This window comes from Streptomyces sp. NPDC054872, assembly GCF_053610705.1.
In genome coordinates this window covers 165,192-220,778 of the sequence record NZ_JBSGYY010000015.1, presented here as the reverse complement: position 1 = coordinate 220,778, position 55,587 = coordinate 165,192, and the positions used below count along the sequence as shown (strand labels likewise).

At 70.4% G+C, this 55,587-nt stretch carries 53 protein-coding genes and 1 pseudogene (2 of these 54 running past the window's edge); 31 read left to right on the top strand and 23 right to left on the bottom strand.

The window, feature by feature from the left end:
- A pseudogene (pulA, locus tag ACWGIH_RS20915) lies at positions 1–764 on the top strand (pullulanase-type alpha-1,6-glucosidase) (its annotated part extends 1,813 nt beyond the left edge of the window); the annotation flags it as partial.
- 24 nt (positions 765–788) lie between these two features.
- Here the strand turns inward: pulA and ACWGIH_RS20910 are convergent.
- Positions 789–1,706 carry an MBL fold metallo-hydrolase gene (locus ACWGIH_RS20910; protein WP_453450694.1) on the bottom strand — a complete coding sequence of 306 codons (918 nt, stop codon included), beginning with the start codon at positions 1,704–1,706 and terminating at the stop codon, positions 789–791.
- A gap of 191 nt (positions 1,707–1,897) precedes the next feature.
- Between ACWGIH_RS20910 and ACWGIH_RS20905 the strand changes: the two genes are divergently transcribed.
- The 5 genes from ACWGIH_RS20905 (at position 1,898) to ACWGIH_RS20885 (ending at position 5,653) form a co-directional block, all read left to right on the top strand.
- Positions 1,898–2,107, top strand: a complete 210-nt coding sequence (locus ACWGIH_RS20905; RefSeq protein WP_453450695.1) for a hypothetical protein — start codon at positions 1,898–1,900, stop codon at positions 2,105–2,107.
- On the top strand, positions 2,094–3,494 hold the full coding sequence (locus ACWGIH_RS20900) for an amidase (protein WP_453450696.1): 1,401 nt from the start codon (positions 2,094–2,096) through the stop codon (positions 3,492–3,494). Before ACWGIH_RS20905 ends, ACWGIH_RS20900 begins: the two co-directional genes overlap by 14 nt.
- A 54-nt stretch (positions 3,495–3,548) precedes the next feature.
- Positions 3,549–4,109: a TetR/AcrR family transcriptional regulator gene (locus ACWGIH_RS20895; RefSeq protein WP_453450697.1), complete on the top strand. Its 561-nt coding sequence runs from the start codon at positions 3,549–3,551 to the stop codon at positions 4,107–4,109.
- Between the two features lie 234 nt (positions 4,110–4,343).
- Entirely contained in the window at positions 4,344–5,225 is an 882-nt protein-coding gene (locus ACWGIH_RS20890) for an MEDS domain-containing protein (RefSeq protein WP_453450698.1), read from the top strand.
- Positions 5,225–5,653: an ATP-binding protein gene (locus tag ACWGIH_RS20885; RefSeq protein ID WP_453450699.1), complete on the top strand. Its 429-nt coding sequence runs from the start codon at positions 5,225–5,227 to the stop codon at positions 5,651–5,653. The genes ACWGIH_RS20890 and ACWGIH_RS20885 overlap by 1 nt, the downstream gene beginning before the upstream one ends.
- A gap of 69 nt (positions 5,654–5,722) precedes the next feature.
- Here the strand turns inward: ACWGIH_RS20885 and ACWGIH_RS20880 are convergent, their stop codons facing one another.
- Positions 5,723–6,418 carry a class I SAM-dependent methyltransferase gene (locus ACWGIH_RS20880; protein WP_453450700.1) on the bottom strand — a complete coding sequence of 232 codons (696 nt, stop codon included), beginning with the start codon at positions 6,416–6,418 and terminating at the stop codon, positions 5,723–5,725.
- A gap of 84 nt (positions 6,419–6,502) precedes the next feature.
- Here ACWGIH_RS20880 and ACWGIH_RS20875 point away from each other — a divergent pair, with 84 nt between their 5' ends.
- Positions 6,503–7,120: a helix-turn-helix domain-containing protein gene (locus ACWGIH_RS20875; RefSeq protein WP_453450701.1), complete on the top strand. Its 618-nt coding sequence runs from the start codon at positions 6,503–6,505 to the stop codon at positions 7,118–7,120.
- Positions 7,121–7,140: 20 nt separating this feature from the next.
- On the opposite strand, the gene ACWGIH_RS20870 is transcribed toward ACWGIH_RS20875, so the two are convergent.
- Positions 7,141–9,198 carry a phosphocholine-specific phospholipase C gene (locus ACWGIH_RS20870; protein WP_453450702.1) on the bottom strand — a complete coding sequence of 686 codons (2,058 nt, stop codon included), beginning with the start codon at positions 9,196–9,198 and terminating at the stop codon, positions 7,141–7,143.
- A gap of 189 nt (positions 9,199–9,387) precedes the next feature.
- Here ACWGIH_RS20870 and ACWGIH_RS20865 point away from each other — a divergent pair, with 189 nt between their 5' ends.
- Together ACWGIH_RS20865 and ACWGIH_RS20860 are read left to right on the top strand one after the other, a co-directional pair.
- Positions 9,388–10,557: a damage-control phosphatase ARMT1 family protein gene (locus ACWGIH_RS20865; protein WP_453450703.1), complete on the top strand. Its 1,170-nt coding sequence runs from the start codon at positions 9,388–9,390 to the stop codon at positions 10,555–10,557.
- Between the two features lie 298 nt (positions 10,558–10,855).
- Positions 10,856–12,538 carry an ABC-F family ATP-binding cassette domain-containing protein gene (locus ACWGIH_RS20860; protein ID WP_453450704.1) on the top strand — a complete coding sequence of 561 codons (1,683 nt, stop codon included), beginning with the start codon at positions 10,856–10,858 and terminating at the stop codon, positions 12,536–12,538.
- Positions 12,539–12,619: 81 nt separating this feature from the next.
- Here ACWGIH_RS20860 and ACWGIH_RS20855 read toward each other — a convergent pair whose 3' ends face one another.
- From ACWGIH_RS20855 to ACWGIH_RS20840, 4 genes are all read right to left on the bottom strand, one after another.
- Positions 12,620–13,087, bottom strand: a complete 468-nt coding sequence (locus ACWGIH_RS20855) for an RDD family protein (protein WP_453450705.1) — start codon at positions 13,085–13,087, stop codon at positions 12,620–12,622.
- Between the two features lie 192 nt (positions 13,088–13,279).
- Positions 13,280–13,840 (bottom strand): DoxX family protein, encoded by a 561-nt coding sequence (locus tag ACWGIH_RS20850; protein WP_453450706.1) that lies wholly within the window; start codon positions 13,838–13,840, stop codon positions 13,280–13,282.
- A gap of 82 nt (positions 13,841–13,922) precedes the next feature.
- On the bottom strand, positions 13,923–14,339 hold the full coding sequence (locus tag ACWGIH_RS20845; protein WP_453450707.1) for a hypothetical protein: 417 nt from the start codon (positions 14,337–14,339) through the stop codon (positions 13,923–13,925).
- 114 nt (positions 14,340–14,453) lie between these two features.
- Positions 14,454–16,007 carry an alpha/beta hydrolase gene (locus ACWGIH_RS20840; RefSeq protein ID WP_453450708.1) on the bottom strand — a complete coding sequence of 518 codons (1,554 nt, stop codon included), beginning with the start codon at positions 16,005–16,007 and terminating at the stop codon, positions 14,454–14,456.
- A gap of 297 nt (positions 16,008–16,304) precedes the next feature.
- Between ACWGIH_RS20840 and ACWGIH_RS20835 the strand changes: the two genes are divergently transcribed.
- Entirely contained in the window at positions 16,305–17,573 is a 1,269-nt protein-coding gene (locus ACWGIH_RS20835; protein WP_453450744.1) for an aminotransferase class I/II-fold pyridoxal phosphate-dependent enzyme, read from the top strand.
- 167 nt (positions 17,574–17,740) lie between these two features.
- Positions 17,741–18,676, top strand: a complete 936-nt coding sequence (locus ACWGIH_RS20830; RefSeq protein ID WP_453450709.1) for a hypothetical protein — start codon at positions 17,741–17,743, stop codon at positions 18,674–18,676.
- A 9-nt stretch (positions 18,677–18,685) separates the two neighbouring features.
- Here ACWGIH_RS20830 and ACWGIH_RS20825 read toward each other — a convergent pair whose 3' ends face one another.
- From ACWGIH_RS20825 to ACWGIH_RS20815, 3 genes are all read right to left on the bottom strand, one after another.
- The gene (locus ACWGIH_RS20825) at positions 18,686–19,249 is read right to left on the bottom strand and encodes a GNAT family N-acetyltransferase (protein WP_453450710.1); all 564 of its coding nucleotides are present in this window, start codon (positions 19,247–19,249) and stop codon (positions 18,686–18,688) included.
- Between the two features lie 118 nt (positions 19,250–19,367).
- The gene (locus ACWGIH_RS20820; protein ID WP_453450711.1) at positions 19,368–19,781 is read right to left on the bottom strand and encodes a (R)-mandelonitrile lyase; all 414 of its coding nucleotides are present in this window, start codon (positions 19,779–19,781) and stop codon (positions 19,368–19,370) included.
- An 86-nt stretch (positions 19,782–19,867) separates the two neighbouring features.
- On the bottom strand, positions 19,868–20,884 hold the full coding sequence (locus ACWGIH_RS20815; protein WP_453450712.1) for a zinc-dependent alcohol dehydrogenase family protein: 1,017 nt from the start codon (positions 20,882–20,884) through the stop codon (positions 19,868–19,870).
- A 190-nt stretch (positions 20,885–21,074) separates the two neighbouring features.
- On the opposite strand from ACWGIH_RS20815, the gene ACWGIH_RS20810 reads away from it, so the two are divergent.
- On the top strand, positions 21,075–21,986 hold the full coding sequence (locus tag ACWGIH_RS20810; RefSeq protein WP_453450713.1) for a helix-turn-helix transcriptional regulator: 912 nt from the start codon (positions 21,075–21,077) through the stop codon (positions 21,984–21,986).
- Between the two features lie 48 nt (positions 21,987–22,034).
- Here ACWGIH_RS20810 and ACWGIH_RS20805 read toward each other — a convergent pair whose 3' ends face one another.
- The gene (locus tag ACWGIH_RS20805) at positions 22,035–22,604 is read right to left on the bottom strand and encodes a TetR/AcrR family transcriptional regulator (protein ID WP_453450714.1); all 570 of its coding nucleotides are present in this window, start codon (positions 22,602–22,604) and stop codon (positions 22,035–22,037) included.
- Positions 22,605–22,691: 87 nt separating this feature from the next.
- Between ACWGIH_RS20805 and ACWGIH_RS20800 the strand changes: the two genes are divergently transcribed.
- Complete coding sequence (locus ACWGIH_RS20800) at positions 22,692–23,585, top strand: NADP-dependent oxidoreductase (RefSeq protein ID WP_453450715.1); 894 nt, start codon at positions 22,692–22,694, stop codon at positions 23,583–23,585.
- Between the two features lie 75 nt (positions 23,586–23,660).
- On the opposite strand, the gene ACWGIH_RS20795 is transcribed toward ACWGIH_RS20800, so the two are convergent.
- From ACWGIH_RS20795 to ACWGIH_RS20775, 5 genes are all read right to left on the bottom strand, one after another.
- Entirely contained in the window at positions 23,661–26,795 is a 3,135-nt protein-coding gene (locus ACWGIH_RS20795) for a discoidin domain-containing protein (protein WP_453450716.1), read from the bottom strand.
- A gap of 90 nt (positions 26,796–26,885) precedes the next feature.
- Positions 26,886–27,326, bottom strand: coding sequence for an STAS domain-containing protein (locus tag ACWGIH_RS20790; protein ID WP_453450717.1), 441 nt, complete (start codon positions 27,324–27,326; stop codon positions 26,886–26,888).
- 85 nt (positions 27,327–27,411) lie between these two features.
- The gene (locus tag ACWGIH_RS20785) at positions 27,412–27,669 is read right to left on the bottom strand and encodes a hypothetical protein (protein WP_453450718.1); all 258 of its coding nucleotides are present in this window, start codon (positions 27,667–27,669) and stop codon (positions 27,412–27,414) included.
- Positions 27,670–27,790: 121 nt separating this feature from the next.
- Positions 27,791–28,324, bottom strand: a complete 534-nt coding sequence (locus ACWGIH_RS20780; RefSeq protein ID WP_453450719.1) for a hypothetical protein — start codon at positions 28,322–28,324, stop codon at positions 27,791–27,793.
- 30 nt (positions 28,325–28,354) lie between these two features.
- Positions 28,355–29,026, bottom strand: a complete 672-nt coding sequence (locus ACWGIH_RS20775) for an enoyl-CoA hydratase-related protein (protein WP_453450720.1) — start codon at positions 29,024–29,026, stop codon at positions 28,355–28,357.
- 196 nt (positions 29,027–29,222) lie between these two features.
- Between ACWGIH_RS20775 and ACWGIH_RS20770 the strand changes: the two genes are divergently transcribed.
- Together ACWGIH_RS20770 and ACWGIH_RS20765 are read left to right on the top strand one after the other, a co-directional pair.
- Complete coding sequence (locus ACWGIH_RS20770) at positions 29,223–29,522, top strand: DUF6506 family protein (RefSeq protein WP_453450721.1); 300 nt, start codon at positions 29,223–29,225, stop codon at positions 29,520–29,522.
- A 306-nt stretch (positions 29,523–29,828) separates the two neighbouring features.
- Positions 29,829–30,362 (top strand): GNAT family N-acetyltransferase, encoded by a 534-nt coding sequence (locus tag ACWGIH_RS20765; RefSeq protein ID WP_453450722.1) that lies wholly within the window; start codon positions 29,829–29,831, stop codon positions 30,360–30,362.
- A gap of 82 nt (positions 30,363–30,444) precedes the next feature.
- On the opposite strand, the gene ACWGIH_RS20760 is transcribed toward ACWGIH_RS20765, so the two are convergent.
- Positions 30,445–31,383 (bottom strand): oxidoreductase, encoded by a 939-nt coding sequence (locus ACWGIH_RS20760; protein WP_453450723.1) that lies wholly within the window; start codon positions 31,381–31,383, stop codon positions 30,445–30,447.
- Between the two features lie 106 nt (positions 31,384–31,489).
- On the opposite strand from ACWGIH_RS20760, the gene ACWGIH_RS20755 reads away from it, so the two are divergent.
- Positions 31,490–32,077, top strand: a complete 588-nt coding sequence (locus ACWGIH_RS20755; RefSeq protein ID WP_453450745.1) for an acyl-CoA-like ligand-binding transcription factor — start codon at positions 31,490–31,492, stop codon at positions 32,075–32,077.
- 59 nt (positions 32,078–32,136) lie between these two features.
- Entirely contained in the window at positions 32,137–32,841 is a 705-nt protein-coding gene (locus ACWGIH_RS20750; protein WP_453450724.1) for a ribonuclease H family protein, read from the top strand.
- A 34-nt stretch (positions 32,842–32,875) separates the two neighbouring features.
- Here the strand turns inward: ACWGIH_RS20750 and ACWGIH_RS20745 are convergent, their stop codons facing one another.
- Entirely contained in the window at positions 32,876–34,528 is a 1,653-nt protein-coding gene (locus ACWGIH_RS20745) for a penicillin-binding transpeptidase domain-containing protein (protein WP_453450725.1), read from the bottom strand.
- A gap of 211 nt (positions 34,529–34,739) precedes the next feature.
- Positions 34,740–35,684: a class A beta-lactamase gene (gene bla, locus ACWGIH_RS20740; protein ID WP_453450746.1), complete on the bottom strand. Its 945-nt coding sequence runs from the start codon at positions 35,682–35,684 to the stop codon at positions 34,740–34,742.
- A 190-nt stretch (positions 35,685–35,874) separates the two neighbouring features.
- Here bla and ACWGIH_RS20735 point away from each other — a divergent pair, with 190 nt between their 5' ends.
- The 3 genes from ACWGIH_RS20735 (at position 35,875) to ACWGIH_RS20725 (ending at position 38,729) form a co-directional block, all read left to right on the top strand.
- Positions 35,875–36,777 carry a LysR family transcriptional regulator gene (locus ACWGIH_RS20735; RefSeq protein ID WP_453450726.1) on the top strand — a complete coding sequence of 301 codons (903 nt, stop codon included), beginning with the start codon at positions 35,875–35,877 and terminating at the stop codon, positions 36,775–36,777.
- A gap of 61 nt (positions 36,778–36,838) precedes the next feature.
- Positions 36,839–37,741, top strand: a complete 903-nt coding sequence (locus ACWGIH_RS20730; protein ID WP_453450747.1) for a serine hydrolase — start codon at positions 36,839–36,841, stop codon at positions 37,739–37,741.
- 166 nt (positions 37,742–37,907) lie between these two features.
- Entirely contained in the window at positions 37,908–38,729 is an 822-nt protein-coding gene (locus ACWGIH_RS20725; protein ID WP_453450727.1) for an SAM-dependent methyltransferase, read from the top strand.
- A gap of 11 nt (positions 38,730–38,740) precedes the next feature.
- On the opposite strand, the gene ACWGIH_RS20720 is transcribed toward ACWGIH_RS20725, so the two are convergent.
- The gene (locus ACWGIH_RS20720) at positions 38,741–39,088 is read right to left on the bottom strand and encodes a hypothetical protein (protein WP_453450728.1); all 348 of its coding nucleotides are present in this window, start codon (positions 39,086–39,088) and stop codon (positions 38,741–38,743) included.
- Between the two features lie 231 nt (positions 39,089–39,319).
- Here ACWGIH_RS20720 and ACWGIH_RS20715 point away from each other — a divergent pair, with 231 nt between their 5' ends.
- The 6 genes from ACWGIH_RS20715 (at position 39,320) to ACWGIH_RS20690 (ending at position 47,821) form a co-directional block, all read left to right on the top strand.
- Positions 39,320–40,330: a LacI family DNA-binding transcriptional regulator gene (locus ACWGIH_RS20715; RefSeq protein ID WP_453450729.1), complete on the top strand. Its 1,011-nt coding sequence runs from the start codon at positions 39,320–39,322 to the stop codon at positions 40,328–40,330.
- Between the two features lie 218 nt (positions 40,331–40,548).
- Positions 40,549–42,006, top strand: coding sequence for an extracellular solute-binding protein (locus tag ACWGIH_RS20710; protein WP_453450730.1), 1,458 nt, complete (start codon positions 40,549–40,551; stop codon positions 42,004–42,006).
- The gene (locus tag ACWGIH_RS20705; RefSeq protein ID WP_453450731.1) at positions 42,006–42,962 is read left to right on the top strand and encodes a carbohydrate ABC transporter permease; all 957 of its coding nucleotides are present in this window, start codon (positions 42,006–42,008) and stop codon (positions 42,960–42,962) included. Before ACWGIH_RS20710 ends, ACWGIH_RS20705 begins: the two co-directional genes overlap by 1 nt.
- An 18-nt stretch (positions 42,963–42,980) precedes the next feature.
- Complete coding sequence (locus ACWGIH_RS20700; protein WP_453450732.1) at positions 42,981–43,856, top strand: carbohydrate ABC transporter permease; 876 nt, start codon at positions 42,981–42,983, stop codon at positions 43,854–43,856.
- Positions 43,857–43,939: 83 nt separating this feature from the next.
- Positions 43,940–45,547, top strand: a complete 1,608-nt coding sequence (locus ACWGIH_RS20695; RefSeq protein ID WP_453450733.1) for a glycoside hydrolase family 13 protein — start codon at positions 43,940–43,942, stop codon at positions 45,545–45,547.
- 72 nt (positions 45,548–45,619) lie between these two features.
- Positions 45,620–47,821: a discoidin domain-containing protein gene (locus ACWGIH_RS20690; protein ID WP_453450734.1), complete on the top strand. Its 2,202-nt coding sequence runs from the start codon at positions 45,620–45,622 to the stop codon at positions 47,819–47,821.
- Positions 47,822–47,883: 62 nt separating this feature from the next.
- On the opposite strand, the gene ACWGIH_RS20685 is transcribed toward ACWGIH_RS20690, so the two are convergent.
- A complete protein-coding gene (locus ACWGIH_RS20685; protein ID WP_453450735.1) occupies positions 47,884–49,071 on the bottom strand; it encodes an MFS transporter in 1,188 nt (395 codons plus the stop codon).
- A 74-nt stretch (positions 49,072–49,145) separates the two neighbouring features.
- Here ACWGIH_RS20685 and ACWGIH_RS20680 point away from each other — a divergent pair, with 74 nt between their 5' ends.
- The 4 genes from ACWGIH_RS20680 to ACWGIH_RS20665 all read left to right on the top strand — a co-directional run bounded on the left by ACWGIH_RS20680 (position 49,146) and on the right by ACWGIH_RS20665 (position 53,884).
- Complete coding sequence (locus ACWGIH_RS20680) at positions 49,146–49,904, top strand: DeoR/GlpR family DNA-binding transcription regulator (protein WP_453450736.1); 759 nt, start codon at positions 49,146–49,148, stop codon at positions 49,902–49,904.
- Positions 49,905–50,278: 374 nt separating this feature from the next.
- Complete coding sequence (locus ACWGIH_RS20675) at positions 50,279–51,688, top strand: family 2B encapsulin nanocompartment shell protein (RefSeq protein WP_453450737.1); 1,410 nt, start codon at positions 50,279–50,281, stop codon at positions 51,686–51,688.
- A gap of 82 nt (positions 51,689–51,770) precedes the next feature.
- Positions 51,771–52,985: a family 2 encapsulin nanocompartment cargo protein terpene cyclase gene (locus ACWGIH_RS20670; RefSeq protein WP_453450748.1), complete on the top strand. Its 1,215-nt coding sequence runs from the start codon at positions 51,771–51,773 to the stop codon at positions 52,983–52,985.
- 14 nt (positions 52,986–52,999) lie between these two features.
- Positions 53,000–53,884: a geranyl diphosphate 2-C-methyltransferase gene (locus ACWGIH_RS20665; RefSeq protein ID WP_453450738.1), complete on the top strand. Its 885-nt coding sequence runs from the start codon at positions 53,000–53,002 to the stop codon at positions 53,882–53,884.
- Between the two features lie 89 nt (positions 53,885–53,973).
- On the opposite strand, the gene ACWGIH_RS20660 is transcribed toward ACWGIH_RS20665, so the two are convergent.
- Complete coding sequence (locus ACWGIH_RS20660) at positions 53,974–54,372, bottom strand: tautomerase family protein (protein ID WP_453450739.1); 399 nt, start codon at positions 54,370–54,372, stop codon at positions 53,974–53,976.
- A 116-nt stretch (positions 54,373–54,488) separates the two neighbouring features.
- On the opposite strand from ACWGIH_RS20660, the gene ACWGIH_RS20655 reads away from it, so the two are divergent.
- The gene (locus ACWGIH_RS20655) at positions 54,489–55,364 is read left to right on the top strand and encodes a LysR family transcriptional regulator (protein ID WP_453450740.1); all 876 of its coding nucleotides are present in this window, start codon (positions 54,489–54,491) and stop codon (positions 55,362–55,364) included.
- On the opposite strand, the gene ACWGIH_RS20650 is transcribed toward ACWGIH_RS20655, so the two are convergent.
- On the bottom strand, positions 55,355–55,587 hold the 3' portion of the coding sequence (locus ACWGIH_RS20650) for a hypothetical protein (RefSeq protein WP_453450741.1). Its footprint extends 148 nt past the window's final position; 233 of the gene's 381 nt are visible here — the last part of the coding sequence; the start codon falls outside the window, past its right edge; the stop codon is at positions 55,355–55,357. The two genes, ACWGIH_RS20655 and ACWGIH_RS20650, sit on opposite strands and share 10 nt — an antisense overlap.

The following is a 55,587-nucleotide window of genomic DNA, read 5'->3' as shown; positions in this document are numbered from 1 at the left end:
GCTCCGAGGTCGACTACAACGGCGCACCGGCCGGCTACGCGGCCGCCCCCGGCGACGCCCTGTCCTACTCCGACGCGCACGACAACGAGTCCCTCTACGACGCCCTCGCCTTCAAGCTGCCGGCGGACACCACGGCCGCCGAGCGCTCCCGCATGCAGGTGCTCGCGATGGCGACCTCGACCCTGGCCCAGGGCCCTTCCCTGTCCCAGGCCGGCAGCGACCTGCTGCGCTCGAAGTCCCTGGACCGCAACTCCTACGACAGCGGCGACTGGTTCAACGCCCTGCACTGGAACTGCGAGGACGGCAACGGCTTCGGACGTGGTCTGCCCCCGGCCGCCGACAACAAGGACAAGTGGGCGTACGGGAAGCCCCTGTTGGCGTCCGGGAAGCTGACCCCGGGCTGCGCCGAGATCAACGGAACCTCGGCCGCCTACCAGGACCTGGTGAAGCTGCGCGCCACCGAGCCCGCCTTCTCCCTGGCCACGGCCGACCAGGTCCAGTCGCGCCTCTCGTTCCCGCTCTCGGGTACGTCCGCCGAGACGCCCGGCGTCATCACCATGGAGCTCGGGAACCTCGTGGTCGTCTTGAACGCGACTCCGCAGGCACAGGAGCAGCGGGTGCCGGGCCTCGAGGGCACCGCGTACGGGCTGCACCCCATCCAGGCACGGGGCGCCGACCCGGTGGTCAAGTCGGCCTCGTACGAGAGGAGTTCGGGCAGCTTCAACGTTCCCGCGCGAAGCGTCGTCGTCTTCGAGCGGGGCTGAGCACAGAGTCCGCCACGCCGCCCCCTAGGACACAGACACGAGCCGGTAGGCATCGCCTTCGGTGATCACGTGGCCTGCGGTGGGGGGCGGGAAGTGGCTGCCCAGCAGGAGAGTCGAGGTGCCGGAGAGTTCGCCCAGGAGCTGATGGCGGGTCCTGGCCGCTGCCGCGGGGTCGATGTCGACGCAGCTGCCCAGGTCGGGGTGGGTGAGCTGGACGGGGTGGTGGATGCAGTCGCCGGTGATGAGTGCGCTCTCGCCGTGGCTGCGCAGTTCCACCGCCACCTGGCCCGGTGTGTGGCCCGGGGTGGGGCGCAGACGCACACCCTGTGCGATGTCGGCGCCCCCGGCGGGGACGTCGACGAGGTCGAGCAGGCCGGCCTCCTCGATGGGGTGCACGGAGTCCCGGAACATCTGGCGTCGGGGCTCGTCCATGTCGACGCCGGCCCAGTAGTCCCATTCGGAACGTGCCGTGACGTAGCGGGCATTGGGGAAGGTGGGCACCCAATCATCCCCTTCGGCGCGCGTGTTCCAGCCGACGTGGTCGGTGTGCAGATGGGTGAGGACGACGAGATCCACCGTTTCGGGGGAGAAGCCGGCCTGCGTCAGGCGCGTGAGGTAGTCGCTGTCGAGGTTGTCCCAGGCGGGGTTGGCCCGCTGCTTGCCGTTGCCGATGCCGGTGTCCACGAGCACGCGCAGGCCGTCGACCTCGACGGCGAAGCTGTGGCTCGCCAGCCGCAGGACGCGTTGTTCGTCCGCGAAGTCCGGTTGCAGCCAGGGGGACCGGGCGACGATCTCCGGGGTTGCTCCCGGTAGCAGCCACGGGCCCGTCTGCGGGGGGAGGTGCACCTCGTCGACGCGGTGGACGGTGAGGTCTCCCACCGTCCAGGACGGGGTGACGGGCAGGGGGCTGGAGGTGGCGTGGTGTGCGGCGGGCGTGGCCATGCGGTGATCCTTTGTCGGCCGGGGCGGACCCGAAGCTGGGAGCCCGGGAGGGGGACCGAAGCTAAAAGCAACGGGTTTGCGTTAATGCAGCGTAGGTCCTATCGTCTCGTTAAAGCAAACGGTTAGCGTTTGGGTTTCGCCGGGCGGATCGTCGCCCCGGCGCAGCGCCGCCACGAGTCGAGAGGCCGCACATGAGCACCGCCGGATTCACCCCCCAGGAGGCCGCCCGCGGGGCGCTCCGCGCGGGACTGCCACTGGAAAGCGAACGTCACGAGGAGGTGGCGGCGACCGCCACGTACATCCAGTCCGTCATCGCCACGCTGCGCGAACTGGACTTCGGCGACACGCCGCCCGCGATCTCCTTCACGGCAGGACAGGAGGGCACCGATGCAGCCGTTTGAGCTGTCCCTGGCGGATGCCGCCCGTTCCGTCGTCGCGGGAGAGCTCTCCCCGGTGGAGCTCACCGATTCCGTCCTCGACCGCATCGGGGCCGTGGAAGAACGCCTCCAGGCGTACGTCACCGTCGCGGCGGACTCCGCGCGGTCGGCGGCGGCCCGGGCCGAGCGCGAGATCGCCCGAGGGGAGACGCGCGGTCCGCTGCACGGGATACCCATGGGCCTGAAGGACCTGATCGACGCCAAGGGCGTGCCCACCACGGCGAGTTCGCGCGTCAGGACGGGCCATGTCGCCGCACGCGACAGCGCTGTCGCCGCTCGGCTTTCCGAGGCCGGTGCGGTGTTGCTGGGAAAGACCCACACCCACGAGTTCGCCTACGGGCTGACCACCCCGCAGACGAACAACGCCTGGGACCACGGTCGCGTCGCGGGCGGATCGAGCGGGGGTTCGGCCGTCGCCGTCGCGGCGGGGGAGGCCACCTTCGCGCTGGGCACCGACACCGGCGGATCGATCCGCGTGCCCGCGGCGCTGAACGGCGTGGTCGGCCTCAAGCCGACGTACGACCTGATCTCGCGTCAGGGGGTGACCTCCCTGTCCTGGTCCCTGGATCATGTGGGCCCCCTTACCCGCACGGTGCAGGACGCGGCGCTCGTGCTCGCTGCCTTGACGGAGCGGAACGGGGGACACCCCGCTGCTCCGGGAGCCGAGGTCTTCCCGGAGGGCGACCTGACCGGGCTGCGGGTGGGAGTGCCCGGCAACTACTACTTCGAGCGGATCAGCCCGGAGGTCGAGGAAAGCGTGCGCCGGGCCATCGGGCAGCTCCAGGCGCTCGGCGCCGAGCTCGTCGAGGTCGAGATCCCGATGGCGCGCTACATCCAGGCCACCCAGTGGGGTCTGATGGTCCCCGAGGCGACCTCGAACCATGAGCGGACGCTTCGGGCGGTGCCTGATCTGTACACGGCGGAGGTCCGCGTGCTGCTGGAGGCGGGCGAATTGGTGTCCGCCGGTGACTACCTCCGGGCCCAGCGCGCGCGAGCACTGATGCGCGAGGCCTGGACGCGGATGCTCGGCCACGTCGACGTGATCGCGGCTCCGGCGGTGCCGATGACCGCCGCCAAGGCCGGTCAGGAGAGCGTGGAGTGGGCGGACGGCACGGCCGAGGCCGTCTCCGACAGCTACGTCCGTCTCTCCGCGCCCGCCAACATCACGGGAGTGCCGGCGCTGACGCTGCCCGTGGGCCAGGATCGCGCGGGCCTGCCGATCGGCATGCAGTTGATGGGGCGCCCGCACGACGAGGCGACCGTGCTGCGGGTCGGGCGCGCCTACGAGGTGGCGGACTCCGGTGCGGCCACCGGCGTCGGGGCGGGGCGCCTTGCCCCCATCGTGGCGTGATGCGTGACCCCGGCTAGAAGCAACGAATTCGCGTTAAGGCGTTAAGGTGGAGCCATGAGTCCCAAGCCCATGGTTCGGCCCGGAGGGCGCAGCGCCCGCGTCCAGGAGTCAGTCCACACGGCGGTCCGCGAGCTGCAGACCGAGCTGGGGCGCGACGCGCTGACCGTCCCCCTCGTCGCGGCTCGCGCCGGGGTGACGCCGTCGACGGTCTACCGCCGCTGGGGCGACCTCCAGGAACTCCTGTCCGACGTCGCGGTGGAACATCTGCGCCCCGAGGAGCTCCCGGCCGATCTCGGCGCCCTGCGGGCGGACCTCGGCGCGTGGGCCGAGCAGTTCCTCGACGAGATGGCGTCCCCGCCCGGGCGCGCGTACATCAGGGACGCTCTCCTCGGAGACCCGGACGGGAGCAACGCCGGCCAGTGCTCCGCCTACGCCGCCGAACAGATCGACATCGTCCTGGCGCGCGCGGCGGAGAGAGGCGAGGCCGCCCCGGACACGGAGCGGGTCATCGACCAGGTCGTGGCGCCGATGATGTACCGCATCCTCTTCCGCCCCAGCCGGCTGGACGCCGCTTACGCACGCGCTCTCGTCGACCGGGCCCTCTCGGCATCCTGAGCCCGCATCCGCATCCCTCTCTGCTGCCGTCAACAACCGGCAGAAGCATGAAGGCATCCGACGATCAGAACCCGTGCCCAAGGGGTCATCCAGGCGCACTTCCGATCGCCAAGAGGGTCCTCCTCGTCGGCTAACTGTCGCCGATCGCGGGAATATGCCGCCGTGAGGTACGGACCACTAGCGTGTGGGCCGCAGCTGTTCCCGTCGGGCCGTTCTCGGCCCCGGAGGTGAGAGATGGCGGATGCCGATTCGGCGTCGGTCGGAACAATCCCGGTCCAGCATCTACGGGCGGGGGACCACGCTTTCGTCAGCTATGAGGATGACGACGCCGGCCGCGACGTGGTGTCCGCCTTCGCGTGGGCGGGTCTGGTCAAGCGCGAGAAAGTGATGGTGTTCGCCGATCCGCACCTGGACGACGAGCAGGTGTGGGGCCGCATCGACGCCCTGGGCGCCCTGCTGGGACCGGCCCGGGACCACGGGCAGTTGGTGCTCAGCAGCATGCGCGCCCTCATCCACCCCCAGGACGCGTTCACCCCCGCCCGCCAGTGGGAGCGCATCACGGAAGAGACCGACCGGGCCCTGGCCGAGGGCTACAGCGGGCTGCGCACTTATATCGACATGCACTGGGTGGGGCACCTGGGCGCCGATGTCGAGGTGATGATGCACCGCGAGTCGCACGCCCAGCATCTGTTCACCGATCGCCCCTACACCGAGATCTGTGCCTATGACCGCCGCTGGTTCGCCCCTGACGTCCTGACCGCGATGCACGAGGCGCATCCCTGTCGGCTGCTGCCCCGCCTGGGCGCTCTGCACGCGGAACAAGGGGACGGACTGGTGCGGTTGGTCGGCGAGGCGGACCTCGCCACCCGGGAGGAGTTCATGGCCGCCGTGCGCCAGGGGCTCAGGCGCGGCGCGGATTCCCGCCGACCGCTCACCGTGGACCTGACCGGACTCGTGTTCCTCGGCGTCGCCTGTGCCGTGGACCTGCTGCGGCTGGTCCTGGAACATCCGCACGGCCCGGTCCAGGTCACCTGTTCACCGACCCCGGCCCGCATACTGCGCCGAGCAGGCGCCGGCCAGGTGCCCCACATGGTGATCAGCGAGGTGGACCGCTGATGACGAGTACGTCGGACCCGCGCGAGGTCCCCCCCGTCACCCTCCTGGAATCACGCTTCACCCAGGACGATCTGCCCCGGCTGCGGATGCTCGTGGACCAGTACGCCGACCACCAGGGACTGACCGAACCACGGCGCAGCGATTTCATCGTGGCCCTGGACGCGGTGGCGGTCAACGCGGTCGAGCACGCGGGCGGCAGCGGCACGCTGATCCTGCAACGCAGCAACGGCCATCTGGCCTGCCACATCCACGACTTGGGGCCCGGCTTCAGCCCCGATGTCATCCCCGAGCTGGCTCCCGGCCTGGACGGCCACCCGGGCGGCCGGGGTCTGTGGCTCGCCGGCCTCCTGACCGACGAGCTCACGATCTCGGCGGGCCCCACCGGAAGTAGAGTGTCACTGACCGTGCGCCTGCCCGAACACGGGTAGCCCGAAGCCCTTGTCCTGCACTCGACCGACGCGCCAACGATCCGCTTCGGCACACCGGCGGGGTGATCGTCAGCCGTGGGACCGGCGGCGCCGCAGTTTGACGGTGTAGTTCGTCCGCGTGGAGGGCTCTCCGTCGGGGGCGGTCAGGGCGTGCTCGTGGGTGTCGCAGACGAGCACGTCCCACTGCCCGGCCGGCAGGTCGAGCGAGGCGAGGACCTTCTGGGGGCTGGGGAAGTCCACATCCGGGTGTGCTCCCGTCTCCCAGGCGGGAAAGCCCATGTGGCCCACGATCAGGAGGGTGCCGTCCTCGGTGACGGCCGCGGCGGCGTCACGCAGGATCTGCTCGCGCGGCATCTCGTGCAGGGAGTGCAGGAACTGGGCGGAGACCAGGTCGTAGCTGCCGGCCGGGAAGGAGACGCCCAGGTCGTGATGCTGCCATTCGACGCGGTCGGCGACCTGCGCCCCGGCCGCGTGCTCGGCGGCACGGCCCAGGGCGACGCGGGAGATGTCGGTGGCGGTGACGCGCCAGCCCTGCCGTGCCAGCCAGATCGCGTCGCTGCCCTCTCCGCAGCCCAGGTCCAGGGCGGTGCCCGGGGCGAGCCCCTCGGTCTCGCGGACGAGGGCGGCATTGGGCTCGCCGCTCCACAGGCGGCCGCTCTGGTTGTAGCGCTCGTCCCAGAACGCCGCGGCCGAATCCGCGGCGGTCGGGGTGTCGGCGCCATCGGTGCGGGCGCCGTCGGCGTGGTCGGTGGTGTGGTCGCTCATGCGGGGCTCCTTCTGCTCTGCGGCAACCCTGCGCGCGGCGAAGGGAGCTTGACAAAGTTATTTGCCGACCCAGCAAATGGAGGGATGAGCGACGACGCCCGACTCACGGATGTGCTGACCGCCGTCGGACCGCGGCTGCGGGCGCTGCGGAAGGCGCGGGGCGCCACCCTGGCCCGGCTGAGCGAGGAGACGGGGATTTCCCTGAGCACGCTCTCGCGCCTCGAGGCCGGGCAGCGGGAGCCCACCCTGAAACTCCTGCTGCCGCTGGCCAAGGCGTACGGCGTACCGCTCGACGAGCTGGTCGGCGCGCCGCGGACGGGCGACCCGCGCATCCACCCGCGGCCGTTCACGCGGCACGGCAACACCTGGGTCCCGCTCACCCGCTACCTCGGCGGCATGCACGCCTACAAGCAGGTCATGCCGGTCCCTAGGAACGGCTCCCGGCCGAGCACACGCCCCGAGCAGGGCATGCACGAGGGCTACGAATGGATCTACGTCCTCTCCGGGCGGCTGCTGCTCGCCCTGGGTGAGCACGACCTGGTGCTCACCGCGGGCGAAGCCGCCGAGTTCGACACCCGCACCCCGCACGGCTTCGCCAACGCCGGCGACATCCCCGTGGAGTTCCTCGCCCTGTACGGGGCCCAGGGCGAGCGCATGCACGTACGCGTCAGGCCGGGCGGCGACGAGGAGGGCGGGGCCTAGCGCGCTTCGGTGGGGCGCGGTCAGCCGGTGCGGAGTGCGGGGTCGCTGGTGCCGGGCTCGCCCGTCTCGACGTGCCCGGCGAACCTGCGCAGGTAGGCGCTGTCGCTCTCGGACCGGACGCTGAGGTCGTACCAGCGTTTGCTGTGGCCGAGGTCGACCGAGTGGGACTGCCGTCCGCCTGCCGCGACGGTGAGTCCGGTGCTCTTGCCGCCGTAGGCGTTGGTGATGGTCAGGCGGCAGGCGGCCTCGGCCGGGTTGGTGATGGTGAGCTTCACGCGCCCGGTGCTCCGGTCGTGGCGGCAGGTGATCTCCGGGCTAGGGGTGGCGGCGGTGCCCTCGTACGTCCGCAGGTAGCCGTTGGGGCCGTGCACGCTCAGCTCGTACGTTCCGGCGGAGGGGCCCGTGCTCCAGGTGTCGGAGATCTTCTTGCCCGCCGCGGCGGTGTAGGTCCAGGGCCCGTCGTCGCGGTTTCCCGAGGTGACGAGGAAGCACGCGCCGGTCTTGTCGCCCGGTGCGAAGGTGAGCTCGATGGTGCCGTCGGAGGGCTTCACGGCTGCGGTGACCAGCGGCGTGTAGGGCAGGGGCCGGGTGGGCCGTGCGCCCTTCTCCTGCCGGGGCAGGGCCGGGGAAGCGGGTGGCGAGGGGGTGTAGCTGTCGTGCCGTTCCTCGTCCGGCGGTGCGTAGCCGTCGGTGCTCGGCAGGTCCGCGCGCCCGGTGTGCTTGCGGCCGAAGTCGAAGGCCGAGGTGAGGTCGCCGCAGATGGCCCGGCGCCAGGGGGAGATGTGCGGCTCGTGGACGCCGAAACGGCGTTCCATGAACTGGATGACGGAGGTGTGGTCAAAGACCTCGGAGCAGACGTAGCCGCCGGTGGACCACGGTGATACGGCGAGGGTGGGGACCCGCATGCCGAGCCCGTAGGGGCCGGCGCTGTAGTCGCTGTCGCCGGGGAAGAAGTCGAGCCCGGTGTCGACGGTGGAAGCGCCCCGGGAGGAGTCGGCCGGAGGGTAGGGCGGCGGCACGTGGTCGAAGTAGCCGTCGTTCTCGTCGTAGGTGATGAACAGGGCCGTCCTGCTCCACACCTCGGGGTCGGACGTCAGGGCGTCAAGAACCTGCGAGATGTACCAAGCGCCGTAATTCGCGGGCCAGTTGGGATGCTCGCTGAACGCTTCCGGAGCCGCGATCCAGGATATCTGCGGGAGTTTCCCGGACTTGACGTCCGCGCGGAGGTCGTCGAGGAGGTGACCGCTCTTCCTGATGTTCGTTCCCTTGCGGGCCTTTTCGTACAGGGGGTCGCCGGGTTTCGAGTTCCGGTACGTGTTGAAGAACATCAGCGAGTTGTCGCCGTAGTTTCCGCGGTAAGCGTCCTCCAGGACGCCCCACAGTCCTTCCTCGGTGAGTCCGTCGCCGGTGTCCTGGTAGATCTTCCAGGACACCCCGGCCTTTTCCAGGCGCTCGGGATAGGTGGTCCAGTCGTAGCCGACTTCCTCGTTGCCGAGGACCGGTCCGCCGCCCTTGCCGTCATTTCCCGTATGCCCGGAGTAGAGGTAGTAGCGGTTGGGGTCCGTCGCGCCGATGAACGAGGAGTGGTAGGCGTCGCAGACCGTGAAGGCGTCGGCCAGCGCGTAGTGGAAAGGGATGTCGTCCCTGGTCAGGTAGGCCATGGTCCCGGAGGTCTTGGCCGCGATCCAGTCGTCGTACTTGCCCTCGTTCCACGCCTGATGACCGGTTTCCCAGTCATGGCTCAGCCCGGCGATGAACTGCATTCCCAGGTCGTCGGCCTCAGGGTGGTAGGGCAGGACTTCCTCGCCGCCGCCGGACTGGTGCCATACGGGCTTTCCGCTCTCCAGGATCAGCGGGCGGGGGTCGCCGAATCCCCGGACGCCGCCCAGCGTCCCGAAGTAGTGGTCGAAGGAGCGGTTCTCCTGCATGAGGACCACGATGTGCTCGACGTCGTCGATCGATCCCGACCGGGTGGCGGCGGGGATGTCCACGGCACGCATGATGCTGGCGGACAGAGCCGCGACGCCGACGGTGCCACCCGCAGCCTGGAGGAAGCGTCGACGGTTGAATGCGGGCATGGAGCTGTACCTCTGAAACGTGGGGGATAGAGGGCCGGTCACCGTAGACCGGCTCGCCCACACGACGTCAAATAGTGCGGGGAAAAGGTGAAGGACCGGGGATATTTCACCTTCAGGGGCAACGCGGCGGGCCTACCGGGCATCGCCGCGCGCCCGTAGCCGAGAGCAGAACCGGAGGACCAGAAAGCCATGACAGACGCAGTCGACGCCCCCGTCATCCTGAGCGACGTACCCGGCTCCTTCTCCAGGAGCGTGCTCGCCGAGCGGCACCCCGCGCTCATCAAGAAGGTGCGTGACGCCTTCCCCTACGGGCCGGGGCAGCATCGCGCCCTCGACGCACTGCTGACCCAGGCCACGGAGGGCGTGATCGAGCCGCCGGAACCCGAGGCGCACGACCGTCACCTGTGGGAGGAGTGGGGCCGCGAGTACGTCGGCCTGTCCTGGTTCGACGTGCCCTTCCTGTGGGCCGAGAGCTACTTCTACCGCCAACTCCTCGCGGCCGTCGGGTATTTCGAGGACGGGCCCTGGCAGGGGATCGACCCGTTCCGTCCGTTCAAGCAGGCGGAACTCCACACCGGTGAGGCCGACGAGGAACTGGCCGCGCTCGACCGGCTGGCCCCGCGGCCCCTCGACGAGCAGCGTCAGGCCCTGCTCCTGGGCTCGCTGTGGGGCAACCGCGCCGACCTGGGCTTCGCCGTGGGCGGCGGCGGGGCCGGAGCCGCCGACGCACGCCTCGTCGCCGACGACTCCGAGCTGCTGTGGTCCCTGCTGCCCGAGGGCGGCGCAGCGACGCTGTGCCTGGTCGCGGACAACGCCGGACGCGAGCTGCTGCCTGACCTCATCCTCGCCGACCACCTCCTGCGCCATCGACGTGCCGAGCGGGTCGTGCTGCACGTCAAGCCCTACCCGTACTACGTCTCGGACGCCATGACCGCCGACGTCATCGACTGCCTGCGCCGCCTGAACGGCGCGCGGGGCGCCGCGGCAGAAGTGGGCGAGCGCCTGTGGACGGCCATGGGCAGCGGCCGGCTCACCGTCCGCGGCCACGTCTTCTCCTGCGCCCCGCTGCCGTACGCGCGGATGCCCGACGACCTGCGCCAGGAGTTCGCCGAAGCCGACGTGACCGTCATGAAGGGCGACCTGAACTACCGGCGCCTGGTCGGCGACCGGCTGTGGCCGGCCACCACCCCCTTCCAGGAGGTCACCGCGTACTTCCCCGGACCCGTGGCGGCCCTGCGAACGCTGAAGTCCGACGTGATCGTCGGACTCGACGAGCGGACCGAGGCGGAACTCGTCGCCGCACACGGCCACGGCTGGCGCACCAGCGGCACCCACGCCCTCATCCAGGCACGGCGGTGATCACAAAGCTTTGCCATTCGCTCAGTCGGTCGTTATCGTTTCCAGGGTCCTGTTGTCTCCGATAGAGGTGGACGTTGCGCATCTGAGGTTCGCGAACATCGCGCCGTACGGCCCTCGCCGTACGCCCGTCACGCCGCAGTCGGCCCTGCCGCCCTGCCCGTGGCCCCGCGTGGATGCGACCTCGGTGCATGAGCCGTCCCTCTGTCTTCCGGACCGCCGCACCCCTTTTTCCGGTCGGTCGCCGCGTGGTGCTCGCATACGACGCCCCCTGCCCGCGCCTGCGACTGCGAGATCCACCATGTCTGTACCCACCACCCCCAGCACCTCCCTGACGTGCTCCGCCCTGTCGTTCCGGTGGCCGGACGGCACGAGCGTCTTCGACGGCCTCTCCGTCAGCATCGGCCGAGGCCGCACCGGGCTCGTCGGCACCAACGGCGCGGGCAAATCAACCCTGTTGCGCCTGCTGGCCGGACAACTGCGCCCGGCGCAGGGGTCGGTGACCGTCGGCGGCAGCCTCGCCTATCTGCCGCAGAACATCACCCTCGACACGAGCCTGCGCGTCGACCAGGCCCTGGGCATCGCCGATCGGCGTGCCGCCCTGCGTGCCATCGAATCCGGTGACGTACGCGAGGAGCACTTCGAGACGATCGGCGACGACTGGGACGTCGAGGAGCGGGCCCTGGCCCAGCTGGGGTCCCTGGGCCTCGGCGACATCGGGCTCGACCGGACCGTGGGTGAGATGTCCGGCGGGGAGACCGTTCTCCTGCGCCTGGCGGCGCTGCTCCTGGAGCGCCCGGACGTGCTCCTCCTCGACGAACCGACCAACAACCTCGATCTGTTCGCGCGCCGCAGGCTCTACGAGGCCGTCGACTCCTGGCGCTCCGGCATCCTGGTCGTCGTCAGCCACGACCTCGACCTGCTCGAACGCGTGGACCGCATCGCCGAACTGCGCGCCGGATCGGTGAGCTGGTACGGCGGCGGCTGGTCCGCCTACGAGGAAGCGCTGGCCACAGAGCAGGAAGCGGCGGGGCGGATGCTGCGGGCCGCCGAGGCCGACGTGCGCCGCCAGAAGCGCGAACTGGAGGAAACCCAGGTCAAGGTGGCCCGCCGGCAGCGGCACAGCAAGAAGATGGACGCCCAGCGGCGCGCCCCGCGCATCGTGGCGGGGGAGAAGAAGCGCTCAGCGCAGGAGTCGGGGGACAAGCTCCGGGGCCTGCACGAGGAGCGGCTCAACGAGGCGCGCGAGCGGCGCGAGGAGGCCGCGGACGCGATCCGCGACGACGCCGAGATCCGCGTCAGCCTCCCGCACACCGCCGTCCCGGCGGGCCGAACGGTACTGAGCGTGCGCGAACTGCGCCCCCGCTTCGGCAAGTTGAAGGAAGGCAGCCTGCATGTGCAGGGGCCCGAACGCATCGCTCTGGTGGGACGCAACGGCGCCGGCAAGACGACACTGCTTCGCACCCTCACCGGGGAACTGGCCCCCATGTCCGGTGAGGTCAGGACGTCGGTGCCGCTGCGATTCCTGCCGCAGCGTCTGGACGTCCTGGACGACGCTCTGAGTGTCGCGGCGAACGTCGCCCGCCTGGCTCCCGGGCACACCGACAACCACATCCGTTCCCAGCTGGCGCGCTTCCTCTTCAAGGGGGCACGCGCCGAACAACTGGCGGGCACCCTCTCGGGCGGCGAACGGTTCCGCGCCGCGCTCGCGGCGATGATGCTCGCCGCTCCGGCCCCTCAGCTCCTGATGCTGGACGAGCCGACGAACAACCTGGACCTGGCCAGTGTGCGTCAGCTGACCGGCGCCCTGGAGTCGTACGAGGGTGCGCTCCTGATCGCCGGCCACGACCTGGCGTTCCTGGAGTCGGTCGGCGTCACCCGCTGGGTGCTGGTCGGGGAGGAGCTGGTGGAGACCACCGCGGAGGAGGTACGCCACCTACTGGCGGCGCCGGGCCAGGCCGACGCGGGAGAACCCTCGTCGTAGGGCCTGGGCCGTGACCAGGTCGAAGTGGGCCGCTCAGCACGTCGTCCAGGCGGAGGAGTTCGTGGCCGTTCGCCCGCGGGATCAGGAACGTACCGTCCGGCGCCGTACGGACACTCCCACCGCGTCCTGCTGCTCCACGTCGCTGTCCGTCGCCGCGTGCAGAGGGACGAAGACGATCATCCAGTAGAAGCCGAACAGCCAGCGGCCGGTGAGCCGGACGAGCCCGGGGCGCCGGCCGTCGCGGGCGCGTACGACCCGCAGCCCCGTGATCAGTTTCCCGAGACTGACCCTGGCGGCCTGAGTGAGCAGGACGTGGTTGACGAAGGACACCCCGACGGCCACGCCGAGCGCCAGCCCCCACACCGTGGGGGACTGCGGCCGCAGTTCGACCACTCCGTCACTCACTCTCACGCCGGCCGCGGCCCCGGCAGCGATGCCGCACACCAGGGCGAAAAGCGCGTCGATGACCGCTGCCGTGACTCTGCGCGCCTGCGAGGGGAGCGCGACACGGGCGGGGGTGCGGGTGGGGGCGTGCTGCTGGTCGACCACGGCTCTGTTTCCGGTCTCTTCCCTGTCCAGTGTCCGAACGGGCCGGCAACCGCTCGGCCCGGCCCGCACGCTACTGCCCGGGATCGCGCACCTGTCGAGCGGGGCGGCGGGCGGCTCCGGTGACATCGTCCGAGCACCGGACACGCCCCCGCCGGGACGGGCCCGGCGGGGGCGGCGCAAGACTGAGCGTGGTCAGTCGTGCAGGGCCACCAGGACCACGGCGGCCGAGACGGCGCCTAGGGCCACCGCGGCGATGCCGTGGGAGAGGCGGTGGGTGCGCGGGACCGGCAGCAGGTGGTCGACGGCGAACCTGCCGGGGCCGGCGAGGGCGAGGCTCACGGCAGCGGTGAGCAGGACCAGGTCGTACTCGATGCCGGACGGGTTGAAGAAGCCGTTGCCCCACTTCATGGCGATGGCGTTGAGCATGATGCCGACGATGCCCGCCCCGGCGAGCGGGGTGAGCAGGCCGATGGCCAGACCGAGGCCGCAGAGCGTCTCCGTCAGACCGGCGACCGTGGCCATGGTCTTGGGGGCGGAGTAGCCGTCGCTCGCGAAGAAGCCGGCGGTGCTGTCGAGGCCCGCGCCGTTGAACCAGCCGAAGAGCTTCTGGCTGCCGTGCACGGCCATGGTCAGACCGACCGCGCAGCGCAGCAGGAGCAGGCCGATGTCACCGCCGTACCGCGCGGAGGCGAGCGGGGAGTCGGGGCCGCCCGGGGCGGCGGTGTACGTCCTTGTGGAAGTGGAAAGGGGCATGCGGATCTCTCCTGTTGTCGATGAAGGCGACGGGGTGCTGCCGACCGGCCCGGTCGGCGGGGTGCGGGTGGAGAGATCCCGTCTACGTTCTGATGACCTGGGTTCTGTAGAGGTCGACGGACGTCGCGTCCGGGGGAGATGTGCCGGGCAGGGCAGGGGCGTCGTCCGGCGGCTCGTAGTGCGCGGGGGCCGTCGCGAAGGCCGGTGAGCTGGTCCGCTCGGGAGCGGGCAACGCCCCGCGCGGCGTCCTGTTCTCGCCCTCGTGACAACCGCGGCCGGCGTCGCGGGACCGGTCACGGCCGTTGTCACGGCTGTCGGCCGCGCGCTCGGCGTACGGGCCGAAGCCTACGGCGGTCGCGCCGCGGTCCTCGGCGACGGCGGCGACCGCGGTGCCCGACGGCCCGTCGATCCCGAGCAAGGGGACAAGGAAGAGAAAGGCCATGGCGAACAGGGCCGTGCGCACCGCACCGCCCTGGGGTCGCCTCTCCCGTGTCGCCATGTCCGAGTGATGGTAGGCCAGAGCCGGCGGCGGGCACAGGAGGGAAATGAGGCACGTGCCGTGAACAGGGTCGTACCCGTCGGCGGACGGGCAGCTCGTGAGCCGCTCCCGCCCTTACCGCCGGGTGCAGTTGATGTCGTGGGCGGGCAGGACGCCGGTGCGCAGGTAGTCGTTGACCGCGCGGTCGGCGCAGGGGACGGGGCGAAGGCCCCCGAGTCCGCGGCCGTAGACGCCGTGGGAGCGGATGTCCGCGGTGATCAGGCGCGAGCCGGTCAGCTTGCGGTGCAGGGCCTGGGCACCGTCATAAGGGGTGTTGTTGTCGCGACGGGCCTGCAGCATCAGTACGGGTACGTCGTTGGCGACGGCGGTGCCCGGTTCGCGGGGCTCGCCGGGCCAGAACGCACACGGGGCGATCATGCCGTTGACGTAGGGGCCGAACACGGGCTGGGTGCCGCGGCTGCGCTCGCTGCTCCGCCAGTACGTCTCCGGGTCCTTGGGCCAGCCGCCCGCGGGCCAGCCGCCGTCGCCGCACATGAAGAGCGCACCGCCCACCATGCTGTCCGCCAGGTCGGGCGAGGCGAGCAGGTCCAGCATCGCGGCGAGTTCGGGGCCCGGTTCGACGAGCTTCCCCGCCGCGGCGTCGACCAGGTCACGCACGATCGCGGCCAGCGTCGGATCGTTCTCCTCGTGCTGAACGGGCTGCTTCAACAGCAGTCTCAGGACAGGGGCGTTGAGGCGTTGCCCCGCGACGCCGACCGGCCGGCGTTCGGCCTGTACGAGGAGCTGCTCGACGCGCGCCCGCACCTGAGAGGCCGTGCGGCCGAGCCCGTAGACGTGGTGGCGGCGGGCGGTCCAGGCGGCCCATTCGTCCAGCGCTTCCTCGGCGGGTTCGCCGGAGCTCTGGAACAGTTCGTACTGGGTGGCCGCCGGGTCCGTCGAGGAGTCGATGACCATGCGGTCGGTGCGGCGCGGGAACATCTGCGTGTATACGGCGCCCAGATCGGCCCCGTAGGAGATGCCGTAGTACGACAGCTTCCGCTCGCCGAGGGCTGCCCTGATGACGTCCATGTCCCGGGCCACGTTCCGGGACGACGCATGGGGCAGCAGTTCCGCGTTGTCTCCGTGCTCCTGGCAACGCCGCGCCGTGTCCCGCGCGCCGCGCACCGACGCGTCGAAGTCCGCACGGGGTGACGTCGAGGGTCCGGGCGGGGTCGGCGGAGCGGCCGGTCCGCAGGTGATCGGGGAGCTCTCGCCGAGGAAACGCGGGTCGAACCCGATGAGGTCGTAATCGTCCGCCACCCCCTTGAGCGCGGGCCGCAACGCGAGGGTGTGAGCGATCCCGCTGCCACCGGGCCCACCGGGATTGGACAGCAGGATCCCGCGCCGCTGGGACGAGGCCTTGGCCTTGATGCGTGAGACCGCGATCTGAAGGGTGCGCCCGCCGGGAGCGGAGTAGTCGAGAGGAACGGTCACCTCGGCGCACTGCGCCTCCGCGGCGTTCAGCTCCTCCTGCGCCTTCGAGCACGGCCCCCAGCTGAGCCGCTGCTGCTGATGAGCAGAGAGGGGGCGGCGGCCGGCAGGGGAGGACTCCGCCACCGAAGGCACCGCTCCGCCAAGCAACCCGGCCAGGCCGAGACCGACCGTGAGTAAAGGGGTGAGGCCGCGCATCGTGCTCCTAAGGATCAACTGGCACAAGAAAGAGGGACGCGGCCGACGCTATGAGCTCGGAAGGCGGCGGAACATCAGGTCACCCGGCCGATGCCTGCGGGGGTTAGCCCCCGCCCCGCAGCCGTTCCCGCGGCCGTGCTCATGAGCACGGCCGCGACCCCCGGAGAGTGACGCGCGCCACCTGGCTGGGCACGGGCGGGTCATTGCTTTGTATCCTCGGCGGGCAGTGCCGATGCCCCCGGCACCGACCCGTGCAGCTCACAGGCCCGGGCAGTGCCGACAACGTAAGGACACATGATGACCACCGAGCTGAGCCCCGACGCCGTGACCGGGCTCCTTGAGCGGGCCCGCCAGGACTACCAGGACCTCGCAGGACGCGGGCTCTCGCTCGACCTCACGCGCGGCAAGCCGTCGCCGGAGCAGCTCGACCTCTCCGAGGACCTGCTGAGCCTGCCGGGCGGGCGGCACACCTCCGCCGACGGCACGGACGTGCGCAATTACGGCGGTCTGCAGGGTCTCGTGGAGCTCCGGGAGATCTTCGCCGACGTGCTCCAGGTGCCGGCGGGCCAGCTCCTCGCGCTCGGCAACTCCAGCCTCGAGCTGATGCACGACTGCCTGGTGCACGCGCTGCTGAGCGTGGTGCCGGGTGCCGAGTCGCGCTGGGTGGACCAGGAGCGGATCGCCTTCCTGTGCCCGACCCCCGGCTACGACCGGCACTTCGCCCTCTGTGAGCGGTTCGGGATCGACATGATCCCCGTGCCCATGACCGCCGAGGGCCCGGACATGGACGTCGTGGAGCGGCTCGTCGCCGAGGACCCGTCCGTCAAGGGCATCTGGTGCGTCCCGAAGTACAGCAACCCCGACGGTGTCTGCTACAGCGACGAGACCGTCGCCCGCCTCGCCTCGATGCAGGCCGCCGCGCCCGATTTCCGGATCTTCTGGGACAACGCGTACGCCGCCCACCACCTCACCGCGGAGCCCGTCGAGATCGCCGACCTGCTCGCCGCCTCCGCTGCCGCCGGGAACGCGGACCGTGTCTTCGTCTTCGGCTCCACCTCGAAGATCACCGCGGCGGGTGCGGGCGTCGCCTTCTTCGGCTCGTCGCCCGCGAACCTGAAGTGGCTGCTCGCCAACAACTCGAAGCGGTCGATCGGCCCGGACAAGATCAACCAACTGCGGCACGTCATGTTCCTGCGGGACGCCGACGGAGTGCGCGCGCACATGGAGCGCCAGCGCGCCCTGCTCCAGCCGAAGTTCGAGGCCGTGGCCCGGATCCTCGAGGCAGAGCTCGGCGGGACCGGTCTCGCCCGCTGGACCGACCCCAAGGGCGGCTACTTCGTCACGCTCGAAGTGACCGACGGCTGCGCCAAGGAGGTCGTACGCCGTGCCGCCGAGGCGGGCATCGTGCTGACCCCGGCCGGCGCCACCCACCCGTACGGCGACGACCCGCGCGACGCCACCATCCGCATCGCGCCGAGCTACCCGAGCCTGGCGGAGCTGGAGCAGGCCATCGCCGGGCTCGCCGTGTGCGTGCGGCTCGTGGGCTACGAGCAGCAGGTCGCCTGACGCCAAGGACCCTTGGCTCCGAGGACGCCTGGCCGCAAGGGCCGGGCTCCGAGGACGCCGGGAGCTGCGGGCCGCCCGTTTCCGGTCCTCGGCCCTGGTCACGCCCGTCCGGTTCCGGCCAGTAAACTGCGCGCGCTCAGAAGCGTCGCAGGAGGCGAGGGGGAACCGTGGCACACGGGGGACATCAGGGCTGGGGCCCGGCGAACGGCCATCCGCAGGGCGGCGGCCCCTATCCGTACGACCCGCAAGGAGGCGGCGGCCCGAATCCGTACGGGCCGCCGCACCCCGGGCCGTATCCGCCCCCGCAGCCGTATCCGTACCCGCCACAGCCCGTCCGGCGGCGGCGTTCCGGGTGCGCGCTCTTCTTCGTCTCGCCGCTCATCCCGTTCATCCGCTCGGCCCGCCGCCGTGCCGAGGCGATCTTCAACCAGCCCGGCGCCGGCCACGTAGCGGACCCGCTCGTGTCGAAGGTGCAGTTGGGGCGCGCGATCGTCGGCGCGGCCGCAAGCTTCGGCCTGATCTACGCCTATGGCGCGGACGACGGCTGGAGCGGTGTCGCCAACGACGGCGTCGTGAAGCTGATCCTCGCCCCGCTGCTGCTGATCTTCACCGGACCGCTGGTCATCCTCGGTTTCATCCGCTACGCGCCCGCCGAGCAGCGGCGTGTGCTGCGCTCCCGGCTGCGTGCGCCGCTCAAGGCCGTGGCCTGGTACGTCGGCATCCTGGCGGGAGTCGGCCTCGTGCTGGCGGGCAGCACCCTGGTGCTCAAGCAGAACCACGGCACGCTCGTGAACGGCCTCATCGCGCTCGCGCTGCTCATCGGCCTCGTCTGGCTGCTGCCCTTCCTGCTCTTCGCCTCCGCGTACGCCGCCCGCTATGCCTTCAACACGTCCAACGTGCACGCCGCTCTGCCGGCCGCGCTCACCGTCGTACTCGTCTGGGAGCTGATGCTCTTCAGCGTCGCGCTCGACGGCGGTCTGCCGCACGGCCCGCCGGCAGCACAGTGGTGCGCGGTTCTCGGCGGCCCCGTGACCGTGACCGCGGTGGCCCTGTGGGAACTGCGCCGGATGCGCACCCGCCACGGCGTTCGCATCCGCCCCTGAGGACGACGGCTAGCGGTCGGCCGGGTGGAGAACCATCTCGCGCTCCCTCTTGGCGGGATCGCCCTTCATCGGGACGGTCACCCCGGAGGGCACGAACCCGAAGCGGCGGTAGAACCGCTCGGCCCGCGCGTTGTCCTCGTGCACGTACAGGCGCACCCGCGCCACGTCCGGCACCGACCACGCCCACCTGACCGCCGTCGTGAAGAGCGCGTCGATCACTCCGCTTCCGCGGTGCTCGGGACGGACGAAGACACCGATGACATGCGCCTGACGCTGCTCGATCGCCCCGCCGAACACGTCCTCGGTGTCCGCGTCCTCGATGAGCACGGCCACCGTGCCGCTCCAGGTCCCGTCCCCGGCCTCGGCCACGAACTGGCGCACGCGCGTCCCGTCGGCCGCCCCCTCGGCCCGCTGCTGCCAAAAGGAGTCCGGTTCGGCGGCGGCCTGTTCATACGTGTCGAGAAAGGCGATCGGAGCCACCGGGTCCTTGAGCGCACAGAGCCGCAACTCCTTGACCTTGGCCCACTCGTCGGCGCGTATCGGACGGACGGTGTCACTGGAAACCTGATTCATGTCGCCGCACCCTACGCGACCTTGCTGCGGGGTGCTCCTGCATTTCCGCAGGTCACCGCTCCGTGAGGCCGGCGGGGGACTGGGCGGACCGGGCGGAACCGTTGCCTGCGACGCGTCGCTACCGGTTGGAGCTGCGAGGGCCGCCGTACTGCTCGTCGGTGACGGGTTCCGCCCACCGGGTCTCGGGGGTGTCGTCGCCGGTGCCCTCCCACATGGCGATGTGTTCCATGAACCGGTCGGGGGCGGCGCCGTGCCAGTGCTCCTCGTCGGGCGGGCAGCTGACCGTCTCACCGGGGTGCGCTTCGAGGATGGTGCCGTCGCGGGTGCCGATCAAGGCGACGCCGGAAACCATGTGCAGGGTCTGGCCCACGGCGTGGGAGTGCCAGTTGGTACGGGCGCCGGGGGAGAAGCGGACGAGGTTCGCGCGCATCCTCGACGGTTCCTGACCGGCGACGATGACGTCCCACCACACGTCTCCGGTGAACCATTGGGTCGGTGCCTTGCTGGTGGACTGGGGCTTGATGAATTCCATGGGGTTTCGGGTTTCCTGTCGATTCGATGGCGTCGTTGCGGAAGCGTGGCGGCCCAGGACACCGAGGCCGGGCCGCGCGAACGGGGTCACGGCTTGAGGAGTGCCTTGATCGCGCGCCGCTCGTCCATGGCCTGGTAGCCCTCGGCGACCTCGTCGAGGGGCAGGGTGAGGTCGAAGACCTTGCCGGGGTCGATGGCGCCGGTCAGGACACGGTCGATCAGGTCGGGCAGGTAGCGGCGCACGGGCGCGGGCCCGCCCCGCAGCCCGACGTGCGAGAAGAAGAGCTCCTGTCCGTCGACGGCGACGTCGTGCGGGACGCCGACGAATCCGACGTTGCCGCCGGGCCGGGCCGTGTGCAGGGCCTGCCGCATCGCCTGGGCGGTGCCGACGCACTCCAGGACGCTGTCGGCGCCGATGCCGTTCGTCAGGTCCTTGACGCGGGCGACACCCTCGTCGCCGCGCTCGGTGACGATGTCGGTGGCGCCGAATTCCAGGGCGAGCCTCTGCCGGGACTCGTGGCGGCTCATCGCGATGATCCGCTCCGCGCCCATCTCCTTCGCGGCGATGACACCGCACAGGCCGACCGCGCCGTCGCCGACGACGACGGCGGTGGAGCCGGGCCTGACCTCGGCGGCGTCGGCGGCCCACCAGCCGGTGCCCATGACGTCGGAGACGGCGAGCAGGCCGGGCCACAAGGCCTCGTCGGGCGTCTCATCGGTGGCCACGAGGGTGCCCTGGGCGTTGGGGATGCGCACGTGGTCGGCCTGGCAGGTGCTCATGAACTCGCGGTGCAGACAGTTGGACTGAAAGCCGTTGAGGCAGTTGGGGCAGGTGTTGTCCGAGGTGGCGAACGAGCCGACGACGAACTGGCCCGGCCGCACCGAGGTGACCTCGCTGCCGACCTCCTCCACGAAGCCGACGTACTCGTGACCCATCGGGTGCGGCTCGCCGATCGGCTCCGCGCCGCGGTAGGGCCACAGGTCGGAGCCGCACACGCAGGTGACGGCCGTGCGAATGACCGCGTCGGTGGGCTTGAGGATCTTCGGGTCGTCGAGTGTCTCGAAGCGTACGTCGCCGGGGGCGTGGATCACTGCGCCGCGCATGAGGGTGGTTCCTAACGTGCTGAGGGACGGGCCGCTCGAGCCCGCTCGGGGTCGGCTCGGGCGGATCCCGGGTTTCCGGGGTGTGCCACGTCTTCCAGGGAACCGCGCATTCCCGCGCGCAGCGAGTTACGGATGAGGGGTGTACCGGCAGTACATGGCTCCGCCGACGCTCGGGTCGTACGGTCGGTGCATGGACAACCGTGATGAGGTCCGCGAGTTCCTGACCTCGCGGCGAGCCAAGATCAGCCCGGAGCGGGCCGGGCTGCCCGCGGGCTCCCGACGCCGTGTGCCGGGCCTGCGGCGCAGCGAGGTCGCGGCCCTGGCCGACATGAGCGTCGAGTACTACGCCAAACTTGAACGCGGCAACCTCGCGGGTGTCTCGCCGGGCGTCCTCGAAGCGGTGGCCCGGGTGCTGCAACTGGGCGAGGCCGAACGCGCCCACCTGCAGAATCTGGCGCAGGCCGCCGATGGTTCCGACGCCCTCGCCCGCCCCCGGCGCCGCCGCGGCGCCAAGGACCAGTGGAAGCCGCACCGCAGCCTGCAGTGGACGCTTGACGCGATCACGGCGGGGCCCGCGTTCGTACGCAACGGCCGCACGGACATCCTCGCGACCAACCGGCTCGCCCGCGCCTTCTACCGCGATGTCTACGCCGCCCCGGGGAACCAGGCGAATCTCGCGCGCTTCCAGTTCCTCGATCCCGCGTCGCGGCGCTTCTACCCCGACTGGGAGCGGTTCGCCGACGTGTCCGTCGCCATCCTGCGCACCGAGGCCGGGCGCAATCCGTACGACAAGGATCTGCACGACCTCGTCGGTGAACTGTCCACCCGCAGCGAGGAGTTCCGCACCCGCTGGGGCGCCCACGACGTCCGCCACCACGGGACCGGCACCAAGCGCTTCCGCCATGAGGTGGTCGGCGAGCTCACCCTTGCCTTCGAGGGCCTGGAGCTGGCCGCCGAACCAGGTCTGACCCTGACCATCTACGCCGCCGAGCCCGGCTCGCCCTCCGAAGAGGGCCTGCGCCTACTGGCCTCCTGGACCGCGGCGGACGCCGACCCGTCGGACGGGACCCCGGCACCTTCGTCACAGTCCACGTCGAGCTGACGCGAAGCGTGGTCCTCGCGGCATCGGGCGATGCAGGCCACTCCGCGGTCAGGTGACCTTCCAGGCCGCCTCGATCATCAGGAAGATCTCGTCCACCGCGGCCTCGGGCTCGGCTGCCTCACGTGCCACCGCATGGGCGTCGATCACGAACCTCGCGATCGCCCTGCAGGCTGTCGTGGACCGTGACAGGCCGGGATCCGCGGCGATGGCCGTCGCCAGCGAGTCCGCGTGACGCAGCCTCATCGACTCCTCGTACTCCCGCAGCGCGGGCGTTCCCTCGATCATGCGCCACATCGGGGCGGAGCCGTTCGCCGTGCAATGCCGCACCAGCGCCAGGACCTCGCGGCGCAGCGCGGGCATGAGCGGGTCGTGCGGCGCCCGGTCGGTCACCGCGCGCGTGAGGCGCTGCTCGAAGTCCGCGTCCTGCTCGAACACCAGGGCCTCTTTCGAGGCGAAGTGGGAGAAGAGCGTGGTGACGGCCACGTCCGCCTCGGCGGCCACGTCACGGATGCCCACCGCGTCGTACCCGCGTTCCAGGAAGAGCCGCAGGGCGGCTTCAGCGATCTTCTGGCGGGTCGCTGCTTTCTTGCGCTCACGGCGTCCGGACGGCTCGGTCATGGCATGACGCTATCAAATACAAAGCTGTAGTCGTTCTGAAAGGCTAACCGTTCTAAAACACTAACGGTTAGTGTTACGGTCTGCCGCATGAAGAAAGTGAGCTTCGCCGAGTTCGGCGGTCCCGAGGTCCTGCAACTCCTGGATGCCGAGGAGCCCCATGCGGGCCTCGGCCAGATACGCATCGCCGTGCGGGCGGCAGGGGTGAATCCCGTCGACTGGAGGATTCGCGAAGGCCAGATCCTGGGGGCGCATCCGACCGAGTTGCCCTCCGGCGTCGGGCTGGACGCGGCGGGTGTGGTGGACGAGGTCGGTGAGGGAGTCCAGGGGGTCACGGTCGGCGACCGCGTGTTCGGCGAAGGGGCGAGCACGTACGCCGAGTTCGCGGTCCTTTCGGCCTGGGCCCGCATGCCCGAGCGGCTGACGTTCGAAGAGGCGGCCGGGTACCCCTCCGTCGTGGAGACCGCGCTTCGTGTCATCAGCGAGGTCGGTGTGCGGCCCGGGCAGACGTTGCTGGTCAGCGGTGCGTCCGGGGGAGTCGGGTCGGCGGTCCTGCAGATCGCCCGCGACCGCGGCATCACCGTGATCGGCACGGCCGGGGCCGCGAACCAGGACTATCTGCGTGGCCTGGGTGCCCACGCCACGACGTACGGCGATGGCTGGGTCGAGCGGGTGCGGGAGCTCGGCCCGATCGACGCGGCCCTCGATCTGGCGGGCTCCGGCGTGCTCCGGGAGCTCGTCGAGCTGACCGGGGACCCGGGCAAGGTGATCTCCATCGCGGATCTCGGTGCGCCCGAGTTCGGTGTCCGGTTCTCCGGCGTGGCAGGCAGCGTGCCCGAAGCGCTGGCCGAGGCCGCCGCCCTGATCTCGGGAGGCAGGCTGCACATCCCGGTCGAGAAGTCGTACACGCTCGCCGAGGCCGCGGCGGCGCACATCGACAGCCAGGCGGGCCATTCGCGGGGGCGGCGGGTCATCGCGATCTGACCGTGCGCCCCTGTGCCCCGCACCGCCTCCGGTGCGGGGTACGGGGCCCGGCGTCTTTCAGCTGCGAGCGTTAGCTCACCGCGAGGTGACGGTCAACGTGGTCAGAGAACCCCCGGAGCGGGCGGTGACACGCAGAGCCACATAACGTGCGGTGCGGTCGACACGCAGGGTGCCACGCGTCGACAGCCGAGCGGAGCCGTCGTACGTAATGCCGTCCAGGCTGAACTCCATCTGGGAGGCCGGGGCATGGCCTCCGCGCCACCGGGTGCGGACCTCGCCGATGTGCTGCTCGCTGCCGAGGTCGACGACCATGCGGTCGTCCTGCCCGGCCTTCCACGCGGTGGTCTCGTCGCCGTCCACGGCGGCCTCGGGGTCCGTCATGCCGGGCGGCAGCGGCGATGTCGGGAAGGTGTTGCGGCCCAGCGCCAGGTCGGAGCGGGGGTACGGCGTGGCGCGCGGCACGGTGACCGTGGTCGTGCGGCCGGCGCGTACCGTGGCGCCGACCCGCCTGCCCTGCGCCGAGACGGTGACCCGGCAGGCGGGACCGCTCAGCCGCACAGTGCCGCCGTCGACGACCTCGGCCCGCAGGCCCACGGGAAGGCGATGCGCGGACAGGGTGAGGCGGGGCGGCGCCAACACGGCTGAGGCGGCGGGGAGATCGACGCGCAGAGCCGTGCCGGACTCCGTGAGGGTCTGCGTGCCCTCGTAGAGCCGGACCTCACGTGAGGAGGACGTGCGAGCGATCGTCACCGTCGTGGTCACCGCTTCGGCGGAGAGGTTGAAAAGGCTCAGGTGGTGCTCGGTGAGGGCGACCTTGACGTCCTCGGAGTCCGTCGTCGGCGTCTTGCCGGCGGCCGCGGCGCGCAGTTCGTCCGTCGTCGCGCCAGGGAGCCCTTCGACCACCAGACTCTCGGCCGGGCCGTCCGAGAGGACGACCGTGTCGCCGTAGACCGCGATCGGATGGGCTCCGCCGCGCACGACGAGACCGGCGCGGCCGTCGATGTCCAGCCACTGCCCGCGGCTGGTCAGATCAGGTCGCGGCCAGGCGACCAGGTCACTCCACTCCTGTCCGTCGGCCGACCCCTGAAGCCGGTAGGCGCGCCCCGCCGCGGCCTCCCAGCGCAGCGTCACGCGGTCCACGGACCGGGAGGAACCGAGGTCGACGGCGATCCAGCTGTCGGCCCGTGGCCGGTCCGCGCGCGACACCGCCCAGCGGCTCGGACCGTCGCCGTCGATCGTGAGCGCCGGCTCTCGGCCCGGTTCGAACGAGGAGGCGGACGCCTTCGCCCCACCACCGCGGGCCAGGTCGTCGCCCGAGGCGCCGTCACGTATCTCGAAGGAGTACAGCGAGTAGCCGTACATCGGGTCGGGTCGCACCCCGAGCATGCGCAGGTGCCGGAACTGGCCTCGGGGGAAGGTGAGTTCGTCGGTACGTGCCCCGGCCGACGACTGGTCCCCGGTCTTCGCCTTGACGGTGGTGCTTCCCTCGGCGGCACGATAGGTACGGCTGCCGTCCAGGCCAGGTACGCCGTCCATGGACAGGTTGCGCACCTCCAGGTGGCCCTCGCCGTCCGCCGTGCCGGACGTCGCGTAGACCACGGCGCCCGACGGCAGCGTGGTGAACCCCGCGAAGCCGTGATCCAGGGTCAGCAGGCTCGCGCTCCCGTCGAAGCCGTCCCGCAGTCGCGTGTACGTGACCGAGGACCGCTCGACGACCTTCGCCCGCGTGCTCGGCAGGAACATGGGCGTCGGGCCGCTGAGCGCGAACAGCCAGTCGTCGTGGGCCGGTTGCCAGGCGAACTTCACGAAGTCCGGCTTGGTGACGGTGCCGGCCCAGGCGCCGGGGGACTGGTGGGAGACGAGGCCGGGTCCCGCTCCGTGGTCGGTGACGCCGCTGGCCTGCTCGAAGAGTTCGCTCGGGGCGAGGGGGCGGACGCGTCGCTGGCCGGACCGGTCTCGCCATTCGTGCAGGAGGTAGCTGATGGCCAGCTCGGCGCGCGCCTCCGGCTCGTACTTGGGCTCGCCGGAGAACTTCGCGATGCGGTACTGCGGCGGATACTCCTGATACCCCTCAAGGCGTTCGGCGAGCGCGCGTTCGCAGGCGGCCGCGGCCCGGTCGCCGACGACCTGGGCCAGGAAGGCGAGGGGGATGATGTCGCGGCCGTAGAGGTGTTCGCGGTCTGCGACCATCGGCATCAGGGGTTCGCCCGCGTCGCTCATCACGCCGAGCAGCGTGCGCCACAGCGGAGCGGCGTTGGGCTGGGCGGTCAGCACTTCGGGCAGGGGCCGGCCCGCCGCGAGGAAGTGGGCGGAGTTGCGGCCGGACGTGCGCCAGAGCTCTTCCTGGTAGTGCGGTCCGAAGGACCCGTGGTTCTCGACGATGAAGGTGTCGTACAGGTTCTGCGCGGTGTTCTCGCTGACCGCGACGCCGTCCACCCGGGCGGGGTTGGCGAGGTCGGCCGCGGGCAGCCCCGCCTCGTTGCGGCTCCAACGGCCGAAGGCCGCGCGCCACGCGTCCTGCCGCTGGTCGTCGCTCGCCCAGGCCAGGGCCGGGGCGAGCGCCTGGGCGTAGATGCCCATCTCCTCGAGTTTGGTGTCGCCCTTGTGGCCGCCGGTGAGCCCGTGCGGAGACCAGTCGCCGGAGTCCGGGTCGTCCTTGGTGCCCAACGCCTCGGTGTAGCGGGCCTGTTCGCGGACGATGGTGTCGACGTTGTGCCGCGTCGCCTCGTCGAGGTCGTCCCAGAGCAGCCGTGCCGCCAGGACGAAGTAGGACTGGAAGGTGGTGTCGAAGAACAGCTTGCGGCCCCACTGGCTGCCGCCCGTCAGCCGGTTCGAGGCCGCGAAGTGCTTCAGCGTGGCGAGCGTACGGGTGCGCAGCGTCTCCTTGGTGACTCCGGCCCGCTCGGCGTCGTAGGGGCCGCGGGTCAGCAGCACCGCGTTGCCGAGCACGACGGCGAAGCCGAAGTCCTTGCTGGTGTAGTGGCCTTGGGCGGCGTCCCACTGGGTCTCGGACCAGCGCGTGTGGGAGAGCAGGACGCGGTAGTACGTGTCCGCGACGGCGTCCGCTTCCGTCTCCGTCTCCGCCCGCGCCTGCGCGGCAGCCGCTGCCGGTCCCGTGCCGAGGGTGAGCGGGAAGGCCGCCACGGCACCGGACACCCCGAGCAACTGCAGAGCTTGACGGCGTGTGGTTCCCCAGGCGTGCTGCGGCATCGTGCGCGACCTTCCCGTAGACAACGTTGTCAGAGCTCGATCATTCTTTGGGGGCCTCACGGGCACGTCAAGGGTTCTGTCGCCAGGTGTTCAGGAACTGAGCGGCGGGGAGTCGGTCGGCGCACCGTCGGAGCGGGGTGAGGGCGTGGGTGGCCACGTCGGGCGGTGCGCGGGAGGCAGGGTCAACAGGGCCTGGCCCACCGTGAGGTAGCGGGGAAAGATCTCCGTGCTGCCGGTCGCCGTCAGCAGTTCGGCGAGATGCCGCCCCGCTCCGGCAAGGAGCAACTGCCCCTCGCGGCGCCGCAGCAGCCACCGCACCCCGAGCAGGCAGTTGAGTCCACGGGAATCGCAGAACACCAGCGCCGTCACGTCGAGCACGAGATGTCGATGACCCGCCATGACGGAAGCGCCGAGAGTGCGCAGAAAGAACTTCTCGCCGCTCCGGTCGAGTTCACCGCTCACACGCAACACGGCACACTCTTCGCACCGCGCGAGCTCGTGGATGATGAGGCGATGGGTCTGCGTCGACATCGCGCCTCCCTGGGGTCGTCGCGGAAGCCCGTGTGCATGTCGGCACACAATCTGCCTCGGTCCCGAGTCCCCCGTCCATCCCTCTCTACGCCTGGCTGCTCGCCTCATTGGCCCGACGGACCGTGTCCCAGCAGGGCGAGCACACGTCGAGTACGCGGTCGTCCGCGGGGGAGTGGACGATGACGGCACAGTTCGCCGGGCGGCCGCAGGCCAGGCAGGGGTGCTGTTCGTCGCGGGCGCGGCGCAGCAGGATCTCGTCGGGGGTGCCGGGTGGCGCGGCGGCGAGCAAGGTCGGCTCGGCGGCGATCAGGTGGAGCAGGCCGGTGGCGGCGTCGGTGTTCACGGCTGTGCCTCCCGGGCACGTCGGTGTGCGGGGCTCCCGCCGTGGCGCCATGGCGCTCCGGCACGGCGACCTGTGTGCGGCACGGCTCCCGGCTGGGTTGATCGTAACCAGCCGGGTTCGATCACGAGGTGCCGCCCTGTTGATACGGCAGTACGTGGTGCGAAGGGTCGTCCTCGGGCCGGATCTGCCCGGACCTCCTCGCGTACTGGGAGCAGAACTCGACCGGCTCGTCGAAATTGAGCGCGGTCACGGCATCCGCTCCCGGCAGAGGTGTCGCCGGAGCGACGGCGAAAGGATGGCGGGTGACGTCGTCCACCCGCGTGGTCGACTCCACCAGGGAGAACGCCGGGGGGCCGGGGCCGTCGGCGAGAGTTCCCTCCACGATCCACTTCGCGTGCAGCTCGACGACTCCCGGCTCCGGGCATCTCCAGACGAGGCGCGTGACACACAGCGCCTCGAAGGTGAACCACGAGCTCCAGCCCCGGCCGTCGCCGAGCAGACCCAGTTCGGAGGCCTCCATGACGCCGTAGGAGAACGGGAGGCTGCTCCAGTGGCCGACGAGGGAGTGGTCGACGAGGGAGTGGTCGGTTGGCGAGTGGCCGGCCGGGGAGCGGTCGACGCGTGCGAGGTGGACGCGTGCGTGGTCGGGGTCCATCCACGCATCTTCGCGCAGCGGCTGCCGGTGTCAGCCGAGAGGGTTGTCCTTGTCGCGCAGGGCGGTCAGGGCGGGCGCGTACATACGGGACTTGATGGTGCCGAGAGTGGGACCGGCCTTGCCGGCCAGCGTCTGAGCCATCTCCACGGCGGTCCGGCGTACGGCGTCCTCGTCCACCGCCCGGTCGACCAGCGCGGCGGCCAGGGCGTCGTGGCCGCCGTAGCGTCGGGCGGTCGTCATGGCCTCGTGTGCGGTCTGCGGGGTCAGCCTGGCCTGGATGAGCGCGGACATGCCCGGGGTGAAGGGGATGTTGATGTCGGCCTCCGGCAGGCACCAGAAGCCGCGGTCGGCGCGCATCACGCGGAAGTCGTGGGCCAGCGAGAGCATCGCCCCGGCAGCGAAGGTGTGCCCTTGCAGCGCGGCCACGGTGACGACCGGCAGGGACAGCACACGCGCCAGCAGGGCTTGGACGGTGGTGACGTAGTCCTGATGCTGGTCGGCATGGGCGAAGAGCCAGTCCAGGTCGAGGCCGTTGGAGAAGAACTTCCCCGTCGCGGCGGTCACCAGGGCGCGGGGCCCGTCCGCCTTCTCCACCTCGTCGAGCGCCGCATTGACGGAGGCGAGCCAGTCGGGGTGAAAGCGGTTCTCGCCGTCCCCGAGGTCGAGGACGAAGACGTCGTCCTGGCGGTCGAGTGTGGGCATGGTGACTCCCTCGGGTCGATGGGGTCGGCAAGCGCCGCTCTTGAGGCGGCGAAGGCGCGGCCACGGACCGGACGACTGTCGATACTGCTCGGTAACTTATGGGTCATGGCATAGAACATTCAAGAGGTCGCGGCGTTGGAGCGGCCTCGACATCGATGGCCGGATCCGGGCGACCGGGAGTGAGGGGGCAGCGCTCATGGCGCTCACCAGCTGGGGCTTCATCTATACCGCGGCAGGCAGCGACGCCAAGGGAGACGTGAACGTCGTCGACACCGGGCAGTGCCGCACGATCCTTGTGGGGGTGGCCAAGCCGGAGGAGGGTGTGGCGGCCGCGCGTCGCCTGGTCGACGAGGGGGTGCAGCTGATCGAGGTCTGCGGAGGCTTCGGGCCCGTGTGGGCCGGGCGCATCATCGAGGCCATCGACGGTGCGGTCCCGGTGGGCGTCGTCGGCTACGGACCCGAAGCGGTCGACCAGGTCCATGCGATCTTCTCCTGAGTACGTGAGGCCGGGGCGGGGCGGTCTCGGCCCGCTTCGGCCCGCGCCCCGCGCGCCATGTGTCCGAAAGCGGCCGGATGATAAGATCGTCGGCGTTCGTGTGTTCCGGATCTTCGTGGGTTCCGGCTCGAGGATGACGGGAGTTGGGGCTGATGACCGCGCTCGAGGCCACTGCCATGCGCGCCGCCCGGATCGTCCTCACGTCCCGGGTCGTGGCCTGATCTCAGCTGGATTCGCCTCGCAGGGAGCGTGAGCTCGCGGGGCTCCACCCACACGAACCCACCATGAAATGGATCCTCATCCATCATGAGCAACAACGTGAGCAACGACGTGAGCAACACCTGGATCACGCGCGCCGAGACCAGCGCTGACCTTCCCACCGTGCGCGCCGTCGTCGTCGCTGCCTTCGACACCCCCGCGGAAGCCGACCTCGTCGACGCACTGCGCGCCGACCCCGCGTGGATCGACGGGCTGTCCGTCGTGGCCACCGGCCAGGACGGCAAGCTCGTCGGCCACGCGCTCCTGACCCGCTGTCACATCGGGGACACTCCTGCGCTGTGTCTGGCCCCCGTCGCGGTACTCCCCGAGTACCAGAAGACCGGTGCGGGTTCCGCGGCGATCCGTGCCGCGCTCGACCTGGCCAAGGACCGGGGCGAGCGCTTCGTCACCGTCCTCGGGCACCCGGCGTACTATCCGCGGTTCGGCTTCACTCGCGCCTCGACGCACGGCATCGGCATCAGCATCGACGTCCCGGACGAGGCCCTGATGGCCCTCGCCCTTGACGCCGGTCACCCGCTGCCCGGCGGCATGGTGCGCTACGCCATGCCGTTCGGCATCTAGCCGAAGCCTGCCGTGCCGGGGCCGTCGCGGTCCCGGCACGGACCCGGCGGCCCCAAAAGTCCGACGTGAACCGTCCGAGCGCCTATACGGCGGCGGGGAAGGTGAACCGTACGTCGGTGAGTTGCTCCGACAGCTCCCACAGGCGCCGCCCGGTCTCCTCGTCCGCTGCCACGGGGGCCAGTTGCACCCGGGTCGGTGCGCCGCGCAGCTCGGCCAGACCGCCGGGGCCGATGAACTGGCCGCTCTCCACGCCCGGTTCGGTCGCCGCGTACAGCTGGGGCAGCGCGCCGTCGGCAGGGCGCTGGGCGAACAGCGGGTTGCCGATGCGCCCGAGCACCACCCGCCACAGAGCGGTCGGCATGCCCATCTGGAGGTTGGTGGCGGTGTAGCCGGGGTGGGCGAGCACGCTGCGCACCGGGCTGCCGGACCCGGCGAGGCGGCGGTGGAGTTCCTTGCCGAAGACGGCGTTGGCGAGCTTCGACTGGTTGTAGTTGCCCATGGGTTTGTAGCCGCGCTCGCCGTGCAGGTCGTCGAAGTGGAGGCGCGCCTGGCGGTGGTTGATCGAACTCACCGTCACCACGCGGGGGTCGCGCCCGGCGGTCAACAGGTCCAGCAGCAGGCCGGTGAGCGCGAAGTGGCCGAGGTGGTTGCAGGCGAACTGCAGCTCGTGGCCCTGCTTGCTGAGCGTACGAGGCGGCGCCATCACCCCCGCGTTGTTGATGAGCACATCGAGGCGTGGATGGTCGGCGCGCACTCCGTCGGCGAAGCCGTGGACCGAGTCGAGGTCGGCCAGGTCGAGGTGGCGTACCTCCAGGCTCGCGTCCGGGTGCGCGGCGGTGATCTCCGCGACCGCCCGGCGGCCCTTCTCCTCGTCCCGCACCGCGAGGATCACGTGCCCGCCGTGCCGGGCGAGCGCCCGGGTGGTCGCAAGACCGAGGCCGCTGTTGGCCCCGGTGACGACGAACACCCGCTTGGTCTGGTCGGGGATCTGGTCGGCTGTCCAGCGCTGTTGCTGCGTCATGCGGCACATGTTGTCGCTCGTGGCACTCAGTGTCAAGAGTGATTCCGAGTGTCATGCAAGGCATGGCGTGTACCATGGCCCGGTGAGTTCCCGCCCCGAAGTGACCATGGCCGAGCGCAAGCGACAGCTCGTCTCGAACGAGTTGACCGAAGCGGCGCTGCAACTCCTCGCCCGGAAGGGGTTCGACGCGGTCACCATCGACGAGATCGTCACCACCGCGGGGGTCTCCCGGCGGACGTTCTTCCGGTACTTCGCGTCCAAGGAGGACGTGGTCGTCCAGTTCCTGGCCGACATGGGCGTCGGCATCCACGCGGAGCTGGCGGCGCGCCCCGCCGACGAGCGGCCTTCCGTGGCGCTGCGGCACGCGGTGTGGGTCCCGCTGGCCGCCTGCGGTGATCACTCGGAGCGGGTGCTGCCGGTGGTGCGGCTGATCCTGCGGACGCCGGCGCTGCGCGCACGCTTCCTGGAGCATCAGGCGCAGTGGGGCGACGACCTGACGGGAGAGGTGGCGCGACGTGTGGGGCGTGACGCGGGCGTGGACCTGTACCCGCGGCTGGCCGCGGGCATGGCACTGTCCGCCTTCGACGCGGTGCTGCGACGCTGGAGCGACAGCGACGGCGTCGAGGACCCGGCCGAGCTGACCGATCGGGCCTTCGCCGTCGTCGCCCCGGCGCTCGACGCCCCCGAGGTCTAGGGGTCGGCGCCGGAGGGGCGGTGGCCTTCGAGACTCCCGGAGGCTGGCATCATCGAGGGATGTCTGACTTGATCATCGCCGCCTGTGACGGAGCCGCGAAGAAGAATCCCGGGCCCGCTGCCTGGGCCTGGGTGGTCGCCGACGCCGACGAGCGCCCGCAGCGGTGGGAGGCGGGGCCGCTCGGCGACACGACCAACAACGTGGCTGAACTGACCGCGCTGGCCGAGCTGTTGGAGTCCACGGATGCGGCCGTGCCGCTGGAGGTCCGCATGGACAGCCAGTACGCGATGAACGCCGTCACCAAGTGGATCGCGTCCTGGAAGCGCAACGGCTGGCTGACCGCAGCGAAGAAGCCGGTCGCCAACAAGGAACTCGTCGTGCGCATCGACGCACTCCTGCAGGGCCGCGCGGTCACCTTCCGGCACGTCGCGGCCCACCAGGCGGACGGCGACCACCTCAACGCGATCGCCGACGTCGCGGCCAGCGACGCCGCCACGACGCAGCAGCCCGCGGGAACCGTGCACGGAGCGGTCACGATCCCGGAGCCGCGGCCCGAGCGCATGACGGCCTCGCCCGCCGCACGGCCGCGCAAGAGCTCCGGCGCGGGCAAGAGTTCCGGCGCGAAGACGGGCAAGGGTGGCGGGGGCGGTGTCATCAAGGCCAAGTTCCCCGGCCGCTGCCACTGCCAGAAGCCCTACGCCGCCGGTGAGAAGATCGCGAAGAACGCGCACGGCTGGGGTCACGTGGAGTGCCGGGATTCCTGAGGCCCGCGGCAGCGGCCAGGGGATGCGGTGACCGTCAGGACGGATCGTCGGGCACGGCGCCCAGCAGACTGCGGATGACGGGCCCGGCCGACGCGCCGCCGGTGACGCCCTTCTCGACGACGCACGCCACGGCGACATTGCCGCGGTACGCGACGAACCAGCCGTTGTTGGGGGCGTCGTCGGAGACCTCGGCCGTACCCGTCTTCGCCCCCACCTCGCCGGGGAGGTCGGCAAGGACCGAGGCCGTGCCGTCGGTGACCGTGGTGCGCATCAACTCGCGCAGCTGCGTGACGACTTCGCGCGGCAGCGGAGTGGTGTTCGTCGTGTCCTCGGCGCCGCCCGTCAGGCTGGGCTGATGGAAGGTGCCGGACACCGCCGTGGCGGTGACGGACGCCATGATCAGCGGGTTGGCCTGCACTCTGCCCTGCCCGATCATCGAGGCGGCCTTCTCGGTCTGATCCCGCGGGGTCGGGACCGACCCGTCGTACGAGGAGATGCCGACACCCCACTTCTGCCCGACCCCGAAGTACTTCCCGGCGACCTCACCCAGTTCCTTGTCATCGACCTTGTCGCGCAGGCTGATGAAGGCGGTGTTGCATGAGGTGGTGAAGTCCTTGCGGAAGGTGGCACCCCGGTGTTCGGAGGCCTCCACGTTCTGGAACCGCTTGCCGACGGTGAGGTACTTGGGGCAGTCCACCACGTCGTCGAGCGCGACCGCATTCTTGAGGAGCAGCGCGCTGGTGGTGACGATCTTCCAGGTGGAGCCCGGCGCGTAGGTGCCCGAGACGGCGCGATTGAACCCGGACGAGGGGGAGTTGGCGACCGCCAGGATCTCACCGTCGTCGATCCGCAGGGCGACGAGCGCGGCGTCCTTGCCGTCGGCTTCGGCGGCGAGGGCCTTCTCCGCGGCGGACTGCCAGGTGGCGTCGAGGGTGGTGGTCACGGGCCGGTCGGCGGGCCGGTCGGACTTCTTGCCGAAGGTGGCTTCGGTGCCCTTGACCTCACCGGTGGCCCGGTCGACGAGCCGCACCGCGCCGCGCGGGCCCGCGCCGGCGCCCCCGGCGATCTGCGGGAGGAGCGGGCCCAGCGAAGGGTGCGTCTTGCTCGACAGGGTGTTCCCGTCCCGGTCGTTGATCTCGGGCCCTGCGGTGTCCTCCCGCTCCAGACGGAACTTCTCCGTGCTGCTCAGCTTCGGGTGCACGAGGGACAGTGCCCACTCCACCTTCCAGGTGCCGTCGTCCTGCTTGCGCAGGGGCAGGGCGGAGGCGTACCTCCAGGTGCCGAGGCCGGTGACGGGCATCTTGGCGGTGAAGGCCACGGTCACGGTGCCGTCCTCACCGGTCTTGGCCGCACCCGGAGTCAGGTCCGGCCCACTGATGTCGAGCCCCGCGGTGAAGCTGTTCAGGACGCGCTCCGCCTGCTCAGGGCTCGACGTCAGTGCCGCCGCCCGTGACATGCGCCCGGCCTCCCAGCCGGCGAGGAAGGCACGTGCCTGCCTGGTCGCCTCCGGGTCGGGTATCGCGGGCCCCGGGTCGAAGGGACCGAGCTCCGCGGCGTACCCGATGCCCGCGGCCAGCGCGAGCGTCAGGCCCGCCACGACCACCACGCGGGTTCCCTTCCCGGGACCGCGGCTGCCAGGGCCGGCGGGTCTGCGGCCGTGGCCGGTGAGGGGTGCGACATCCGTCATCGAGGGCTCCTTGTCATGGCTTTCCGCTGCGGGCAGCGGAGCGTTCGGAAGAGGGCGGGGACGGGGGACAGGGCCGGGGCGACGGGTGGCGGGGTTCGCCGCGCCCGGCCGGTCCGGTGCTCGGTCGCCGGGGCATGCGCCAACGGCGTACTTCCCCTACGACCGCGAGGCGTGCTTACGTCGACGACCGCGAGGTGCTCGTCCGGCTTCGCTACCGCAGTGATTCGACGGCCACCGAGGCTGCTTCCGCGATGAGCTTGTCGGAGGGCTCGGCGTCCTTCTCGCCGCGGTTCGACAGGATCGCCATGACGATGGGGGCGCCGTCGGGGGGCCACACCACGGCGATGTCGTTGCGGGCGCCGTAGTAGCTGCCGGTCCCGGTCTTGTCGCCCACCACCCAGTTCTCGGGCACACCGGCCTTGATGGTGTTGTCGCCGGTGGTGTTGGTCTTCAGCCACTTGGTCAGCTGCGCGCGTTCGCCCTTGCGCAGGACGTCGCCGAGTACGAACGCCCGCAGGTCCTTGGCCAGCGCCCGCGGTGTGGAGGTGTCCCGCTTCTCGCCGGGAACCCAGGTGCTCAGGTCAGGCTCGACACGGTCCATCCGCGTGACGTCGTCGCCCATCTTCTCCAGTGTGGCGTCCAGCCCCTTGGGGCCGCCGAGCTGGTCGAACAGCAGGTTGGCCGCGGTGTTGTCGCTGTAGCGGACGGCGGCGTCACACAGTTCGCCCAGCGTCATCCCGGTGTCGACGTGCTTCTCGGTCACGGGCGAGTTGGCGACCAGATCGTCCTTCGAGTACGTGATCTTCCGGTCGAGGCCGCTCAGCGAGTACGTGCGCAGCACGGCTCCGGCGGCCAGAGCCTTGAACGTGGAGTTGAAGGCGAAACGCTCCCCGGCGTTGTGGGCGACCTCGCGGCCGGTGCCGGTGTCGATGGCGTAGACGCCGAGCCGGGCGTCGAACTTGCGCTCAAGGGCCTTGAAATCGCGGGTGGCCGACTTCGAGACACCAGCGGGTTTCGTGGTGCCAGCAGGCTTCGTGGTCGCCGTGGACGGCGAGGACGACGCCGAGGACTCACCGTCCGCGCAGGCCACGAGCGGAACGACGAAGAGCGTGGCGAGTGCGCCGAGAACGGAGCGGCGGGCGCGGGTGCGCCGCAGACGGGCTCGGGTGTGCTGCATGGGCCAAAACCTCCGGGCGCCCCAAGGGCAGGGCGCATAGGGGACGGGGCGGCACGGCTCCGTCCCGGTACGTGGTCGTGAGTGCCACCGCCACCCTGGCCGTCGGGTGCGTATGCGGTCCAATACGCTCATGCGCGGTTCCATGCTGATCTGGCATAGGATCCGGGGCGTGGATCTGGTGGGAGCGTGTCGCGCGTTCGTCAGCGTCAGCGAGTACGGCAGTTTCACCGACGGAGCGGCCGCGGCGCGGATGTCCCAGTCGGTGGCCAGCCGTCGCGTCGCCGCGCTCGAGGAACGCTTCGGCGAGCCGTTGTTCGAGCGCACGTCACGGCGGGCCGTCCTCACCCCCTTCGGGCGCGACATGCTGCCCACGGCCCGCCAGCTGGTCCAGGCGGCGGACGTGCTCATCGACGAGGCCGAGGCCGTCAAGCGCAAGCCCTGGCGGCTCGCGGTGCCCGGCATCTGTTCGACGGTCGGACTCGCGCGCCTCGTCGCCGAGGCACGTGGCCACGGCGTCACGCTCGACCTGCGGGTGGCCGCGCCGACGCAGCGCAGGGAGCTCCTGCACGCGCAGCAGGTGCGTGCCGCGCTGCTCGCGGTGCCCGCGGACGAGGCGACCTGGTCCGTGCCGCTGGGACTCGCCGCTGCCCAGGACCCCGGCGTGCGGCGTGTCTACCTCGAGACGCTGCGGGTCGGCCGCGCCTCTCCGGGCCCGGCCCGGCGTGTCTGGATCCAGCCGGAGGACGACGTGCCGCACATCCGTGACCCCCTGACGCGCCTGCGCGACGCGCTCGGCCTGCGGCCCGCGCAGCTCGTCACCGCGCCCGACCTGACGAGCGCCGCGGCCGAAGTCCTGTGCTCGGGCGACCTGTTGCTGTGTTCCCTCGCGCAGGCCGAGGAACTCGCCCTCACCTGGCGGCCCATCGGGGAGGTCGCGCTCGGCCGGGGCTTCGCCCTGGCCGCCGCGGCGGACGGCAATCCGCAGCACATCGAGGCGCGCCTGGGCGAGGCCATCGCCCGCTGTTTGGGCGCGAGCGCCCGAGTTGGGGCCCTGGCAGGGGCGGCACAGTGATCCGGGGCGACAATCTCGGCATGGAGGTGGGGGTGGCATGACTGATTACCTGCGCGGTGGTGTGAGCACCGAGGCCTTGCTGCGTGAACTGCGCCTGCAGTTGCGCGACGGCGGCCTGCGCGGCTGTCTGCTCGTGCGGGACCTGCACACGGGGGATGAGCTGGGCATCGATGCGGACACCCACCTGCCGTCGGCCTCCCTGGTCAAGGTCCCGCTCGCGCTCGCGACGCTCGAGCGGATCCGGCGTGGCGAACTCGACGGGGCGACGATGCTGGAGGTGCAGCCGGGGCGGGTGACCACGCCCGGCCCCACCGGGCTGAGCCGATTCCGGCACCCCGCCCGGATCGCGATCGACGATCTGCTCTACCTGAGCACCTGCCTCAGCGACGGGATGGCGGCCGACGCACTGTTCGAGCTCACCCCACCCGACCAAGTCGCCTCCATGCTCCACGAGTTCGACATCCGCGGCATCGCCGTGCGGCACCGCGTGGACGAGCTGTCCGACACCCCGGTGGAACGCTTCGACGCCGATCAGGTTCACCTCGCCCATGCCCTCGCCATCGACGCGGGCACCAGCGGGCGTGGCCACCGGGTGCCGCAGCTCGACACCACCCGGGCCAACACGGGCAGCGCCCGCACCTTCGTCGATCTGCTGCAGGCCCTGTGGACGCCGTCGAAGATCCACCTTGACGTGGCCCTGCGGCTGCGCGACCTCATGGCCCACAACGTACTGAGGCACCGGCTCACCCCGGACTTCAGCTCCGACGCGAGCATGTGGTCATCCAAGACCGGCAGTCTCCTCAACCTGCGTCACGAGATCGGCGTCGTCGAGCACTCCGACGGCCAGACCTTCGCGGTCGCGGCCCTGACCGAGTCCCTCGTGCCGGCCGGTGCCCAGCCCGGCGCCGACGCCCTCATGGCACAGGTCGCGCGCAGCCTGCGCGACCACCTCCGGCAGCGCTGACCGACACCGCGCTTGACTCCTCCACCTGCCGCCGGTAACTGCCCCACCAGGCAAAGCAGTTGAACTCGCGGCCTGTAGGGTCGGAAGATCCTTGCCGGGTCGGGCCGGGCCGGGGGCACGGGCCCGCCGCGCGGTGAGACCGGCCAGACACGTAGGGGAGCCACGTATGACCGCAGACGACACCAACGTCCCCGTCGACACCAACGTCCCCATCGACAGCGGCGTCCCCATCGACACCAGCAGGCCGCACCCCGCGCGGGTCTACGACTGGCTTCTGGGCGGCAAGGACAACTACCTGGTCGATCAGGAGATGGGCCAGAAGCTGCCGCCCGAGGCACGCGCGAACGCGGCGCGGAACAGGGCGTTCATGCAGCGCGCCGCAGCCTGGCTCGCTGACAACGGTGTCAGGCAGTTCCTCGACATAGGCACCGGCATCCCCACCGCACCGAACCTCCACCAGATCGTCCAGGCGATCGCGCCCGGCTCCCGGGTCGTGTACGCCGACAACGACCCCATCGTGCTGCGGCACGCCGAGGCCCTGCTGGTCAGCAGCCCGGAGGGTGCCACGGACTATGTCCAGGCGGATGTGCGCCGGCCCGAGGCGATCCTCGACCACGCCCGCGAACTCCTGGACTTCGAGCAGCCCATCGCGCTCTCCCTCATCGCCCTGATGCACTTCATCACCGACGAGGAGGACCCCTACGGCCTCACGCGCACCCTGGTGAACGCCCTGCCGTCCGGGAGCTATCTGGTGCTGTCCCACGGCACCACCGACGAACACCCCAAGCTCGCGGACTCGGTCTCCGACACCTACAAGAAGGGTCAGGTGCCGCTGCGGATGCGGCGCCGCGCGGAGGTGGAGCGCTTCTTCGAGGGACTGGAACTGGTCGAGCCCGGCCTGGTGACGGCGACGCACTGGTACAAGGGATCGCCGGCACCGAAGGCCGAGTTGAGCGGCTTCTACGTCGCGGTCGCCCGCGTGCCGTGAGCGCGGAACGGTCAGGAGAACAACACCGACCGCATCTTCAGCCGTTCGCTCGCGCCGCCGGTGTGGGGGCGCATGGTGAACTGCTCGCCGGTGCAGTCGGCGTTGGTGAAGGCGATCGCGTACGAGTCGGTGCGGTTCCTGGGGGAGTGGGCCGGCGGCTGGTCGTACTCCCGGGCCGCTTCGTCGAACGTGACGCACTCGCCGCTGTTCGGGTCGTGGAGTGTGACCTGACCCTCTTCACCGGTGCTGTCGATGAACGTGTAGGTGAAGTCGCCCTCGGCGGCGTGGGCGGAGCCGGGCACGGTCAGGAGCAGGGCGGCGGCAGCGGCCGCTGCGGTCAGGGAGTGACGAAGACGCATGGATCGTTACCTTTGCTGGAGCCTGCCGGAACGGAGACCGGCACGTGAACGCATCCCGGCATTCCCGGGCTGACCAGCAGTGATACCTGAACGGGAAAAGATCAGCCGCCGAAACGCTCGACCCTCACCCGTTCGGCCCCGCCCAGGGCCCGGCGCATGGGATGTCCGGCCTCCGGAACTGATTCAGCAAGCACGCAAACAGAACGCAAGAATTGCAGTATTCTTGCGTGCATGACGCGACGACTTGCTCAGGTGGCGCGGAAGGTCGGGGTCAGCGAGGCCACGGTCAGCCGGGTGCTCAACAACAAGCCGGGGGTCTCCGACGCGACCCGGCAGTCCGTGCTCTCCGCCCTGGACGTCCTGGGGTACGAGCGTCCCACTCAGCTGCGCGGCGAGCGGGCCCGTCTCGTGGGCCTGGTGCTGCCCGAGCTGCAGAACCCGATCTTCCCGGCGTTCGCGGAGGTGATCGGTGGGGCGCTCGCCCAGCAGGGGTTGACCCCCGTGCTGTGCACGCAGACCAAGGGCGGGGTCTCCGAGGCGGATTACGTCGAGTTGCTGCTGCAGCAGCAGGTGTCCGGCGTCGTGTTCGCCGGCGGGCTGTACGCGCAGGCGGACGCCCCGCACGAGCACTACAAGCGGCTCGCCGCGCGCAAGATCCCGGTGGTCCTGGTGAACGCGGCGATCGAGCGGCTCGGCTTCCCGGCGGTCTCCTGTGACGACGCGGTCGCGATCGAGCAGGCCTGGCGGCATCTGTCCACGCTCGGCCACCGCCGGATCGGCCTGGTGCTCGGTCCCGCCGACCACATGCCCTCGCAGCGCAAGCTGGCCGCCGCCCGCGCGCTCGCGGAGCAGGCCGGTGAAGAGCTGCCCGAGCGGCATGTCTCGCGGGGGATGTTCTCGATCGAGGGCGGCCAGGCCGCCGCCGCGCGGCTGCTGGACGAAGGGGTCACCGGCATCGTCTGCGCCAGCGACCCCCTCGCGCTCGGCGCGGTGCGTGCCGCCCGCCGTCGCGGCCTTGGCGTCCCGCAGGACGTCTCGGTGGTCGGTTACGACGACTCCGCGTTCATGACCTGCACCGATCCTCCGCTCACCACGGTGCGCCAGCCGATCGAGGCCATGGGCCGCGCGGCGGTCGAACTGCTCACGTTGCAGATCGCCGAAAGCGCGGTGCCCACCGAGGAGTTGCTCTTCGAGCCGGAGCTCGTGGTGCGGGGCTCCACGGGGCAGCCGCCGCAGGTGTAGGCGCGGGCCCGGCCCGCAGGAGGGCCGGATCGGCCGACGGAAGATCATCACCTTTCCTCTGTCAATTTATTTCAATCATCGCGCGAGATATTGCGCAGATCTGTCGACGGTGCTTGAGTAAGCGCCGCCACACAGTCCGCGCAGCTGTGGGCTTCCCAGCTCCTGCCATGCCGTCCCTGCCTCCACGGGCAGGCGGCGCTGTCCAAAGGGGTCCACCGATGAGCAGCTTCCGGATGCCACGTCGCCGTATCCGCCGCCGCACCACTCTCCGTACGACCGGCGCCCGCCGTCGTACGGCCACGATCGCCGTAGCCTCCGCGCTCGCCCTCACTGCTCTGGCTGCCTGCGGCACCAGCAGCAGCGGTGACGGCGACTCCGACGGGGACGGCGGCGCCGACGCGGCCAAGGCCGCGGCCCCGCTGGACCCGAAGAAGAAGGTGACGCTCACCATCGACTGCATGCCGCCGGCCGCCGAGAAGGCCGAGCTCAAGCAGTGGAAGGAGGACGTCAAGGCGTTCAACGCGAAGTACCCGAACGTCACGATCGAGGGAAAGCAGACCGACCCCTGCCTGGAGCCTCCCCGCTTCACGGCGATGCTGAAGGCGAAGTCCCAACCGGACGTCTTCTACACCTACTTCACCGATCTGCAGCAGGTCCTGGACAACGACGGAGCCCAGGACATCAGCGCGTACGTCAACGACACATCCGTACCGGCGCTGAAGGACATGGACCCGAACGTCCTCAACGTCCTGAAGAAGGACGACAAGCTCTACGGCCTGCCCTACAGCAACTACACGATGGGCCTGCTGATCAACCGCAAGCTCTTCGAGAAGGCCGGACTCGACCCCAACACGCCTCCGCGGACCTGGGCCGAGGTCCGCTCGGCCGCCAAGAAGATCGCCGCCCTGGGCGACGGCGTCTCGGGCTTCGGCGAGTACAGCGCGGGCAACAACGGCGGGTGGCACTTCACCGCCACCACCTACGGCCTCGGTGGCGACATCGTGACCGAGGACGGCACCAAGGCCGCCTTCAACAACGACACCGGCAAGCAGATCGTCGACAACCTCAAGGCCATGCGCTGGGAAGACAACAGCATGGGCAAGACCCAGCTGCTCAAGTGGGGCGACCTGCAGAAGCAGATGGCCGCCGACAAGCTCGGCATGTTCCTCGCGGCGCCCGACGACATCACGTACATGGTGCAGAACCTCGGCGCGAAGTACGACGACTTCGGGATGGGGCCGATACCCGGCCAGAAGGCCACGCTCTTCGGCGGCAACGACTACATGATCAAGAAGGGCAGCTCGCCCGACCAGATCAAGGCCGCGATCGCATGGATCAACTTCAAGTTCCTCAGCGTCGGAAAGGGCCAGTTCGACTGGGCCCGCACCAAGGCGGACGGCCTGCCCGTCGGCCTGCCGCAGCCGAACTTCTGGACCGGTGACAGCAAGGCCAAGGACGACAAGGCCCGCAAGGAGAGTTCGACGATGCCCGTCGAGAACTTCCAGGCGTTCACCGACAAGCCAGTCACCGGCAAGGCCGAGCCGCCGAAGGCGCAAGAGGTCTACAAGGTCCTCGACACGCTGATGTCGGCCGTGCTCACCAACAAGGACGCCGACGCGGACAAGCTCCTCAAGACCGCCGAACAGCAGGTCAACCAGGTCCTGGCCAACCAGTGATGTCCGCTCCCACCCTCTCCGAGAACAAGGCCCGGCCGTCCCTCCCGACGGACGGCCGGGCCTCGGGCCCCGAACGCGGCGCGTTCCGCCGGGCGTTGAAGCGCAACCTCACCGCCCACGCGTTCCTGATCGGCGCTCTCCTGTGCTTCTCGATCTTCTCCTGGTATCCGATGGTCAGGGAATTCATCCTGGCCTTCCAGAAGACCGAGAACGGCGAGACGGTCTGGGCCGGCTGGTCCAACCTCACCTACATCTTCAACGACCCGGCGTTCTGGCAGGCGTGGCGCAACACCTTCCTGTTCACCGGACTCGCGCTGCTCCTCGGTTTCGCCGTGCCCTTCGCCATCGCCCTGATACTCAACGAATTCCGGCACGGACGCGGCTACTTGAGGCTGCTCGTCTATCTCCCGGTGATGCTGCCGCCGGTGGCATCGGTGTTGCTCTTCAAGTACTTCTACGACCCCGGATACGGCCTCTTCAACCGCATCCTGGAGGCCGTGGGCCTGCCCGGACAGGCATGGCTGCAGGACACCGACACCGCGATGCTCTCCGTGGTCGTCGCCGCCACCTGGATGAACATGGGCGGCGCGACGCTGATCTACCTGGCAGCGCTGCAGTCGATCCCCGGAGAGCTGTACGAGGCGGCCGAGCTGGACGGCGCGGGCATCTTCCGCCGTATCTGGCACGTCACCATCCCGCAGACCCGGCTGATCCTCTCGCTGATGCTGCTCATGCAGATCATCGCCACCATGCAGGTTTTCGTGGAGCCGTTCCTGCTCACCGGCGGCGCGGGACCCGAGGGCGCGACCCTGACCGTCGTCCACCTCATCTACCAGTACGCGTTCACCTTCAACAACTACGGCAGCGCGGCGGCGCTCGGCCTGGTCCTGCTCGTACTGCTCGCCGGATTCTCGGCGGCGTACGCGCGACTGAGCCGCGCCGGCAGCGAAGACTAGCCGGGGGAGACGACGGACATGAGCACACGCACCCTGATCTCCCCGGCCCAACTGGCCCGCCCACGCGGCAAGTTCCTGTACTGGACGGCCTTCACCGTGGTGACGGTCCTCTTCACCCTGGTCTTCATCGGTCCGCTGTACTGGATGGTCACCAGCGGCCTCAAGTCCCCGCAGGAATTCGCCCAGACACCGCCGACCCTGGTCCCCGACGCCGTCCACCCGCAGAACTACGCGGACGCCTGGGGCGTGATGGACCTGGCCAGGCTTCTGTTCAACACCCTGTACTACGCCTTCGGCGCGCTCGCCTTCCAGCTGATCTTCGACGTGGCCGCCGCCTACTCGCTCTCCAAGCTGCGGCCCGTGTTCGGCAAGGCGATCCTCGGGGCGATGCTGCTCACCCTGATGATCCCGGCCGCCGTCCTGGTCGTACCGCAGTATCTGACCGTCCTCGACGTGCCCGTCGTGGAGCGCAACCTCATCAACTCGCCCTGGGCAATCTGGCTTCCCTCGGTCACCAACGCCTTCAACATCTTCCTGCTCAAGCGGTTCTTCGACTCCATCCCGCGCGAGCTCCTGGACGCCGCAGCCATCGACGGCGCCTCGACCACGCGCACGCTGCGCTCGGTGGTCCTGCCGCTGTCCCGGCCGATCCTCGGCGTCGTGTCGATCTTCGCGGTGGTCGCGGTCTGGAAAGACTTCCTCTGGCCGATGCTCACCCTGCCGGACCCCGGCAAGCAGACCGTCAACGTCGGCATCTACTCCCTGGCGGCCAGCGTCTCCGAGAACTGGCTCCTGGCCGCCCTCGCCATCGCTTCGCTGCCGACCCTGATCATCTTCCTGATCTTCCAGCGCAACATCATGAGCGGCCTGACCGCCGGCGGCCTCAAGGGCTGACCCCGCGCCCGTCCCACGCACCCACCCCGCCACCGCTCCAAGCCACGGCGGCGGGGTCCCACCTGCCCGAAAGGAACCCTCACGTGGCAGTCACCTCCCCGACCGATGCCTCCTGGTGGCGCTCTGCCGCCATCTACCAGGTGTACGTACGCAGCTTCGCGGACGGTGACGGCGACGGCACCGGCGACCTCGCGGGCGTCCGGGCCAAGCTGCCCTACCTCGCCGAACTGGGCGTCGACGCCCTGTGGTTCAGCCCCTGGTACCTCTCGCCCATGGTCGACGGCGGTTATGACGTCGCCGACTACCGCGTCATCGACCCGGCCTTCGGCACCGTCGCCGAGGCCGAGAAGCTGATCGCCGAGGCCCGCGCGCTCGGCATCCGCACCATCGTCGACATCGTCCCCAACCACGTCTCCGACCAGCACGTCTGGTTCAAGGCTGCCTTGTCCGCGGGACCCGGCGCACCCGAACGCGAGCTCTTCCACTTCCGCCCCGGCCGCGGCGCCGACGGTGAACTGCCGCCCAACGACTGGCCCTCGCAGTTCTCGGCGACCGCGTCGACCTGGACCCGGGTCGAGGACGGCGAGTGGTACCTCCACCTCTTCGCCCCCGAGCAGCCCGACCTCAACTGGGCCCACCCGGCGGTGCGCCAGGAGCACGAGGACGTCCTGCGGTACTGGTTCGACAGGGGAGTGGCGGGTGTACGGATCGACTCCGCCGCGCTGCCCGCCAAGGACCCCGCCCTGCCCGACTTCACCGAGGGTGTCGACCCGCACCCGTTCGTCGACCGCGACGAACTGCACGACATCTACCGCTCCTGGCGGGCCGTCGCCGACGAGTACGACGGCGTCTTCGTCGGCGAGGTCTGGCTCCCCGACGCCGAACGCTTCGCCCGCTATCTGCGCCCCGACGAAATGCACACCGCCTTCAACTTCAGCTTCCTCTCCTGCCCTTGGGACCCCGGAAAGCTGCGTCGATCCATCGAGGACACGCTCGCCGAGCACGCTCCGGTCGGGGCCCCCGCCACCTGGGTGCTGTGCAACCACGACGTGACACGGACGGTCACCCGCTACGGCCGCGCGGACACCGGCTTCGACTTCGCCACGAAGGAGTTCGGCACCCCCACCGATCTGGCGCTGGGCACCCGCCGTGCCCGCGCCGCGGCCCTGCTGGCCTTCGCCCTGCCCGGCGCGGTCTACATCTACCAGGGCGACGAACTGGGCCTGCCCGAGGCCGACATCCCCCGGGACCACATCCAGGACCCCATGCACTTCCGCTCCGGCGGCATAGACCCGGGCCGCGACGGCTGCCGGGTGCCGCTGCCCTGGACGGCCGCCGAACCGCACGCCGGCTTCGGGTCGATGACCGGCCCCTGGCTGCCCCAGCCCGACGGCTGGCCCTCGTATGCCGCCGACCTCCAGGCAGCGGACGCCGCTTCCATGCTCACGCTCTACCGGGCCGCCCTGCGCCTGCGCCGCATCGAACCGGGCTTCGGCGACGGCCCGTTGACCTGGCTGCCGGCGGACGACGGGGTGCTTGCCTTCGTACGCGAGCCGGGCCTGGCCTGCGTCGTCAACCTCGCCCCCACACCGTGCGAACTCCCCAAGTACACGCGCCTCTTGCTGGCCAGCGGGCCCCTGGACGAGAAGGGCCGCCTCCCGCAGGACACCGCGGTCTGGATCCGCCTCTGACTGCCTTTCCCCTGGCCCCTCTCCCCGGACCGAGCACTGACCTCCCCACTCACAAGGAAGGTGCAGCACCCCATGACCAGACATGACAGGAGCACTACAAGAACGATCCGCAAGTGGTACGCCGCCGTGGCCACCGCGGGCCTCGTCGGCACTCTCGTCACCGGCCTCGCGGCCCCCGGCGCGCAGGCCGCCGAGGTAGCCGTGGGCGCCACCCTGCCCTTCACCTCCGTCGAGGCGGAGAGCGCGACCACGAACGGCACCAGGGTCGGGCCCGATTACACCCAGGGCACGGTCGCCTCCGAGGCCTCGGGCCGGCAGGCGGTACGGCTCGCGGCGGGTCAGAGCGTGGAGTTCACCCTCCCCAAGGCGGCGAACGCGCTCAATGTCGCCTACAACGTCGCCGACGGCCAGTCGGGCTCGATGGCCGTGTACGTCAACGGCCAGAAGATCACCAAGACGCTCGCCGTCACGTCGAAGTACAGCTACGTCGACACCTCCTGGATCGCGGGCTCCAAGACCCACCACCTCTTCGACAACGCACGGCTGCAGCTGGGCCAGAACCTGCAGTCGGGCGACAAGGTGAAACTGGAGGCCGTCTCCACCCAGGTCACCGTCGATGTGGCCGACTTCGAGCAGGTCGCGGCGGCCTCGACCAAGCCGTCGGGCGCGATCGCGGTCACCGACAAGGGCGCCGACCCCACCGGCCAGGGCGACTCCACTCAAGCCTTCCGCGAGACCATCACCGCGGCCAAGGGCGGCACGGTCTGGATCCCGCCGGGCGAGTACAGGCTCACCCAGTCGCTCAACAACGTCGACGACGTCACGATCCGCGGCGCGGGCAACTGGCACTCGGTCGTGCGCGGTTCACGCTTCATCGACCAGTCGAACGCGCCCACCGGCAAGGTGGGCCTGCACGACTTCGCGGTGATCGGCGAGGTCACCGAGCGGGTCGACAACAACCCGGACAACTTCGTCAACGGGTCACTCGGCCCGAACTCCACCGTCTCCGGGATGTGGCTCCAGCACCTCAAGGTCGGTCTCTGGCTGACGGGCAACAACGACAACCTCGTCGTGGAGAAGAACCGCATCCTCGACATGACCGCCGACGGCCTCAACCTCAACGGCACGGCCAAGGGCGTCGACGTACGCGACAACTTCCTGCGCAACACCGGCGACGACGCCCTGGCCATGTGGTCCCTCAACTCCACCAACAGCGACTCGACCTTCGAGGGCAACACCATCTCGCAGCCCAACCTCGCCAACGGCATCGCGATCTACGGCGGCCGTGACATCACCGTCAAGGACAACCTGATCCTCGACACCAACGCCCTGGGCAGCGGCATCGCCATCTCCAACCAGAAGTTCCTCGACCCGTTCTTCCCGCTGGCAGGCACCATCACCGTCTCCGGCAACACCCTCGTACGCACCGGGGCCATGAACCCCAACTGGCAGCATCCGATGGGCGCGTTGCGCGTGGACGCCTACGACAGTGCCATCGAGGCCACGGTGAACATCACCGACACGACCATCACCGACAGCCCCTGGAGCGCGTACGAATTCGTGTCGGGCAGCGGCACCGGCAAGGCGGTGAAGAACGTGAACGTCGACCGCACGACCATCGACAAGGTGGCCACGGTCGTCGTCCAGGCCGAGACGCCCGGAGCGGTGAAGATGTCGAACGTCAAGGCCACCGGGGTCGGCGCGGCCGGCATCTACAACTGCCCCTACCCGACGGGCTCCGGCACCTTCACCCTCACCGACGGCGGCGGCAACACCGGCTGGGACAGCACCTGGGACGACTGCTCGACGTGGCCGAAGCCCGGCGGCGGCAACCCCGACCCCGACCCGGACCGCAACCTCGCCAAGAGCCGGCCTGCGACCGCGACCGGCTCCGCCGACGTCTACACGCCGGCCAAGGCGGTCGACGGTGACACGGCGACGTACTGGGAATCCACCAACAACGCCTTCCCCCAGTCACTCACGGTCGACCTCGGCAAGGCGGAACCGGTGCGCAGGGTCGTCCTGAAGTTGCCGTCGCCCGCTGCCTGGGGGGCCAGGACCCAGACCCTCTCCGTCCAGGGGAGCACCAACGGCACCGACTTCAGCACGCTGGCCGACTCGAAGGGCTACCGCTTCGACCCGGCGAGTGGCAACAAGGTGACCATCACGCTGCCCGCCTCCTCCCCTGACATCCGTCATCTGCGGCTGCGCGTCACGGCCAACACCGGCTGGCCGGCAGCGCAGTTCAGCGAGGTGGAGGCCTACCTGTCCTGACCTCCCGCGCCCGCACGTCTCGCTCGCCCCCGGCTGCGGCCGGGGGCGAGCGAACCCTTTGCTCATGCGGCCTCGGTTCTCATACGGGGCTCGGCGGCGGGCCGGGAATCGAGGATCCCGGCGGTGCAGGCGGCGAGGACACAGAACGCCACGGGCAGGAAGAAGGTGAGGTTGAGCGGGACGACGTGCGTGAGCGGCCCGATGACGGCGGGCCCGGCGAGCATGCCGAGGTAGCCGAGGCCCGCGACGCGGGAGACGTTGGCTCCCGCTGCGTCCTGATCGGCATGGCCCGCGGCGCTGAAGAGCTGCGGGATGCAGCCGGAGAGCCCGATGCCGAACAGGGTCCAGCCGATCAGGGCCAGCGGTATCCAGGGGGAAAGGGCTGCCACCGTCATGCCGACGGCTGCCGCCGACGCGCCGTGCCGGAGAACGGCCACCGATCCGTGGCGCGCGGCGACCCGGTCGGCGAGCAGCCGGCCGACGGTCATGGCCGTGGCGAAGGCACCGTAGGCCAGGGCGGCGGTGGCGGCGGGGGCATCGAGGGTGTCCCGCAGATGCAGCACGCTCCAGTCGTTGGCGACGCCCTCGCAGAGCATGAGCATCAGGGCGAGCGCCGCCAGGATCCAGATCCGCCGCGGCGTCCCGCGCCGGGCCGCCGTCTCGGTGGTGGCGGGCTGCCCGCCGGGGCGCGCCTCGGACCGCAGCAGGGCGGGCGCGGCGAGCGCGGCCACGGCGAGCCCGAACAGCGCCACCGCGCCGAGGGTCAGTGCTGGGCTCAGATCCCAGCTGAGGGTGCGGGCGCCGACCAGCGCGGCCAGCACACCGCCGATGGAGAAGGTGGCGTGGAAGGCGGACATGACGGGCCGTTCGTAGCCGCGCTCGACCTGGACGGCGTGGGCGTTCATGCTGACGTCCAGACAGCCGTTGCCGAAGCCGAGCACCAGCAGGGCCGCGCCCAGCGTCCAGGTACTCGAAGCCAGCCCCGGCAGGATGACCGCCGCGCTGCACAGTGCCGCGCTGACCGGTACGACGGTGCGGGCGCCGAAGCGGTCGGTGAACGGGCCGACCAGTTGCATGCCGGCGAAGGCTCCGGCGCCGAGGAGCAGCAGGAGCCAGCCGAGTACGGCATGGCTGATGCCGACGCGGTCCTCCACGGCCGGGATGTGGACGATCCACATCCCCATGAGGAAGCCGTTGAGGGTGAAGTAGACGAAGGTGGCCAGTCGGCCGAGACGCAGCGATCTTTCCATGCAAACGAACATAACGAACAACCCTGCTGTTCGGAAGATTGCATATCGCACATGAATCATGTTGCATAGCGGACATGGCGAGCACAGACAGACTCAGGCAGATCACCGAAGCCGTACGCGAGGCGGGCCGTATGGGCGTCGTGGAGCTGGCGGAACTGACCGGCGCCTCGGAGATGACCATCCGTCGCGACCTGGAGAGCCTCGCTGACCAAGGTGTCCTCGAGCGCTATCGCGGCGGCGCGCGAAGCCTGCTGCTGCGCGGCGAGGAACCGCCCTTCGCGCTCCGGGCCCAGGAGGGCCTGGAGACCAAGCGGCGCATCGCCGCCGAGGTCGCGGGTCTGATCGCGGACGGCGAGTCCGTCGTCGTCGACAGCGGCACCACCTGCCTGGAAGTGGCCCGCGCGCTCGACGACCGCCGTCTCACCGTGATGCCGCTGTCTCTGCACGCGGTGAATGCCCTGACCGGAGCACCCCGGCTGACGCTCCTGGTCCCCGGCGGGCGACCGCGCCCCGGTGAACTGGCCCTGACCGGCCCCCTGACCGAGGCGTCGCTGGCCGCCCTGCGCTTCGACACCGCCGTCATCGGCTGCTGCGGCCTGAACGCGACACACGGCCTGACCGCCTACGACTTGGACGACGCCGCGGTCAAACGTGCCGCGATCGCCTCGGCCCGCCGCGTCATCGCCGTCGCGGAGGCGCCCAAGCTCTCCCGCACGGCCCTCGCCTTCGTCGCGCCCGCCGCGGCCCTGCACGCCGTCGTCACCGATGAGGACGCGGAGCGGGGCGAGACCGACGCGCTGGCCGCCGCCGGTGTCACCGTTCGACGGGTGTGACCCGACGCGTACTGGAAGCTCAGACAGCCGTACGACCAGGGTGAGTTGAGCGGATCCGGCTATGGGGGACGAGTGGCTGATTTCCTCGCCCCCCGCTTCGGCGAGCGCGGGGTCGCGGGGCTCATCACCTCTTCCCCATGACGTGACAGTGGCGTCCAACTGGCCAGAACCCGGTGGGTTGTTCGGATAAACCTCGCGCCGAACAAGATCACTGTTTCGAGTGCTGCCGACGGCCTTATCGGGCAGGGCGGGCGCAACGGCCGTTAAATGGTCTCCGGATCTGGACGAAATCCCTGGGATTACGCCTCTACTTCCACTTTCGCCGGTTGGCACGCCTATGCCGGTTACCACCCCCGCGAAGGAGAGCTCGCCCGATGACCGTTGAGACCGGACCGGAAGCACGGCTGGAGCCGCCCCGGCAGACCAGCCTGGGCACCGCGGCTGCCAGGAACCTAGCCACAACGACCAAGTCCGCCCCGCAGATGCAGGAGATCACCTCCCGCTGGCTGCTGAGGATGCTCCCCTGGGTGGAGACCAAGGGCGGCGCCTATCGAGTGAACCGCCGCCTGAGTTACACCGTCGGAGACGGGCGGATCGAGTTCGTCCAGGACGGGGGCGACGTGCGCGTGATCCCCCGGGAACTCGGCGAACTGGCCCTGCTGCGCGGCTTCGACGACGTGGACGTGCTGACCGCGATCGCCGGCCGGTGCGTCCAGCGCGACTTCCGTGCCGGAGAGGTCCTCGTCGAGCGCGGCACCCCCGCCGGAGAGCTCCACCTGATCGCCCACGGCAGGATCAGCCAGAAGTCCGTGGGCAAGTACGGCGACGAGGTCGGCGTCGCCGTACTCGCCGACGGCGACCGGTTCGGCGAGAAAGCCCTTCTGGACACCGATGCCCGATGGGACTGCACCGCGACCGCCGAGACCTCCGGCACCCTGCTCACCCTGTCCCGCGACGACTTCGCCACCGTGCTGTCCACCGCGCCGAGCCTGCAAACCCACCTGGACGCGTTCAGGAGAATCCCGCAGCAACGCCAGAACAAGCACGGCGAGGCCGAGATCGCGATGTCGGCCGGCCACACCGGCGAGGTCGCACTACCCGGCGCCTTCGTCGACTACGAACTCAAGCCGCGCGAGTACGAACTCTCCGCAGCCCAGACCATCCTGCGGATCCACACCAGGGTCACCGACCTCTACAACGGCCCGATGAACCAGATGGAGGAGCAACTCCGGCTCACCATCGAGGCGCTGCGCGAGCGCCAGGAGCACGAGCTCATCAACAACCGCGAGTTCGGCCTGCTCCACAACGCCGACTTCAAGCAGCGGATCCAGCCCCACTCGGGCCCGCCGACCCCGGACGACCTCGACGAGCTGCTCTGCCGCCGCCGCGGCACCAGGCTCCTCCTCGCCCACCCCAGGACGATCGCGGCGATCGGGCGCGAGCTCAACTCCCGCGGGATCTACCCCGACCACGTCGACCTCGGCGGCCAGCAGGTCCCGGCCTGGCGCGGGGTCCCGATCCTGCCCTGCAACAAGATTCCCATCACGAAGGAACAGACGAGCTCGATCCTCGCCATGCGCGTCGGCGAGGACAACCAAGGTGTCGTCGGTCTGCACCAGACCGGACTGCCGGACGAGTACGAGCCGGGCCTGTCGGTGCGCTTCATGGGCATCAGCGAGCAGGCCATCACCTCGTACCTGGTCAGCACCTATTACTCCGCCGCCATCCTGGTGCCCAACGCCCTCGGCGTCCTGGAGAACGTGCAGATCGCCCGCAGGTCCTAGCGGAACCGCGGCACGGCCACGACAGCCCGGAACTCCCCGGGCCGGGCCCCCATGCCCTGATCCGGGAAAGCCCACCCATCTCATCAAGGAGCCACGGATGCCCGAACCCGGGTCTTCCCCTCTGCTGCCGAGCCCGCCTGCCGTCGTGGCCCGCGTCGAGGCCCCCGCCACCCAGGCAGCCGCCGTGGTGAGACAGGCGAGCCCGGCGCTGGAACGCATCCTGCGCGGCCCCAGCGGCCTGGGCACCGCGGGTCTGCACCTGGGCCGACGCGAGGAGCCGCCGACGCCGACACCTCCGGAGACCGAGGCGCCGCCGGAGCGCCTGCAGATCCCCGGCCTGTACTACCACCCCGTGCCGGAGCCGGACCCGGCGCGCGTGGCGGAAGTCAGCCGCAGGATCAAGGACTGGGCGGTGGAGGAGGTCGAGCTGTACCCCGAGGAGTGGGAGGGCGAGTTCGACGGCTTCTCCGTCGGGCGCTACATGGTCGCCTGCCACCCGGACGCCCCGACCATCGACCACCTGATGGTCGCCACCCGGCTCATGGTCGCCGAGAACGCGGTCGACGACTGCTACTGCGAGGACCACGGCGGCTCACCCGTCGGCCTCGGAGGGCGTCTCCTTCTGGCACACACGGCACTCGACCCTCTGCACGCCCCGAAGGAGTACCAACCGCAGTGGGCGGAGTCGCTGCACGCGGACGCCCCGCGGCGCGCCTACCGCTCCGCGATGGAGTACTTCGTCCAGCAGTCCACCCCCTCCCAGGCCGACCGTTTCCGACACGACATGGCCCGACTGCACCTGGGGTACCTCGCGGAGGGCGCCTGGGCCGAGACGGACCACACCCCCGAGGTGTGGGAGTACCTGGCGATGCGGCAGTTCAACAACTTCCGCCCGTGCCCCGCCATCACCGACACCATCGGGGGCTACGAACTGCCGGCGGACCTGCATGCCCGCCCCGACGTACAGCGGGTCCTGGCGCTCGCCGGCAACGCCAGCACCATCGTCAACGACCTGTACTCGTACACCAAGGAACTCGCCAGTCCAGGGCGGCACTTGAACCTGCCCGTGGTGATCGCCGACCGCGAGGGCGTCTCCGACCAGGAGGGCTACCTCAAGGCGGTCGAGGTCCACAACGACCTCATGCGTGACTTCGAGGCCGAAGCCGCCTCCGTGGCCGCGGCCTGTCCCATCCCCAGCGTGCTGCGCTTCCTGCGGGGCGTGGCCGTGTGGGTGGACGGCAACCACTACTGGCACCAGACCAACACCTACCGCTACAGCCTGCCCGATTTCTGGTAAGGACGGAATCATCTGTGACCAGCACTGAATTCTCCACCGTCAGCGGTGCCTCCGCGTTCGTCCCCGCCCCGGCGACGCCCTACCAAGACGACATCGCGCGCTACTGGAACAACGAGGCGCGGCCGGTGAACCTGCGCCTGGGTGACGTCGACGGGCTCTACCACCACCACTACGGCATCGGCGCCATCGACCACGCGGCCCTGGGAGACGCCGACGACAGCGAGCACGAGAAGAGGCTGATCGCCGAGCTCCACCGCCTGGAGTCGGCGCAGGCCGAGGTGCTCCTTGACAACCTCGGCTCACCGGGAGTCGACGGCACACTCGTGGACGCCGGCTGCGGCCGGGGCGGCTCGATGGTGATGGCCCACCAGCGCTTCGGCTGCACGGTCGAGGGCGTCACCCTGTCGGCCAAACAAGCCGACTTCGCCAATCAGCGCGCCCAGGAACTGCGGATCCAGGACCATGTGCGCGCCCGTGTGTGCAACATGCTCGACATGCCCTTCGAGACCGGACAGGCCGCGGGCTCGTGGAACAACGAGTCGAGCATGTACGTCGACCTGCACGACCTGTTCGCCGAGCACTCACGGATCCTCGAGGTGGGCGGCCGCTATGTGACCATCACCGGTTGCTGGAACCCGCGGTACGGCCAGCCCTCGAAGTGGGTCTCCCAGATCAACGCGCACTTCGAGTGCAACATCCACTCCCGTCGCGAGTATCTTCGCGCCATGGCCGACAACCGTCTCGTCCCGCAGGCCGTCATCGACCTGACGCCCGAGACCCTGCCCTACTGGGAGTTGCGGGCCACGTCTTCGCTGGTCACCGGCATCGAGGAGGCGTTCATCAACTCGTACAAGGACGGCTCGTTCCAGTACGTCCTGATCGCGGCCGACCGAGTCTGACCGGCTGTCGACAGAAGGGGCCGGGCCAGGCGGCCCGGCCCCTTCGGCGTATCAACTACGTCCTCGAGGTCGATCCCGGTGCTGCGCGGCTAGACCGATGGCACGGCCTGCCGGTAGTGGTCGAACTGCGTCACCCCGCCGTAGCCGTAGCTCTCGGGATGCAGTTCGTGCAGGGCGATCCCGCAGCGGGCGAGGGGTCCGAGGACGTCGGTCAGCAGGTGTTCGGCCCCGGTGATGAAAGCCGATTTCTGGGCGGCGCTGTTGGTGCCCAGCGTGATGCTGACCTCGACATGCGCGTCGAGGGCGCCGGTGACGGGTGCGCCGTCGACGAAGTACCGGGCGGCGGGCACCAGGTCGATGTGGACGATGGTGCGCGCACGGGACTTCTCCAGGGCCGAGACCGCGAGGTCGGTGAGCCCCTCGGCCAGCGCGCCCTGAGTCGTGACGGGAAGGCCGGCGTCGGTGACGGTGACACGGATGTACGGCATGGCTGTCCTCGGGTGGCTCGGCGGGTGCCGTCCGGAACCGGCGGCACGGAGCAAGCCTCGCCAACCTGGGACGATGGAGCCAACGCACCGAAGTCATAGCTCTATGGGGCCGCCGCATGACCGTGAATCTTCCCCAGCTGAGGGCCTTCCTGGCCGTGGTCGAAGCGGGTGGCTTCAGCGCGGCCGCCGACGAGTTGGGCATGAGCCAGTCCGCGGTCTCGCACGCCGTCGCCTCCCTCGAACGCGAGTTGACGGCTCCGCTGCTGGTCCGCGCCGCGCCGGTGCGGACCACGGCGCTGGGCGAGCGGATCCTGCCGCACGCCCGCACCGCCCTGGCGGCGGCTCGCTCCGTGGAACAGGTCGCGGCCGAAGCCGCGCAGACGATGACCGGCACCGTGCGGCTGGCCTGCACGCCGACGGTCTGCCGGGGACTGATGCCGGGCCTGCTCCGGCACTGGGCCGATGACCAGCCGAGGGTGACGGTCAAGGCCTTCGAGGGCGACAGCGCGGAAGTGACCACCTGGCTGGCGGACGGCGTGGCCGACGCGGCCATCCTCATCGACCCGCCACCCGGGCCGGGCATTCACCTGGCCGAGGACCACTACCGTGCCGTACTGCCCCGGGATCACCCCTTGGCGGGCGAACCGAGCGTGGAAATAGGGGAGTTGGCGGACGATCGGTTCCTGATCTCGCCCGACAACTGCGAGACCCGCATTCGCACCATCCACACCCGGGCCGGACTGCCCTTCGCGCCCACCCATCGAGTGCGTGACCTGACGACGTTGATCAGCATGGTGCAGGCGGGCATCGGTGTGACCGTCCTGTCCGAGGTCTCCCGCCCTCTGCTCCCCGCCGACCTGGCCCTGCTGCCGGTCAGGCCCGCGGTGTCCCGCAGTCTCGTACTGACCGGACCGTGTGCCCGTCCCTGGCACCCGGCGATCCGCACGCTGGCTGAGTCAGCCGCCGCGCACCTGGCGCGGTCTCACTTCTGAGCGCTCTCCATGTCGTCGTGGTGGTGGCGCAACCTGATGCTGACCATGCCCGCGGTGAACAGCACGCTGCCCGCCGCGGTCAGCGGTATGGACACCACCAGAGCCGCCAGCGGCTGCGGCCAGCTGCGGTCGGAGGCACATTGCCGTGCGTCCGTGTGGGCGTAGTCGGAGTCCTCGTAGTAGAGGTCCCTGGGTTCGGCGTTGACCGGGGCGGGGCAGTCCA

Coding starts and splice junctions, on each gene's coding strand:
- ACWGIH_RS20810 (WP_453450713.1), top strand. CDS start 21,075: ATGGACAACCGTGATGAGGTCCGCGAGTTCCTGACCTCGCGGCGAGCC.
- ACWGIH_RS20715 (WP_453450729.1), top strand. CDS start 39,320: ATGACGCGACGACTTGCTCAGGTGGCGCGGAAGGTCGGGGTCAGCGAG.
- ACWGIH_RS20790 (WP_453450717.1), bottom strand. CDS start 27,326: ATGTCGACGCAGACCCATCGCCTCATCATCCACGAGCTCGCGCGGTGC.
- ACWGIH_RS20775 (WP_453450720.1), bottom strand. CDS start 29,026: ATGCCCACACTCGACCGCCAGGACGACGTCTTCGTCCTCGACCTCGGG.
- ACWGIH_RS20850 (WP_453450706.1), bottom strand. CDS start 13,840: ATGCCCCTTTCCACTTCCACAAGGACGTACACCGCCGCCCCGGGCGGC.
- ACWGIH_RS20725 (WP_453450727.1), top strand. CDS start 37,908: ATGACCGCAGACGACACCAACGTCCCCGTCGACACCAACGTCCCCATC.
- ACWGIH_RS20835 (WP_453450744.1), top strand. CDS start 16,305: ATGACCACCGAGCTGAGCCCCGACGCCGTGACCGGGCTCCTTGAGCGG.
- ACWGIH_RS20885 (WP_453450699.1), top strand. CDS start 5,225: ATGACGAGTACGTCGGACCCGCGCGAGGTCCCCCCCGTCACCCTCCTG.
- ACWGIH_RS20720 (WP_453450728.1), bottom strand. CDS start 39,088: ATGCGTCTTCGTCACTCCCTGACCGCAGCGGCCGCTGCCGCCGCCCTG.
- ACWGIH_RS20890 (WP_453450698.1), top strand. CDS start 4,344: ATGGCGGATGCCGATTCGGCGTCGGTCGGAACAATCCCGGTCCAGCAT.
- ACWGIH_RS20685 (WP_453450735.1), bottom strand. CDS start 49,071: ATGGAAAGATCGCTGCGTCTCGGCCGACTGGCCACCTTCGTCTACTTC.
- ACWGIH_RS20880 (WP_453450700.1), bottom strand. CDS start 6,418: ATGAGCGACCACACCACCGACCACGCCGACGGCGCCCGCACCGATGGC.
- ACWGIH_RS20680 (WP_453450736.1), top strand. CDS start 49,146: ATGGCGAGCACAGACAGACTCAGGCAGATCACCGAAGCCGTACGCGAG.
- ACWGIH_RS20710 (WP_453450730.1), top strand. CDS start 40,549: ATGAGCAGCTTCCGGATGCCACGTCGCCGTATCCGCCGCCGCACCACT.
- ACWGIH_RS20765 (WP_453450722.1), top strand. CDS start 29,829: ATGAGCAACAACGTGAGCAACGACGTGAGCAACACCTGGATCACGCGC.
- ACWGIH_RS20860 (WP_453450704.1), top strand. CDS start 10,856: ATGTCTGTACCCACCACCCCCAGCACCTCCCTGACGTGCTCCGCCCTG.
- ACWGIH_RS20800 (WP_453450715.1), top strand. CDS start 22,692: ATGAAGAAAGTGAGCTTCGCCGAGTTCGGCGGTCCCGAGGTCCTGCAA.
- ACWGIH_RS20675 (WP_453450737.1), top strand. CDS start 50,279: ATGACCGTTGAGACCGGACCGGAAGCACGGCTGGAGCCGCCCCGGCAG.
- ACWGIH_RS20840 (WP_453450708.1), bottom strand. CDS start 16,007: ATGCGCGGCCTCACCCCTTTACTCACGGTCGGTCTCGGCCTGGCCGGG.
- ACWGIH_RS20845 (WP_453450707.1), bottom strand. CDS start 14,339: ATGGCGACACGGGAGAGGCGACCCCAGGGCGGTGCGGTGCGCACGGCC.
- ACWGIH_RS20755 (WP_453450745.1), top strand. CDS start 31,490: ATGGCCGAGCGCAAGCGACAGCTCGTCTCGAACGAGTTGACCGAAGCG.
- ACWGIH_RS20705 (WP_453450731.1), top strand. CDS start 42,006: ATGTCCGCTCCCACCCTCTCCGAGAACAAGGCCCGGCCGTCCCTCCCG.
- ACWGIH_RS20795 (WP_453450716.1), bottom strand. CDS start 26,795: ATGCCGCAGCACGCCTGGGGAACCACACGCCGTCAAGCTCTGCAGTTG.
- ACWGIH_RS20900 (WP_453450696.1), top strand. CDS start 2,094: ATGCAGCCGTTTGAGCTGTCCCTGGCGGATGCCGCCCGTTCCGTCGTC.
- ACWGIH_RS20865 (WP_453450703.1), top strand. CDS start 9,388: ATGACAGACGCAGTCGACGCCCCCGTCATCCTGAGCGACGTACCCGGC.
- ACWGIH_RS20905 (WP_453450695.1), top strand. CDS start 1,898: ATGAGCACCGCCGGATTCACCCCCCAGGAGGCCGCCCGCGGGGCGCTC.
- ACWGIH_RS20655 (WP_453450740.1), top strand. CDS start 54,489: ATGACCGTGAATCTTCCCCAGCTGAGGGCCTTCCTGGCCGTGGTCGAA.
- ACWGIH_RS20820 (WP_453450711.1), bottom strand. CDS start 19,781: ATGGAATTCATCAAGCCCCAGTCCACCAGCAAGGCACCGACCCAATGG.
- ACWGIH_RS20770 (WP_453450721.1), top strand. CDS start 29,223: ATGGCGCTCACCAGCTGGGGCTTCATCTATACCGCGGCAGGCAGCGAC.
- ACWGIH_RS20780 (WP_453450719.1), bottom strand. CDS start 28,324: ATGGACCCCGACCACGCACGCGTCCACCTCGCACGCGTCGACCGCTCC.
- ACWGIH_RS20760 (WP_453450723.1), bottom strand. CDS start 31,383: ATGACGCAGCAACAGCGCTGGACAGCCGACCAGATCCCCGACCAGACC.
- ACWGIH_RS20875 (WP_453450701.1), top strand. CDS start 6,503: ATGAGCGACGACGCCCGACTCACGGATGTGCTGACCGCCGTCGGACCG.
- ACWGIH_RS20745 (WP_453450725.1), bottom strand. CDS start 34,528: ATGACGGATGTCGCACCCCTCACCGGCCACGGCCGCAGACCCGCCGGC.
- ACWGIH_RS20910 (WP_453450694.1), bottom strand. CDS start 1,706: ATGGCCACGCCCGCCGCACACCACGCCACCTCCAGCCCCCTGCCCGTC.
- ACWGIH_RS20815 (WP_453450712.1), bottom strand. CDS start 20,884: ATGCGCGGCGCAGTGATCCACGCCCCCGGCGACGTACGCTTCGAGACA.
- ACWGIH_RS20750 (WP_453450724.1), top strand. CDS start 32,137: ATGTCTGACTTGATCATCGCCGCCTGTGACGGAGCCGCGAAGAAGAAT.
- ACWGIH_RS20700 (WP_453450732.1), top strand. CDS start 42,981: ATGAGCACACGCACCCTGATCTCCCCGGCCCAACTGGCCCGCCCACGC.
- ACWGIH_RS20690 (WP_453450734.1), top strand. CDS start 45,620: ATGACCAGACATGACAGGAGCACTACAAGAACGATCCGCAAGTGGTAC.
- ACWGIH_RS20870 (WP_453450702.1), bottom strand. CDS start 9,198: ATGCCCGCATTCAACCGTCGACGCTTCCTCCAGGCTGCGGGTGGCACC.
- ACWGIH_RS20895 (WP_453450697.1), top strand. CDS start 3,549: ATGAGTCCCAAGCCCATGGTTCGGCCCGGAGGGCGCAGCGCCCGCGTC.
- ACWGIH_RS20805 (WP_453450714.1), bottom strand. CDS start 22,604: ATGACCGAGCCGTCCGGACGCCGTGAGCGCAAGAAAGCAGCGACCCGC.
- ACWGIH_RS20825 (WP_453450710.1), bottom strand. CDS start 19,249: ATGAATCAGGTTTCCAGTGACACCGTCCGTCCGATACGCGCCGACGAG.
- ACWGIH_RS20660 (WP_453450739.1), bottom strand. CDS start 54,372: ATGCCGTACATCCGTGTCACCGTCACCGACGCCGGCCTTCCCGTCACG.